The organism is Devosia sp. YIM 151766 (assembly GCF_030285925.1).
Classification (GTDB): domain Bacteria; phylum Pseudomonadota; class Alphaproteobacteria; order Rhizobiales; family Devosiaceae; genus Devosia.
In genome coordinates this window covers 1809486-1867156 of sequence record NZ_CP127251.1, presented here as the reverse complement: position 1 = coordinate 1867156, position 57671 = coordinate 1809486, and the positions used below count along the sequence as shown (strand labels likewise).

Here is a 57671-nt window from a genome sequence, read left to right as displayed (position 1 = left end):
ACGGCGGCGGGGCCGGCATTGAGGGCGCGCAGGGTGTCGACCAGCACCACCTGCCGGTCGAGCCGGGCGAAATGATCGCGGAAGAAAGGGCGGACAATTTGGGCCTTATAGGCCTCGTAGCGGTTTTCCAGCATGGCGTAGAAGCTGAAATGGCGCGTGGCGCCCGGCGGTGGGGGCAGGGGCGCGAAGGTGAGGGCGGGCGAGCCTTCCAAATCCCCGGGCAACAGGAACCGGCCGGGCGGCAGCGTCGAGAGGGCGCCATGTTCGCGACTGCGGCGCAGATAGGCGGTGAAGGCGGCGGCGAGACGTTCGGCATCGGGATCGTTGGCCGGCTTGCCGATATCGGTGCCGTCGAGCTCGCGCAGGAATTCCGCGGCCTCGTCGGCATGGCCGGGCTGGCGCGCTCTTTCCAGGGCCTCGGCGCTCCATTCGGCGAAAGACAGGCCGAGCAGGGGCAGGTCGAGCAGCCATTCGCCGGGATAGTCGACGATATCGAGATTGAGCATTGCCGGTCCGGTCATGCCGGCCCACCATTTGGCCGACTGGAATTTCAGCACCAGCCGCAATTGCGAGATGCGTCTTGTGCTTTCCGGCCAGGCGGGGGGATTGGCGGTGAGAGCCGCCAGATGCTGCTCATAGGCAAAACGGGGAATGGTGGCGTCGGGATATTCGGCCAGCCTGGCGCCGATGAAGCGGCCATCGGCCAACGGCGCGAAGCCGGGCAGGCGGCCTTGCGTGAGCAGATTGTGCACCAGGGCGGTGATGAAAATGGTCTTGCCGGCGCGGCTCAGGCCGGTGACCCCAAGGCGCAGGGTCGGCGTGAAAACGCCGGTGGCGCTATCGGCCAGATTGGCGAGGGCGATGCCCAGTTCGTCGGTGATGGTGGTCGGCGGCTGCGGCAAGGTCTGTCCCCTGTTGTCCGTGCAAGGTAGGGAGCGGGGTGCCGTTTGCAAAGAGTCAGTTTTCCCCCATGTCATTCCCGCTTAAGCGGAATGACATGGGGGAAAGAGGCCATGCCGGGGGCGGCATGGTCCATCCCCGTAGCGTTTGCGCTCAAATGTGAGCCGCTCTATTGCCCGATCTCCTCCAGCCGATAGGGCGTCGTCTGGTAGATTTCGTTGATCCAGTTCTGGAAAAGCAGATGTGCGTGGCTGCGCCAGCGGTTTTCCGGTTCGGCGCTGGTATCGCCATTCGGGAACAGGTTCTCCGGCAGCGGCGTCTCGATGCCGGAGCTGATGTCGCGCTCATATTCGTCGGTCAGCGAGCGATTGTCGTATTCCAGGTGATTGAGGAAATAGACAGCGCGACCCTGGCGGTGCTCCAGCATGCACAGGCCCAGTTCGGCATTGTCGATCAGCACGTCGAGATCGTCGCCCAAAGAGGTGCGGTCGATGTCGTTATACCGCGATACCGGGATCATCGGGTTGTCGGACATGCCGCGCAGCCAGGGCGAGCCGGGCTTGACTATTCTGTGCCGGAAGACGCCGAAAGCCTTCTTGTCCATGCGGTAGCGGCGCGCGCCGTGGAAATGGTGCAGGGCCGCCTGCGCGCCCCAGCAGATGAACATGGTATGGTGCACATTGGTGCGCGTCCATTCCATGATTTCCAGCATTTCGGGCCAGTAGCGGACCTCTTCGAAGGGGATATTGGCGATGGGCGCGCCGGTGACGATGAAGCCGTCGAACTTGCGCTCCTTCACCTCTTCCCAGGTCTGGTAGAAGCTCTTGAGATAATCCTCGGGCGTGTTCTTGGATTGATGCTCGGTGACGCGGACCAGGCTCAGATTGATCTGCAAGGGGGTGGCGCCGATCAGCCGGGCGAACTGGGTCTCGGTGCGCTCCTTGTTCGGCATCAGGTTGAGCAGGCCGAATTCCAGTGGCCGGATGTCCTGCCGCGCGGCGCGGCTGGAATCCATGACATAGACGCCCTCTTGTTCGAGGGTTTTTCTGGCGGGCAGGTGGTCGGGAATTCGAATAGGCATGGCAGCCCCTTAGGTGGATGCAATAGACAAGCGATTCAAGCTGGCGCGTCCCCTTCGGGGCCGCGCTATCGCATTCGCTTCTCGATTGCCGCCGCGACCAGATCGACGAATTCGTCACCGTCACGCGCCGTCGCCAGGTCCGATGCCTCTACGGTATAGCCGAAGCGATCGGCCAGCGCCTGGTAGCGGGGCAGGCGATCATGCAGCAAGGCTTCGAAGCCCCAGGCGCCGAAGCCGGCCGGATCGACCTCGTTGTCGTCCTGGATATTGTGGATACGCTTGTATTCGGCCCACTTTTCGAGAAGGAAAGGCGGGCGGTAATACATCGGCTTGGGCGATTTCCTGAACCGCTTGATCAATTCGTCCGCGTCCTTGTCGGTGCCGCGAATGTAAAGCAGCGCCGTATGCTCGACCAGCGTCTTCACCACCGGGTCTTCAGGGTCAGCGTGGTCGATGACTTCGATCAGCGAGCCGCCGGTATCGGCGATGAAATCGTCATAGCCATAAAGAACCTTCGCCCTGTCGATGAAATAGGGCAGATCGTGCAGCGCGGCGATTTCGGCGATGCGGTGCTGTTCCTGCCGGCGCTGATATTCCGGCAAAGGCAGGCCGCCGCGAGCGGGATCGCCGGGCGTGCCGAGATAGGTCGAAAGCGGGTCGAGATTGTCGAAGGTGATGTTGGACGAGATATAGATCGAGTCCGTACGCAGAAGCTGCGCCAGAAACGGCACCTTCATCGCCTCGCGCTTGAAATTATCGACGATGAATTCGCCCATATAGCGGGTGCCGATGCGATAGTCGGCGGAATAGTGGAACCAGTGATTGGCGCGCAGCATGTTGGACAGCCGCGTCTTGCCGACGCCGGCCATGCCGAACACCGTTATGGCACGGCGCGGGGCTTTCACGAATTCATCGACGCTGGAAAACAGCATTTTGCCTAGAACCGACTGCCGTCGTCCTTCTTCGGGCGTGCCCCATAAGCGGGAAACTCCGCTTTGCAGCACTGCCCCTTTTGGGGGTTGTCAGCCCAATTAAAGCAAGTGCCCCGCTTTCACAAGCAGCCGGCAAATTCTGCCCCTTGCCCGGACTCATTTGCCGCCTTGTCGCCGCATTTCCGCATGGCAGGCCGCAAAAGATCAATGAAAACAATGGTCCGCGGACTTGGCATCGCCTTTGCATTGAAAAGGACGAAATGCGTCGCAGGGCGCGACCGGGTCTACGGAGTGACAGATGGGTATCTATGGGGCGCTTTCCAGCGCGGTGTCCGGCCTGCGGGCACAGGCGCATTCGCTGGAGAATATTTCGGGCAATATCGCCAACTCGCAGACCATTGGCTACAAGCGCATGGAAACGAGTTTCATCGATCTCATTCCCGAGGCGCCTCTCAAGTCGCAGGTTCCGGGGGCGGTGCTCGCCCAGTCCCGCGCCACCAATAATCTGCAAGGCGATATCCAGACCAATTCGAACGAGACCTATATCGCGCTCAATACCGGCGGGTTTTTCATCGTCGAGCCCAAAGTGGGGTCGTCCGACCGGGACTCGGTATTCTCCGGTTCGAACTACTATACCCGCCGCGGCGACTTCGAGATCGACAAGGATGGCCTGCTGGTCAATGGCGCCGGCTATTACCTCAAGGGGCTGCCCATCGATCCGGCCACCGGCAACGTTTCCGGCTCCGTGCCGGAAGTCATCAGGCTGTCCAATGCGTTCCTGCCGGCGAACGCCACCAAGGTGATCGATTACAAGGCGAATATTCCGCAGGTTCCCAAGACGGCCAATTACAACGTCAATATCTATAATAGCGAGCTGCTGGATACCGCCCGCTATGTGAATGGCTCGACAACTGCCGCAGTTGCGGGGAATGCGGTTCTGGCGGGCGGGGCAGCGGCGCTGGCACCCACAGGGCCGCTGAGCGACGGCACCAGCATGACCATCAATGTCAAAGGCCTGCCGGTCACCTTCGATTTTCACGATGGCGGCACCTATAGCGGCTCGAATGTGGGCATCGATCTGAGCGGCGGCAAGACGCTCGATGCGGTGCTGGCGGAGATGCAGGCCGGATTGCGCAATCAGGGCGGCGGGGCGGCGGCATCCGCCACGGTGGCACTTTCGGGCTCCGGGGAGCTGGAGATCACGCTGGGGGACGATTATCACGCCAGGTTCAGTGTGTCCGGCACGGCCGGGACGGCGCTGGGTCTTGACGATCCCGCCACGTCGAGCGAGCCGAGTCTCGCGACGATCGCAAGCATTTCGAAGAACCAGGAGGATGATTTCATCGCCCAGTCGATCGAGGGCGGCGCCATCACGACCTATGCGGAAAGCGGCGCGCCGGTTCATGTCGTGCTGCGCTGGGCGAAGATCGGCAGCGCCGCATCGGGCGGGCAGGATACCTGGGCGCTGTTCTACAATTCCGACAGCGCGGCGGTGGGCGGCTCTCCCGCATGGACCAATACCGGGCAGACCTACACTTTCGGGAGCAATATGCAGCTGCTTCCCCCCGGTGTGCCGAGCGTCGATCTCGATAACCTGACGGTCAACGGCGTCCTGATCGGCGATGTGGAGCTCCGGCACGAAGTCAACGGCGTGTCGCAGTTTTCCGACGTCAATGGCAAGGCCAGCGTGTCCCGGCTGGCGCAGAATGGCTATGGCGCCGGCGAATTCCTCTCGGTGGCCATCAACGATGCCGGTCGGGTAGTCGCCAGCTATTCCAATGGCGAGCGCATCGAGATGGCGCAGGTGGTGACGGCCCAGTTCAACGGCGTCAATTCGCTGAAACGGCTGGATGGCGGCGTTTATGAGGCCACATCGGAATCGGGCGAGCCGATCCTGGACCTTGCGGGGTTCGGCATTCTCGGCGGGGCCCTCGAAGCCTCGAATACCGACATTTCCGACGAGTTCACCAAGCTGATCATTACCCAGCAGGCCTATTCGGCGGCCACCCGCATCGTCTCGACCGCCGACGAGATGATGAAGGAAGCCCTCAACATGGTTCGTTGAGGCATGAAGCAGGTATTCGGTCCGGCGCGGCGCGCCGGGCCGCCAGGTAGTCGGGGACTAGGCCAATGGGTCTGATATCGTCGCTTAACAACGCCGTTTCCGGCCTGCGGGTCAGCCAGGATTCGATTTCGATCCTCAGCCGCAACGTCGCCAATGCCGGCACACCCGGCTATCACCGGCAATCGCTCAACGTTGTCGACTACAACTCGGTCAACGGCACCTATGCGCGTACCGCCGGCGTCGACCGCGCCTTCAGCCAGAGCCTGCAAACCTATTACAACCGCCAGGTCTCGGACACTGCATCGGCCGCGACGATCGCCACGGCGCTCAACAAGTTGCAGGGCTTTCTCGGCAAGCCCGGCACGAGCGGTTCGCTCGACACCATGTTCGGGTCTTTCAAGAATTCGCTTCAGGCGCTGGCCACCAGTCCCGACGATTACCCGACGCGCGCCAATGTCGTCGCCGAGGCGCAGGCCATGGCGCAGCGGCTGAACGCATTGTCGAGGACCGTGCAGGAGCTGCGCCAGGAAAGCGAGACGCGGATCGGCAGCGCCGTCAATGACGTCAATGCGATGCTGGTGTCGCTCCAGGAAGTGAATAACCGCATGCTCGACCTGGGCATGACCGATACGGCCCGCGCCTCGCTGCACGATCAGCGCGACCGGCTGGTCGCGTCGGTGGCGGAAATCATCGACGTGCAGGCCGATTACCGCCCCGATGGCACCGTGGCCCTGATGACCCGGTCGGGGGTGGGGCTGATCGACAATGGGGTCAGCACCTTCAAGTTCGAGACGGCGGGCGCATTGTCCGCCACCTCGCAGGCTTCGATCTATGCCAGCGAGAACGGCGTCGGCTCGCTGACCCTGACCACTCCGTCGGGCCTGACCATCGACCTCGTTCTGCAAGGCGTGCTGCAAGGCGGCGAACTGGCGGGACTGGTCGAGGTCCGTGACAAGATATTGGTGGAGACGCAGAACCAGCTCGACGAGATTGCGGCGGGCCTGGCCAGTGTTTTCTCCACCATCACCACGCCAGGCACCGCAGTGGGCGGCAATGACGCGCCCGCCGGCTTCGTGGTCGATCTTTCAGACATGCGGCCCGGCAACGACGTTCTGCTGACCTATACGAAGAATGGCGTCGAGCAGCGCGTGCGCATCGTGAACAGCGCCTCGGGGGAGGATTATGTCGACGCCTCGGGGCAAAAGGTGCTCGCGGTCGATCTGTCCGATCCGGCGGCAGCCGCCATCGCCTTGCAGGGCAAGCTGCCCGGCTTCACCATTTCCAACCCCCAACCGGGGCAGTTGCAGTTCGTGGACGATGGAACGCCCAACAAGGCGGACGTGGTTTCGGTAACCGCCCGCACCACCGCCACCGGGACACAGTCCGGCGAGCTGGCCATGGCGCTGTTCGTCGATCAGGGCGGGACGCCGTTCACCAATAATCGCGACGGCAATCCGCCGCAAATGCTGGGCTTCGCCTCGCGCATTTCAATCAATCCGGCGGTTCTCGCCGATAATCGCCTGCTGGTGCAGTTCGATATCGACGGGACGCTGGGGGATGCCACCCGGCCGGAATATATCCTCAACCAGCTCAATTCGATGAGCTTTGTTTCCGGCACGTCTCCTTCGGCGAATAACGGGCGGCACCAGCTCAACGGCACGCTGGAGCAATTGGTCGGCCAGGTGCTGAATTACCAGGGCAGCATGATCGGCGCGGCGCTCAATGCCAGCAATGACCGCCAGCTTACCCTGGAAACCATCACCATGCAGATGGAAGCCGAATATGGGGTCGATGTCGACCAGGAATTGGCGCGGCTGATAGAACTGCAAAGCGCCTATTCCGCCAATGCCCGTATCGTCGGAGTGATCAAGGAATTGCTCGACACGCTGTTCATGTCGACTTGAGGAAATAACGCGTCATGATCGTCAACAAGTCGATGTTCCCGCTGCAGACCGGTTTTTCCGTCATCTCCAAGATGCAGAACCAGTTCGCCACCCTGCAAATGCAGCTTGGCACCGGGATGAAGGGACAGACCCTGGCCGATATGGGGCGCGACCTGCCGGTATCTTTGTCGGTCCGCTCGCGCCTCAGCACCATTGCCGGCTACAATGCCAGCATCGAGCAGGTGGCCTTGCGGCTCAGCTTCTACGACAATGCACTCAGCCGCATGGACAAGATCGAGGCCGAGGCGCGCAATTCGGCCCAGCAGGGTCAATACGGCACCAATAATATCAACATGGCCACCATTTCCGCCCAGTCGCGCGCGCGGCTCGATGAAATGGTCACCATGCTCAATGCCGATGTCGCCGGGCGCTATCTGTTCGGCGGCTCGGTGACCGACAAGGCGCCGCTGCCCGATACCGATACGCTGCTTTATGGCGCCGGCGGCCGAGCGGGCTACCAAACGGTGGTCAGCGAGCGCCAGGCGGCCGATGCCGGCACGGACGGGCGGGGCAGGATCGGCGCCAGCATCGATCCGGCGACGCCCAATGTCGTCTCGGTGGCCGAAGACGGCGTGCATCCTTTCGGCTTCAAGCTCTCCACCATGTCCAGCAGCCACGGCGCGGCGGTCATCACTCAGCCGCAGCCGGGCACGGGGTCACAAGGCGATCAGGTCTCCATCACCTTCGCTGCTCCGCCAGCGGCGCAAATTGCGCCCGGCGCGACCATCGTGATGGGCTTCACCCTGCCGGACGGCACGGAAACGCAGATCACACTGACCGCCGTGGATGCCGACAATGCCACCGGCGCCATGGGCGAGTTCATCATCGGCGACGATGCGGACCCTGACGTGGCGGTCGGCCAGACCGCCCAGGCCTTCCAAGAGGCGCTGCACGGCAAGCTCGACCAGATCGCCCAGAGCGAGCTGGCGGCCGCCTCTACTTTCGCAGCGGCGGAAAACTTCTTCAACGCGGCCGGGGAGCCCGTGCTGCGGGTCAGCGGCGATCCGGCTACCGCAACGGCCCTGCGGGTCGCCAGCGCCGCCGATACGGTGATGTGGTATAGCGGCCAGACGCCGGCTGTCTCGGCGGTCGGCATGGGGCGTCTGGAGGCCGCCAGCAGCTACGACCCCCTGACCGCGACCGCGCAGGTGTCGCTGACGGAAAAGGCGCCCGTATCGGCTGCGCACGGTTTCCAGATCGCCAATGCCGCCACAACGTCGTCCAGTGGCGGCACGAGCCCGGCCGCCAGCTTCATATCTGGCGACCCGGCCTCGATGTCGGTGGTTTTCGACGGCACCGAGGCCGCTGACGATACGATTACCCTGACGCTCAAGGAGCCCAATGGGCGCGAGCGCGAAATCACCCTTACGGCCGTTGCGGGCAAGGCCGGGCCCGGGCAGTTCACCATTGGCGCTTCGGTGGAGGAAACCTCGGCGAACTTCGAAAAAGCCATGCTGCGCTCGGTGACCGAGGCAGCGGCCGATGCGGAAGGCAATCCGCGCCAATCGGTCAATGCGCTTGTCGAGGATTCCGGGCGGATCAATTACGGCATGCAGGCCAATGAGAGCGGCTATGTGCGCATGCTGCGCTCGTTTGCGGCGATGACGGTGGAGACCTATCCGGAAGTCACCCATGCGACCGATCCGAATTCGGCCGACCTCAATCCGGCACGGCAGCGGTTCGACGCCATGGCGCGGCGCCAGCAGCTGGAATTGTCGGAAGCGCGCAATGTCGAGCGCGGCTCGATCGAGCTGGTCGCCATGGAGATCGGCATTGCCTGGTCGACGATGGATGCCGCCAAGGAGCGCCATACCAATTACAAGGCGCAGCTCGACAATCTGCTGAGCGATGTCGAGACGGTGAGCAAGGAAGACGTGGCCATGGAGATCCTGGCGCTGCAAACGCGTTTGACGGCGAGTTATCAGGTGACGTCGATGGTCAGCCAGCTGAGCCTGGTGAACTTCCTGTAGCGCGGTGACGTGACTGTCCAAATCTCCGCTCGTTACACCCGTCTAGCGCGAGGGTGACCGTCCGAGAGGGACGGAGCGGAGGAGAAGTCGGTTCCGCCAAAGCAAAGGCCCCGCAATGCGGGGCCCGGTTTTCGTTCAACGCTGTCGGCGCTCACATGCCGCGCAGGCCGGCGGCGATCTGGCGGTTGAGGCGGACCAGCACTTCCAGTTTCTGCGGCATGGGCTGCATCATGATTTCCCGGGTCTGGTTCATCACAAACAGGCCCAGATTAGCGATGTTTTGGCGGAGTTCCGGGGAGAGGGGATTATCTTCCTTGGTCACCGAAACCATGAAGATCGACCACAATTTGCGATTGAAGGCGAGGGCGGCGTCCAGGTCGTCAAAGCTGTTCGGCCAATCGTCCTTCACCTTTTGCAGCGTCGCGGCGGAACGCATCAGCAGGGCAGATTCCCGTTCACGTGGCGATTCAACGACTTTCGTCGTCTGCAGATAGGCGTTCGCGCCGTGTTGATACATGGGAAAGAAGTTCCTGTTCGTATTCTATGAGCCTTTGGGCCGCCTTGAGAGCTTTGTAGAGCTGCCCGGTTAATATCTCGTTGTTAATTTGGTTAACCGCCTCGGTGGCCGAGGGAACCGCCGCGATGAACTCGTTGACGAGCCCGAAATATTCTTCGCGCGTCTTGGCGATATCGTCCTCGATATACATCAGCTGCACCGCCAGATAGATGCGGCGCGCCGGGGTATTGGCGGTTTCAGCGGTGAGAATGTCCTTCTCGCGCAGGATCGGCGCGCGGCCATCGATGAAAAGCCGGGTGCGCTGGTCGGAATTGGTGATGATGCAATTGCCGACGAGCAGTTTCTCGCCTGGCTTCAGTTCGACCTTTAGAGCCATTGTCTCGCCTCTCGGGACGTCGGGGGATGGAACAGCTTATGCCGGGAATTGCGCCCGAACAATAAAGGCGGGCCCGGGACCCGCCTTTATGGATGGATAAGCGCCAGCAGCCGCCTTAACGCAGCAGCTGGAGCACCGATTGGTCGGCCTGGCTGGCCAGCGACAGCGAATTGGACGACAATTGCTGGCGGGTCTGCAGCGCCAGGAGATTGGCGGCCTCTTCGTTCATGTCGGCCAGCGTCAGATTGGCCGCGCCGGTCTCCAGCGTATTGATCATGTTCTTGGTGAAAGCCTGGCGGTTCTCGACCATGGACAGGTTCTGTCCGAAGGTCGAGGCCTGGGTGCGGACATGGGAGAGCGCGTTTTTGACGGTGTCGAGGAACTCGTCGATATCCATATCGAGGTCGAGTTCCTTGGGTTCCAGATTGAACAGATTCAGCTTTGCCGAATTGAGCGCCAGCTGGTCCTTGGTCTGAACGTCGATGGCGGACGTGCCGGTCTCGTTGAACAGGATGGTCAATTGGTCGCCGCGCAGCAGGTTGACGCCGTTGAAGGAGGCGTCGTCGCTGAGCTTGTCGAGCTGGTCGCGCAATTCGTTGAACTGCTTGGTGAGGTCGGCGCGAACGGTATTGCCGATGATCTTCTGGCCGGTGGTGCTGTTGCCGACGATGGTTCCGGCTGAATCGACGCCATTGACCGACAGCTCCTGGGTCGACTGGTTCTCGATGCGCAGCTTGCCATTGTCGTTGGAGGCGCGAACCCGGTCCTTGAGGTGCTCATTGGTGTTGATCATGCGCACCAATTCGTCGGAATCGTAGTTTCTTCCGGTGATGGTGGCCGCGCCGATTTCCACGCCCGAATCCGGGCCCGTATCCTTGGAGGTGATGGTGATGGTGTCGCTGGAGGCAGAGGCAGTCACGCCGTCGATCTTAGCCGCGAGGATGGCGGCAAATTCGCTGGCGCTGTTGATCGTGCCATCGCCATTGCCGACCTTGAGGACGTCTTTGCGGGTGATGATCACGGTCTGATCGACGCCATTGATCTTGGCAGTGAAATTGATCTTGGCGTCGTTATTGACCTCAATCGGCGTACCCGGCCAGGTCAAGGTGTTGGACGCGCCGATTGCGGGACCGCTGGCAAGTCCATCCACCGAGGAAGCCGCGTCGAGCCCAAGATTGGCCAGGTTGGCGTCGGGGGTGCCGTCGGTGCCATTGGTCCGTGTGGCGGCGCCAATGGCAATGGAGGAGGTGGCGCCAGTGGTGCCGGACCGGATGACGATCTCACCATCGACCACGCTTGCGCTGGCACCCGTAAGCTGGTCGTTCAGCACCTCAACGAGGTCGTCATTGTCGTTGATGTCAGCGCCCACACCTGCGTCGTTCAGACTTGCCGCGTCCAACGTGATCGTTTGGGGGGCGCCATTCACGGTAACGGTGAACGTGACGGTGTCATCGCCCAGCCCCAGCGCGCCAGCCATGGTGAAGCTCGCCGTGCCGCTGGTGGGGCCGGCGGGGGTGCCCGGGATCTGAGTGCCGGTCGCCGAATCCATCCCCAGCGCTTCCGGGGTCAATGCCAGGTTCTGCAAGGGAATGCTGCGCGTCATCGGGCCGATAGAGCCATCCGCGAAACTGATATTGCCGGTGGCGCCGGGCGAAATCTCGTAGGAGGCGGTGTGGAAGCTCTTGTCCTGCCGCGCCTGGCGCAGCACGGACTGCATCGATTCCAGGTTCTTGGTGATGGCGGTCAGGCCGTTATCGGCGGCTTGCAGGGTCTGGATGCCGTTGGCCATGCCGTCGAGCAATTGCGCCAGGTCGCCGGCGCGGGAATTCAGCGCCGAGGCGGTGAAGAAATTGGTCGGATTGTCGAGCGCCGAATTGACCTTGTTGCCGGTGGCCAGCCGGTTCTGGGTTTTTTCCATCAGGCTGGCGGTATTTTGCAGCGAAAGCAGGTTTGACCGGACGGCTTTCGACAGTGAGATATCGGACATTGTGCTTCCCTCAAAATCCATGACGTCGATCCGATCCTGCCGTCACGACAGAGGAATCAACATTCGGTTAATGAATTTTAATGGAAGGCTAACCTTAACGGCTGGTTAACGTGGCCGAAATCCGGTGTTCGCCACGCCGGGCAGGGGACAAGAAAAAGGCGGGCTTTTCAGCCCGCCTTCCGGATTTTTCGAGGCAGCGCCCGGGATTAGCGGAGCAGCTGCAAGACGCTCTGGTCGGCCTGCGAAGCCATGGACAGCGCCGAGGAGCTCAGCGACTGGCGGGTCTGCAGGGCCAGCAGGTTGGCGGCTTCCTCGTTCATGTCAGCCAGCGTCAGATTGGCGGCGCCAGTCTGCAGCGTGTTGATCATGTTCTTGGAGAAGTCCTGACGATTCTGCACCACCGACAGCGAGGAGCCGAAGGCCGAGGACTGCGAACGGACGCTGTTGATGGCGGTTTTGATTTCCGACAAGAAGGCGTCAATGCGCCCGTCGCTATCAAAATCGTCTTCGGTGACGTTGGTGCGGATGCCAAGGGTATTGGAATTGATAGACTTGCCACCCTTGGACTGGATGTCGATCTCCGACGTGCCGATCTCGTTGAAGGTCAGCTTGAGATTATCCCCGCGCAGCAGGTTGATACCGTTAAACGAGGCGTCGTCAGAAAGCTTGTCCAGCTGATCACGCAGCTCATTGTACTGCGCCGTCAGCCCGGCACGCACAGAGTTTCCGTTGATCTTCGCGCCGGCCGAGGTGCCGTCGAGCTTGCCAGAGGTGGCGCCTGCAACATTCAGCTCTTGCGTCGAAAGGTTTTCGATCCGGAGCTTGCCATTGTCGTTAGAAGCCCGGATTTTCCCCTTCAACGCTGCATGATTGTTGATCTCGTCAACCAAGGTATCGGCCGTCTTCGACTGCGCCTGCTGCTGGGGCGTGGTCACATCTCCCGACGCTACAAGGCCGCCGGTGGACGTGGCCGTGGAGCCGGTGAAACCCAGATTGGAAATGCTGGCACCACCGAGGGTGAAATTCTTACCATCGGCTTGGCGGAATTCGAGCTCATCATCGCCGTTGGCAGTTACCGTAATGCCGGCGTTGATGGCGACCGAACTATTGTTGATCGCTGTCGCGAGGGCAGCGGCATTTTCTTCTGCGGTACTTGCCGCGACAGGAGGCACGGCCGTTGCGTCTGCGTCGTGACCAATATTACCGATGTTGACGGTTTGGCCGTTGATCGTAAAATTAAACGCCGAAATTTGACCAGTCGCGGTGATGGCCGCGCCGTCAAGCTCTGCCGTTTCTGCGGAAACATTGCCGTTAGCCAGGCCAAGAAACACCGCCGAATCCGAGTTCGCGCCGGTGCTACCGATGGTTATGCTTTCATTCTTGCTGCTGACAAGGCTGAGCTGACCACCTTCCACCCTTGCCGAGACGCCATGATCGCCGCCTTCGCGACGCAAAGCGAGATTAATTTTATCGGCAACATCAGTGACGGTGTCGTTAGCGCCGAAGTCCACCGCGACTGAGTTGAGGCTGCTGGTCTCGATTGTGATCGTGCCAGCACGGCCGGCCGTTCCACCGTCTCCCTTAAAGCCGTTGTTGCCAGCCAATACGCCTTCGACGAGGCCGAAAGAGTTTGCCTCGGAGCCCACTGCGCCGCCCGAGAAGGAAATCGAGCCCGAACCAATCGACTTGTTGATGTCAAACGAGCCGGTTTCGAAGCTCTTATCCTGGCGCGCCTGACGCAGAGTCGACTGCATGGATTCCAGGGTCTTGGTGATGGCCTTGAGGCCGTTGTCGGCAGCTTCGATGGTCTGAATGCCGTTAGCCATGCTATCGAGCAACTGGCTGATGTCACCGGCGCGGCTGTTCAGGGAAGAGGCGGTAAAGAAGTTAGTCGGATTATCCAGCGCCGAGTTGACTTTATTGCCAGTCGCCAGGCGGTTCTGGGTCTTGGCCATCATGTCGGCGGTGTTCTGGAGGGAAAGCAGGTTCGAGCGAACGGCCTTCGAGAGCGAGATATCACTCATGGGATTGTCCTTTTCTAGGATTACGCATTCTACGGCACCTCTCCTGAGGCTGGGGCGATCCTGCCTTTGGCTCCTCTAAAGAAGCGTTAAAGCCGCGATGAAGAATTGGACGAATTCGGCGGCATCCCAGCGCAAAAGACAGCAAGAAGGCCCCGGAAACCGGGGCCTTGGGGGAAAGCGCGCAGCTCTGGCTATACCGAGCGTTAACTAGGCCATTATGTCTTTCAGCCGCGCCTCGGATTCCGAGGGGATTTCGCTGGCGCCGATGCGGCGGATCAGTTCTTCCATGGATTTCGGCGTCGGGGGCAGCGCGCCGGCGATGACGGCGGCGGCGAACTTGGATGAGCCACTGCGGGTCGGCGGTGGCGGTGTGGCGGCGTCCTGATGCCGATCGCGCTGGCGCTGCTCGTTGCGCGGCTGCGCTCCGGCCTTCGCCCGGGCCGTGCTGTCAGGCAGGATGGTCCGTTCGCCCGTGGCGGAGCGGTTGCGATATTCCTGAAGATTTGCGGCGCCCGCGGAGACGGGCGCCAAGGCGTGGCTGGCTAGCATAGACCTTCACCCGAATGCACCATTTCAAGGGAAGGTTAGGGAGCAAGATGCTAGCCAGGGGTAAGTATCGGCTGGCGGATTTGAAATAAATTTTGTCTATTTCCGGCCGCCGATACTCCCGGTCATTGTCTCAGCCAGGGACTTATATGATCAGGCGCATGGGCTCTACAGCGTACGGTTGACGGCGATGCCGCGCGCCGACGCTGCCGGGTCCTTCGCGACCTGTCCCGCATTGCCATAGGTCTTGGCGCGGTCGCGCTGGCCCACCATGCGGGCGACATCGGTGAGGACGTCTTCGGTGACCGTCCTGGCCGTGGCCAGCACACGCAGGTTTTCGGCCATCTGGGTGGCCAGGCTTTCGTGCCCGGCGCGCAGCCGGTCGAGCGCGGCCGGTGCTTCCGTGTTCAGGCGGCCGGTCTGGCGCTGTATGGCGCGGGCCAGGGTGACATAATCCTGCGCCAGCCGGGTCTTGTCCGGCGTCAGCTTGCCGGCCTCGCGCATATGGCCGGCGCGCAGCAGGACGGTTTCCTGGTTCATCACATCGACCAGAGCGGCCAGGGCCGTCTCGGCGTGGCTGCACAGGTCCTCTGCCGGCATGGTGTCGAAGGCGGCAAGGCGGGCGGCTGCGGTCATTTTCCATATACTCCGATACCGGGAATCTTGGTGGGGCGGGCGGCATTGGCGGCTTCCTGCGCGGCGATCATCTCGCCCAGCAATTGATCGGCAATGCCGACGCCGCCGCTTTTGGCAATGGTGTTGGCGAGTTCTTCGGCCTGCATGGAGCGCCAGGTTTCCTCGCCGAAGCCGCCGCCGAAATTCTCGTCCGGCTTGCGCATCGCGAACATCTGCTTGGTCAGCATGGTCAGGAACACGCCTTCGAGTTCCTCGGCCTGCTCGCGAATGCGCAGCAGCTGTTGCGGGCTGACGGCATTGGAGGGATCGATCATGGTCATCACAGCACCTCGATTTCGGCTTGCAGCGCCCCGGTGGCCTTGATGGCCTGCAGGATGGCGATCAGGTCGCGCGGCGAGATGCCCAGCGCGTTGAGGCCATCCACCAATTGCTGGAGCGTCACCGATTCCGGCACGACCTGCAGCGCGGTATCGGACTGGTGGACATTGAGACTGGTATTCGGCTCGATGGCGGTCTGGCCAAAGCTCAGCGGCTCGGGCTGAACGACTTCAGGGTTTTCGGCGATGGTGACGGTCAGGTTCGATTGCGCCACCGCCACGGCGGAGACCCGCACATCCTTGCCCATGACGATGATGCCGGAATTCTCGTCGATGACGATCTTGGCCGTCTGGTCGGTCTGGACGATCAATTGCTCGATATCGGTCAGCAGATCGACGATATTGCCGTTGAAGCCGCGGGGCAGGGTGAGGCGCACCGTGGCCGGGTCTTCCGGCACCGCGGTGGGCGCGCCGATAAAGTCGTTGACGGCCAGCGCGATGCGCCTTGCAGTCGTCAGGTCGGGATTGCGCAGGGCCAGGCGCAGCGAATGTTGCGAGCCCAGGTGAAAATCGATCTCGCGCTCGATCAGCGCGCCGGAGGAAATGCGTCCCGTGGTCGGCACGCCCGAGATTACACTTGCCGCGTCGCCCTGCGCCTTGAAGCCGTTGATCGAGACCGGGCCCTGGGCGATGGCATAGACCTCGCCATCGGCGCCGAGCAAGGGCGTCACCAAGAGGGTGCCGCCTTGCAGGCTGCCGGCATCGCCGAGCGCGGAGACCGCCACGTCCATGCGCGAGCCCTGCGTGGCGAATGGCGGCAGATTGGCCGTCACCATCACGGCGGCAACATTTGCCGTGCGGACATTTTCGCCCTGGGTGTTGACGCCGAGCCGTTCCAGCATGGATTGCAGGGATTGCTTGGTGAAGGGCGAATTGTTGAGGCTGTCGCCGGTGCCGGCCAGGCCGACCACCAGGCCATATCCGACGAGCTGGTTCTCGCGGATGCCTTCCATGTCGACGATGTCCTTGATGCGCGCCGGCGCGGCCTGGGCGCCGGAGAACGGCGTCAGGACCAAAGCAGCGCTGAGCGCGGCGGCGACAATGGTGCGGAACAGGCGGTTTGGCATCTTCTTCCCCGGCTGATGCCGCATCACCCTCGTGCCGCGGCCTTCGCCCTAAGCAATGCCAAAATCGTGCCAAGTGCGGTTTCTTGGCCGTAAGATGGTGTTTTTCAAGACATTTTATATTAAGCCATGGGTGCTGAATGCTCCCGGTGAGCAATTCTTGCCGGGCGCGTTAACGCCTTGTTAAGGCGCGTGGGCAAATTTTGCCGATATAGGTTCCGGCGAGTGAGTCCCGCTTTGCGCATCGATGCCACCAATAGACCCAATAAAGCTGCCGGCCGGCCCGCAGCCGGCCGCTCGGGCGGCGGACCGGCTTTCGTGCCGGCGGGGGAGCATGGCGCCTCGCGCATCGCCAATACTACTCCCGTGGCTCCTACTGCTGCGCTGGACGCCATTCTGGCGTTGCAGGCGGTCGGCGGTTTCAGCGAAAGCCGGCGGCGGGCCATCAAGCGCGGAACGACATTGCTCGATCTGCTGGAGGACATGAAGGCCGATCTGCTGGTCGGCCGGCTGGCGCCGCAACAGCTCGACGCGCTGAGCGGCCAGCTCGCTGGATTGCGCGAACGGGCCGAGCCGCAACTCGATGCGATAATTGACGACATCGAATTGCGGGTGCTGGTGGAACTGGCCAAGCTGGGTCGCTATCCGCAGTTTTAGGTCATCAGCTTGTCGTCATTGCTGCGCTATCCGATCGGGGGCGCCGGCCTCCGCCGTGTTAACAAGTCGTAAATTGTGCGCTTGCCCGGCGAAGACGACCCGCCTATATAGGCCGCCAAAGGGCATATCGGAGTTGAGTCTGCACATGTCTTCGGTTGACGTTACGGACTATCGGCCCAGTGAGGACGAGCCATTCATGAACCCGCGCCAGCGGGAATACTTCCGGAACAAGCTATTGGGCTGGAAGGACGACATCTTGCGGGAAAGCCGCCTGACCCTGGAAAATCTTCAGGAAGAGAGCCAAAACCATCCGGATATGGCGGACAGGGCCAGTTCGGAAAGTGACCGCTCCCTGGAATTGAGGACGAGGGACCGGCAGCGCAAGCTGATTTCCAAGATCGATTCGGCGCTCAAGCGTCTCGAAGACGGCACTTATGGCTATTGCGAGGAAACCGGCGACCCGATCGGCATCGCCCGGCTCGATGCGCGTCCCACCGCGACGCTGAGCCTGGAAGCCCAGGAATTGCACGAGCGCCGCGAAAAGGTCTATCGCGACGAATAGGGCATCCGCCGATCCAAAGTTGAAAAGCCCGCAGCGATGCGGGCTTTTTTATTGCTCAGGCGCGGCCATAGCGCTTCCTGAGATGCGCCTTGAAGTGATCGGCATTGAGCGGCTCGCCGGTGGCGCGGGTGATGAGATCGGGCGTCGAATAGCGCGAGGCTTGCGTCCAGATGCGGTCGGCGCGCCATTGATTGATGGCGCCGAACTCGCCCCGGCGCATCTGGTCGCCCATGTCGGGAATATCTTTTTCCATGGCCGCGCCAAGCTGGGCCGCGATCATGGCCCCCAAGGTGTAGCTCGGAAAATAGCCGAAAGCGCCGGCGGGCCAGTGCACGTCCTGCATCGGGCCGTCCTTGGGGTCGTTGATGGTCGAGATGCCCAGATATTCGGTCATCCTGGCGTCCCAGGCCTCGGGTATCTGGCTGGCTTCCAGCTTGCCGGTCACCAGGTCCTGCTCCAGTTCGTAGCGCAGGATGACGTGGAGGGGATAGGTCACTTCGTCGGCATCGACGCGGATATAGCCGCGCTCGATGAAATTCACTTCATTGAGGATGTCGGCGATGCCCCAGCCGGGAATGGCATCGTCGCCCAGATATTGGTGGACCAATGGCAGCATGTAGTCCCAGAATTCGGCGCTGCGGGCGATCTGCATTTCCACGAACAGGCTCTGGCTTTCATGGATGCCCATGCCGCGCGCCTTGCCCAGGGGCCAGTGCGACCAGTTCTTGGGCAGTCCCTGCTCATAGAGGGCGTGACCGGTCTCGTGCAGCACGCCCATCAATGAGGTGAGGAACTCGTCGGTGCGGTAGCGCGTCGTCATGCGCACATCGGTCGGCACACCGCCGCAGAAGGGGTGATGCGACACTGCCAGCGAGCCATGGGTAAAATCGAAGCCGACGGCGCGCATGGCGGCCAGGCCCAGTTCGCGCTGTTTCTCGATGGGGTAGGGGGCATTGAGCGCCTGGCGCGGACGCCGGGCCAGCCGCTCCTCCTGCACCGACAGCGCCGTGGGCAGAAAATCCTTGAGGAAGCTCTTGAGATCGGCAAATACCGCGTCGATATCGGCGACCCGGTTGCCGGGATCATATTGGTCCATCAAGGCGTCATAGGGCCCGAGGCCCGTTGCCGCCGAGCGCAGCGCCGCCTCTTCGCGTACCAGGGACACCACGCCCTCCAGCGCCGGCAGGAAGCTGTCCCAATCGCCCTTGGCGCGCAATTCCCGCCAAAGCTGTTCGGAGCGCATGGTGGCCGTGGTGCGGCGCTGCACGAATTCGGTGGGCAGACAGGTGGCATTGCGGTATTCGCGCTCGAATTCGCCGAGCGCCAGTTTCTGGTCCTCGGTCAGGTCCTCGGACCTGGCGGCCTCGATCCAGTCGCCGATTTCCGGGGCGGTCGCCTGGGCGTGGTGCATGCCGGCCAGGTGCGCCATGGCCTCGGCCCGTTTCTCGCCGCCGCCAATGGCCATATGCGTCGCCTCGTCGGCACCGAGAATGGACAGAGCGTGCCCGAGAGCTTCCAGCCGGCGGCCAAGATCGTCGAGTTTGGTGAAGGACATATACGCGCTCCTGAAATCGAAGCCCGATCTGTTTCATAGCCCTTAAGCGGGATCAAGCGCCGGGGCCGCCGGGCGGCGCCTTATCCTGCGTAGCTGTGGTTTCCGAACGGGGCGAGGCGCAGCCGGGGAGCTGCGCCTCGTGGGAGCCAGGGTCCGCCAATGGGGGATGGGAGCCCTGGGAAGGCCCGGCAGTTTCTGCTGCGCGGGCCTGGCCAATCCGCTCTGTATCGGCCGGGGAATGCGGCGACGCCCATGGGGATCGGGCGTTGCCGATTTGGGGATCAGAAGGGCAGGATCGCGTCCATGACCTGCTGGCCGTAGCGGGATTGCTGCACATCGGTGATCTGGCCACGGCCGCCATAGGAGATGCGGGCTTCGGCGATCTTGCTGGACTGGATCGTGTTATTGGCCTGGATGTCCGAGGGGCGGACGATGCCGGCCACGATCAGGTCGCGGACCTCGAAATTGACGCGCACTTCCTGGCGGCCCTCGATGACGAGATTGCCATTGGGCAGCACCTGCGTCACCACGGCGGCGACGGTGGTTTCGAGGGATTCCTTGCGGTTGACCGAACCGGTGCCGCTGTCGCGCATGCCTGAGTTGAAATCGATGGCCGCGGAAGGGTCGACGCTGTCGCCGATGACATTGGTGAAGCCGACGCCGAAGATGCCGCCCATGCCTGCCGAATTGCTGGAGGCGCGGTTGCGCTGCGTCTGGTTGTTGATCTGGGCGCTGTCATCGATGGTCACCATGACGGTGACAATGTCGCCGATGCGGTGGGCGCGCTCGTCCTTGAAGAAGCCCTTGGCGGAGGTGCGATAGAGCGAATTGGCCTGATAGGTATCGGCGATGGGCTCCGGCATGGGCATCCGCACCGGCTGGTAGCCGGCCATGGCGGTCGGATCGTTGATGGCCGTCAGGGCCGGCGCCTGCCCGACATTGGCGAGGCGGTCCATGGTGCTGCAGGCGCCGAGCGTGGCGGTCAGGGTCAGGATGGTGGCGATCTTGGCGATGTTCATTTCAGCGATCCCGAATTAGAGGCCGGCCAGGGTCACGGGAGCGGCGGAAACCTCCACGGCGCCCGGGGCGATTGCGGTGGCGCTGACGACGCGCCGGGAAATCAGGTTCAGCACCTGTAGCGAGCCGCCCTGGGCGGCCCCCGTTACCGCCTGGCCCCTGACGGTAAGGGTCATCGGGCCCTGGCGGTAATAGATGGTGACCAGGTCGTTCTTGGCGATGGCCAGTGGCACGCTGACGTCGCTGGCGCGCACCAGCATGCCCTCGCGGCTCTGGCGGTTGAGCGACATCCCGACCAATTGGTCGAGCGGGGCGAAGCCCTGGGCATCGGCCTGCTGGACCGGCACCTGCCGCATGACGAAATGGTCGGGGCGCAGCACGGTGCCGGTCGGCAGGCTGGAGGCCAGATGCGGCGCGGCGACGCTCAATTCGATGGTTCCGGCAATGTCGAGCGGGTGGCTCAGGCCATCCACGAGAAAGCGGGCGGCGAACGATCCATTGCCGGGCCGATAGCGCAGGCTGTCGAGCCGGGCCGGCGCATCGGTCGCCTCGGCGCGGATGGGGTCGAAGGCGCGCGCCAGCAGGATATCGGCCTGCATGTCGCCGGTGAGAATGCCGCGCGCCCGCAGGTCCTCGGTGATGAGGTCGGCCAGCAGGCTCTGATCGACCATGGCGGCATCGCGGGATACGCGAACCTGGACCAGCCCATTGGTCTCGAAATCGGCGAGGCCGATACGGGCACTGGCGGAGCGGATCGCGGCGAGATCAACATTGCCGGTGGTGCCGGGCAGGGGGGCGCGGAAAATGGCTTTCTCGGCCAGGGCTCCAGCATCGTCGAACATGTCGCCGACGGTGACGACGGGGCCGGCAACGATGATGTCCGACTTGAGTATGGGCGCGCCGAGCGCGGCGCTGCCGGACAGCGCCAGAGCCAGGGTGGCAAGGCAGAGGCGAGAGGCTTTCATGTCGTCCTCCTAATCAGCGTAGCTGGCTGGTGGCCTGCATCATCTGGTCGGCACCGGAGATGACGCGGGCATTCATTTCGTAGGCGCGCTGGGCCGCGATCAGGTCGGCGATTTCCGTCACCGAGTTGACATTGGCCAATTCCAGATAGTTTTGCAGCAGGTCGCCGGTGCCATCGGCATTGGGGACGCTGATCTGGGCCTGGCCGCTGGCGGCCGTCTCCAGAAACAGGTTGTCGCCGATGGATTCGAGACCCGATTTGTTGACGAAGCGGGCGAGCTGGAGTTGCCCGAGCTGGGTCGGCACGGCGTCGGTGCCGAGATAGGCTTCTACCGTGCCGTCCGGTGAGATCGACACACCCCGGGAATCCCCGGGAATGACGATGCCGGGATCAAGGGTATAGCCGGAGGAATTGACCAGGGTGCCTTGGGAATCGCGTTCGAAGGAGCCGTCGCGGGTATAGCCGGTGCGGCCATCGGGCAGCTGGACCATGAAGAAGCCTTCGCCACGGATCGCGACGTCCAATTCGCGCTCGGTCATGTTGACCGAGCCCTGGCTCATGACGCGGGGCGTGGAGACCGTGCGTACGCCCGAGCCGATTTCGAGGCCGGCCGGAACCATCGTGCCCTGGTCCGAGGTCTGCGACCCGGCGCGGGTGATCTGCTGATAGAGCAGATCCTGGAATTCGGCGCGCTGGCGCTTGTAGCCGGTGGTGCGCATATTGGCGATATTGTTGGAGATGACTTCGACATTGCGTTCCTGGGCGCTCATGCCGGTCGATGCGATATAGAGAGCTTTCATGGCTTGGCTCCTCGGGATCAGGAATTGGCGTCGCCGAGACGCTGAATGGCCGAGCGGCGGAGCTCGTCCTGCTTCTGCGTCAGCGAGGCGATGGATTCATAGGCGCGGGTGACGCGGATCAGTTCGGCCATTTCAGCGACGCCGGAGACGTTCGAGCGCTCCACATGGCCCTGCATGACGCGCGTATTGGCGTTGGGCGCGGGTATGCCACCGAAGAACAGGTTGTCCCCCTCGCGGGCCAGCGCCTGCGGATTGGCGAATTCGACGATGCGCAATTGACCCTTGGGGCCGGCGCTGGAGGAAATCGTGCCATCGGCGGCGATGGCAATGCCGGTTTCATCGGGGCCGAACTGGATCGGACCGCCAAGGCCCAATACCGGATTGCCGGAGAGATCGACCAGGGTGCCGTCATTATTGATCTGGAAGGAACCGGCCCGGGTCCAGCGCTCGCCCGCCGCGGTCTGAATGGCGAAGAAGCCGTCGCCGTTGAGCGACACGTCCAAATCGTTGCCGGTCTGGAGCACGGTGCCGCCGGACAGGTCGTGGATCGTCGCCCAGTCCTGCACATAGGAGAGCGGCTGGTCCATGTTCGGGAAGGTTCGGTCCCGCGCTACCGGCATGACATATTCTTCAAACAGGATTTGCTCGGCCTTGAAGCCGGTGGTGTTGATGTTGGCGACGTTGTGCGCCACCACGTCCATTTGCCGCTGCAAGGCGATCTGCCGTGACAGGCCGATGAGTTGCGCGTTCTCGATCATGACGATCCCCGTTCTGGTCCCCGAGGCGCCCCGCTTCCCCAAGCCGGCTGCCTCGCCCATTAACTTTGCAGAAACCATGCCACGGTGGTAAATTGAGTAAAATCATGAACTTAACGTATTAGGTGGTGTAGAGGTCGGCAGTTATCGTTGGTGCTGCCGGCAAAAGCTGCCCGGCAAAAACTGCCGGCTTAGCGGCAATCGTAACTATTCGTTAACCAAGTGGCCCTTAGCTGGACATCGAGCCGGAATCGTCCGGAAAGCGCTGGTTTGGTGGGGCCTCTCAATGGCTGCGGATGCAGAAGTCGGAACTGAGGCGCCAGGCAAAAAAGGGCTGTCCAAGCTTTTCGTCATCGGCGGCGGCGCCGCTATCGTCGTGCTGCTGGCAGGGGCGGGATTGTTCTTCGCCCTGTCGTCGTCGGCGACTGATGCGAGCGCCGACGGGCAGGGCGCCGCCACCACCATTCCCAGTGATACGTTCATCTTCAATCTCCCGCCGATGATGGTGAACCTCAACAGCGAGGGCGGCACGCAATCCAATATGAAGCTGACCATCGCTCTGGAAGTGGCCAATGAAGCCATGATGAACGAGATTCAGCCGCGCCTGCCCAAGGTCATCGATGCCTTTCAGGTCTATATGCGCGAGCTGCGCAAGAGCGACCTCGAAGGTTCGGCGGGGATTTATCGCCTCAAGGAAGAGCTGCTGCGCCGGGTCAATATGGCCATCTATCCGGCCCATGTGCAGAGCGTGCTCTTCAAGGAAATCCTGGTGCAGTAATGGCGGGACCCAGCGATCAGGACAAGCTGAGCGACGATTGGGGCCTCGATAACATCGATGTGTCCGGCGATTCCGGCGCGGCCGATGAAGCCGAGATGTCCGAAGAGGAACGCAACGCCGCTGCCGCTGCCGAATGGGCCGCCATGCTCGAAGGCGGCGATGGCGGCGAGGATGGCGGTCCCGACCGGGTTCTCAACCAGGACGAGATCGACAGCCTGCTGGGCTTCGATGCCAGTGCGGCCGGAAATGTGGAGCTTACCGGCGTCCAGGCGCTGATCAATTCGGCGCTGGTCTCTTATGAGCGCCTGCCGATGCTGGAAATCGTCTTCGACCGGCTGGTGCGGCTGGCGACGACGTCGCTGCGCAATTTTACCTCCGACAATGTCGAAGTGACTATGGATTCCATTTCCTCGGTCCGTTTCGGCGATTATCTCAATTCCATTCCGCTGCCGGCCATTCTCTCGGTCATCAAGGCCGAGGAATGGGAGAATTACGGCCTGCTCACCGTCGATTCCAATCTCATCTATTCGATGATCGACGTGCTTCTGGGCGGCCGTCGGGTCGGCGGCAATATCCGCGTCGAGGGCCGGCCCTATACCACTATCGAAATGGCCCTGGCGCGGCGCATGATCGAGGTCATTCTCGATGACACGCATCGCGCCTTCGAGCCGGTGACGCAGATCAATTTCAAGCTGGAGCGCATGGAGACCAATCCGCGCTTCGCCGCCATTTCTCGTCCGGGCAATGCCGCCATTCTCATCGAATTGCGCATCGAGATGGACGATCGGGGCGGCAAGATCGAGATCCTGCTGCCCTATGCGACCATCGAGCCGATCCGCGAACAGCTCCTGCAGATGTTCATGGGCGAGAAATTCGGCCGTGACCCGATCTGGGAAGGGCATCTGGCGACGGAAATCCACCAGGCCGATGTCGAGATCGAGGCGGTGCTGCATGAGCAGGATCTGTCATTGTCCAAAGTGCTCAACCTGCAGCCGGGACAAACGCTGATGTTCGAGCGGGGGCCGAGCGATCCGATCCGGCTGCGTTGCGGCGATGTCGAACTCACCGAGGCCATTATGGGCCATATCGGCAAGAATGTTTCCGTGCGGGTCACGCGCCCGCTCAACCCGCCCAAGGTCACCATGGCGGCCTTCGAGGCAATCGACGAGACGATGGAAGGACGATGATGTTGGGGCTGCCGCTGGGAATTTTTGTTGAAGGCGCCGTGGCCGTGCTGCTGGCCCTGACGATCGGCTATTGCATGCTGCTGAACCGGCGGCTTCAGCGATTGCATCAGGACAAGGACGCGATGCGGCAGATGGTGGCCGATCTGGTCGGCGCCACCAATCTCGCCAACCAGGCCATCAAGGAGTTGAAATCCAGCGCCGTCGAGGCCGATCTCGCCTTGACCTCGCGGCTGGACGAAGCCGAGCGGTTCGGGATCGAACTCGCCAATCACGTCAATGCCGGCACGGTGCTGATGGAGCGGATCGCCCGGATTACCAGCGTTGCGCGTCACAGCCAGGCGGTCGAGCCGGTGGAGGAACCCAACAAGGTGCAGTCTGCATTGCAGCAATTGTCGACGCGGGTGCGTAATCGTGGGGCGGCCGCGTGAGCAATATCCGCCTGCTGCCCATTGTCATTCTGGCGGTTGCGGCGCTGCTCGTCCTCAAGACGGTGGGCCTGGTCACCAATGGCGGCTATGTGCTGACCGGGGTGGCCATGGCGGAGGCGGCGGGCGCCGCGCCCCATGGCGGCTCGGTGGCGCAGGGTGAGACCATCACCATGCCATCGGAGCCCACGATTGCCGATGAAACGCCCACATTGGCTGATGATTCACCGACTTTGGGTGGCCCGCCGGAAGGCTCTATTGAAGAGAGCGATGACGCTGCCGGCGCGGTCAATATGGTCGCTGAAGATAATGCCTGCGCGCCGCGACCGGTGCTGGAGGAGGGGGAGACCAGGCCCGCCAATGGGCAATTGATGGTGGTCGGCGCCGATTGTCCGCCCCTCGCCGATGCCGCGCCGATGCTGCTTACCGTTAACGGAACGGTACCGTTGAGCGCTGGTGAGGCCTCCTTGACCGAACAGGCGCTGCTGGAGCGTCTCGCCGAGAGGCGCACCGAACTCGAAAGCTATGAGCAGCAATTGGCGATGCGGGCCTCGCTGGTGGAAGCGGCGGAAAAGCGCATCGAGGAACGGCAGACCACCCTGCAATCCATCGAGGACCAGATCGCCTCGCTGGTCGAGCAGCGCAAGCAGATGGAGGAAGGCCAGTTCGCCGGCATCGTGGCCATGTATGAAACCATGAAGCCCAAGGACGCCGCCAAGATCTTCGACAATCTGGAGATGGCGGTGCTGCTGCGCGTGTCCAAGATGATGAGCCCGCGCAAGATGGCGCCGATCCTGGCCGAGATGAGCACGACCCGGGCCCAGGAACTGACCGTGCGCCTGGCCTCCGCCGACAACGATCCGCTCGACAGCATGTCGCCGGACGATCTGGCGGCGCTGCCGCAGATAATCGGCCAGTAAAAGCCCCTTGATCGCCTTAGGCTGACGTTAAGCGCCGGCCTGCTAGGGTTCGGTTACATCATGGTGTAACCCTCGCGTTTTGAGGCTTTCGGGTTAGAAAACCCGTCCGCAAAGCGCGTCACATTTAGCGTCGGGCGGGCAGAAGGCCGGTGAAGACCGCGATAATTGCAGGTTGGCGACAGGCAGGAATTGCGCTGGTCGCGGCGGCATTGGCCAGCATCCTGGCAATGGCCGCACCTGTATATGCCAAGGATCAAGGGCAGCTCTTTGCCGCCGAACAAGACGGCTATGGCCGGCTGATTCTCAGCTTTCCGGCGCTGGACGAGCTGCCCGCGCACGAGTTCCGCATCGAGAATGGCGTATTGGCCATCGAGTTCGAAAATCCGGTGGACATTATCCTGCCCGATGTCGGGCTGACCATGCCGAATTATCTCGCGGTGGCCCGTCTCGACCCGGATGGGCGGGGCCTGCGCATCGGCCTGCGGTCGAGTTTCAATTTCAACCGCATCGAAGCCGGCGAGCAACTCTATATCGACCTGCTGCCGCTCAGTTGGCAGGGCATGCCGCCGCCGCTGCCGCAGGAAGTCATCGATGAACTGGCAGAGCGGGCGCGCCTGGCGGCCATCAAGGCGGAACGCGACCGCAAGGCGCGCATGGCCGCCGAGCTGGAGCCGGAAGTCGCTATCCGGGTCGGGCAGAATGCGACTTTCCTGCGGGTGCAGTTCGACTGGACGGTGCCGACCGAGGCGCAATTCGTCAAGAAGGGCAATGTCGGCGCGGCGAATTTCGAATGGCCGGTGGACATGGATATCGGCGCCCTGCTGAGCGGAATGCCGGAAGAACTGGTTTCGGCGCAGGCGGGGTCCTCGCCCGATGGTGCCGTGGCGACCTTCATTTTCGCCGAAGGGGTCGAGCCGCGCTTCTATGAGGTTTCGCCCCGCCAATATGTTCTCGACATCGACATTGCCGGGTCGGGCCTACCGGCGCTGACCCGGGCCGACCTGGCTGCGGCGGATGTTGAGGCAGAGCCGGAGGCGGCGGCGCCGGCAGCCGCACAGCCGCGCATCGCCGCGTTGCAGCCGGCGGCGGCGGAAGTCGTCACGCCCTTCGTCAATGTCCTGGGCTCGACGGTGCGGCTGGTCTTCCCCTTCGAGCAGGACACGCCCGCCGCCGTGTTCCGGCGCGGCGACACGATATGGATGATTTTCGACACGGTCAGCGGCATCCGCCCGCCGCCATCGTCGTCGGAGCTGGAAGCGGTGGCCAAGGAATTTGCGGTGATCGCCTCCGGCGATACGCAGGTCGTGCGCGTCGATCTGGCGCAAGATCGGCTGGCGACGCTGGGCTCGGAGGGCATGGCCTGGGTGCTGTCGCTCGGGGACATGATGCTGAGCCCGACCGAGCCGATGAATCTCACGCGCCGCCGGGATATCGAAGGTTCGTTCGAAATCGTGGCCGATATAGCACGCCCCGGCCGCATTCACGATTTCCGCGATCCGCTGGTTGGCGACGTGCTCAAGGTGGTGACCGCCTATCCGCCGGCGCGCGGCCTGACGCGGACGCTCGATTATGTGGATTTCACCGCGCTCAGAAGCGTGCATGGCCTGGCCCTCATGCCTAAATCCGCCGGGCTGGAAGTGGCGCTGGAGGACCCGCTGGCGGTGATCTCCAATAATGGCGGGCTCACCTTGTCGGCCACCGATACGCTGCGCAATGCCGGCACCGTGGCACCAGAGGCGACAAGGGCCGGGTTCATCGATCTGGCGGCGTTCGAGGAGCGCGATCCGGTTCAGTTCATCAAGATTCGCGACCGCATGGAATTGGCGGCGGCGGCCAGCGAAGGCCGCGACCGCGATCTTGCCCGGCTCGACCTGGCGCAGTTCTTTGTCGCCAACCGCCTCGCTTTCGAGGCCCTGGGCGTTTTGCGGGTGCTGGAACACGAACTCAAGGCCGAGGACCTGACCAAGCAGGTCCGCATGACCCAGGCGGTGGCCAATGTCATGGCGGGCCGGCCGCGCGAGGCCCTGCAAGTGCTCAATGCCGCTTCGCTCGACCAGGAGGTCGATGCCCTGTTCTGGCGCAGCCTCGCCCGGGCGTCCGAAAGCGATTACCGGGGCGCGCGCGCCGATGCCCTCGAGGCGCGTTCGATCGTCGACAGCTATCCCGAATGGCTGCGCAATGAATTCCGTCTCGCCGCCGCGCGTTCGGCGGTCGAGGCGGGGGATACCGAATTTGCCGAGCGCTTGCTGGAGCAGATCAAATTCGCCAGCCTCAGCACCGAGGAAGCGTCCCGTCATCACCTGCTGTCGGCGCGGATCGACGATATCAGCGGACGCAGCCAGGAAGCGCTCGACACTTACGGGCAGGTGATCGCGACCGAGGTGCGGCCGACCAGGGCCGAGGCGGTCTATCGCACCTTGCTGCTGCTGGACAAGGAAGGCCGGCTCGATCTCGCCAAGGCGACCGCGGCGCTGGCGGCGGAGACGCTGTTATGGCGCGGCGATGCTCTGGAAGCCGAGATGCAGACCCTGCTGGCCAGTCTCTATTTCCGCAATGGCGATTATCGGCTCGGCTTCGAGACCGTCCGCGTCGCGGTGGCGAGCTATCCCGAAAGCCCCGCCGTCAACGCGTTGCGCGACCAGGCGCAATCGATGTTCGCCGATCTGTTTCTCAACGGCCTGGCCGATTCCGTGGGCGCGGTGGAAGCGCTCGGCATCTATTACGATTTCCGCCACCTGACGCCGCCGGGTACGCGCGGCGACGAGATGATCCGCAATCTGGCCCGCCGGCTGGTTCGCATGGACCTGCTGCCGCAGGCCGCCGAATTGCTGCAATATCAGGTGGATAACCGTCTGCGTGGCGTTGCCCGGACCCAGATTGCGGCCGATCTGGCGGTCATCTATCTGGCTGACCGCAAGCCGCAGGATGCCATGCATGTCCTCAACGATACGCGGCTGCCGGACATTCCCGATTCGCTGGCCCGCCAGCGCCGCATTCTGGAAGCGCGGGCAATGATCGAAGGCGGGCGCGATCAATTGGCGCTCGACCTCATCAGCCAGATGGAGGGCAAGGACGTTTCATTGCTGCGGATCGATGCCAATTGGAAGGCCAGGCGCTATAGCCAGGCCGGCGAAATGATCGAGGCGCTCTATGCCCGGGAGCCGTCCGGCCAGGCCTTCAGCCGCGCGACGCGCATGAACCTGATCAAGGCGGCCGTCGGATATGTGCTGGCCGCCGACGATTTCGGCCTGTCGCGGCTGCGGGCCAAGTTCGGGGAGCAAATGGTCAATTCGCCCGAATGGCCGATGTTCGACTTCGTGACCGGCCCGATCCAGACCACCAGCCTGGAATTCAAGAAGGTGGCGGCGGAAGTGGCGGCTCAGGACAGTCTCAGCGCTTTCCTCGCCTCCTATCGCGAGGCCTATGCGGGTCAGGGCGCCCTGGCGCCGCTCACTGCTGCCCAGCCGGGCACGGAGCTGGCATCGGTGCAATAAGGCGCCGGCATTTCCCCGGAGGGGGAATTACGCCCTTCCCATGTTAAAAGACGCTTCACCCTCCCCTGCGGGCGGCGCATTTGCTAGACCTTTTCCACGGTCCCGATTCGGGACGCACCCGCCTGCTGGAGCAATTGACCATGGCATTGACGCCGCTCGGCGAGGACAGCTATCCCGAACCGGTTCTGGACGGAGCCCGGGCGGGCGTCGGCATCTGGCGCGTGGTCCTGCTCGGCGTGTTCCTGGTGCTGGTGGCGGTGGGCTTCTCGCTGTTCGGCGAGCAGATCCCGTCGGAACTGGTCATGGCCTTTGTGGGCATGCTGGCGGTGGCCGGCGTGTTCTTCCTGTTCGGGCTGGTCGCGGGCCTTTTCCGCTTCGCCTCGACCGAGGAACGGCGGACCGTCAGCCATGCCGTGGTGGACAGCCTGCCATTCGGCGCGGTGATCGCCGATCGGGACGGCAAGATTTTCTATGTGAACCAGCATTACGGCAATTTCGCCGGGGCGGTGAACAATGGCGTTCCGGTCGGTGTGCCGCGCCTGTTCGCCGGCTATGCCGATGCCAGCGAGGCCATTTACCGCCTGTCGCGGGCCGCCAAGGACGGGCGCAACGCCATCGAGGATATCCGGGTGCCTGGCGGGCTGGGCGGATCGCAGGCCGAGGCGGGGCGGGTATTCTGGTATCGCGTCTCCGTGCGGCCGCTGCCGCAGACGGACGATGCGCGCAAGGCGCTGGCCGCCTGGTCGATCGAGGATATCACCCGGGACCGCGAGAACAATGAAACGGCGTTCCGCGATTTGCAGCGGGCCATCGATTATCTCGACCATTCACCGTCCGGCTTCTTCTCCGCCGATGCGCATGGTCGTATTCAATATCTCAATTCGACCCTGGCCGACTGGCTCGGCTACGACCTGGCCGAGTTCAATTCCGGCCAGCTCGAATTGCGGGATATCGTCCGCGGGGATGGCGCCTCGCTGTTGATGCGGGGGCGCGGGGACGGGGAAATCCGCACCGAGATCATCGATATCGATCTGGTGCGCCGCAATGGCACGGCGCTGCCGGTGCGGCTGCTGCATCGCGCCGCCCGCCTGGCCGATGGCGAATTGGGCGAAACGCGGACGCTGGTGCTCGACATGTCGAGCGCCCCGGACAGCGAAGAAGAATTGCGCGCCGCCGAAGTGCGCTTCTCGCGCTTTTTCAACGATACGCCTTTCGCCATTGCCACGCTGGACGGGGAGGGGCGCATCGTGCGCACCAATGCGCCGTTCGGGCGCATTTTCAGATGGTCGGGCGAGGTCAAGAGCCTCGAATTGCAGCCGCTGCACGATCTGGTCGGCGAAGCCAGCCGCGACAAGCTCGACCGGGCATTGGCGGCCGCCATCGCCCAGCATTCCGAGGTCGAGCCCGTCGATGCGCTGCTCAGCGTCGAGGGCGACCATGCCGTGCGGCTCTATATTTCCGCCTCCGAGATCAGCGCCGGCTCGCCCGAGCAGGTCAATGTCTATGCGCTGGACATGACCGACCAGCGCAAGCTGGAGGCGCAGTTCGCCCAGAGCCAGAAGATGCAGGCAGTGGGGCAATTGGCCGGCGGCGTCGCCCACGATTTCAACAATCTGCTGACCGCGATCATCGGTTTTTCGGACCTGCTCCTGCTCAAGCACAAGCCGGGCGACCCCTCGTTCAACGAGCTCATGCAGATCAAGCAGAACGCCAATCGCGCCGCCGGGCTGACCCGCCAGCTATTGGCCTTTTCCCGCCGCCAGACCCTGCGTCCGCAAGTGCTGGAACTGCCGCTGATCGTCGACGACCTGACGGTGCTGCTCAAGCGCATGATCGGCGAGAAGAATACGCTGTCGGTCGATCATGGCCGCAATATCTGGCCGGTCCGCGCCGATGTGGTGCAGCTCGAACAGGTGATCATCAATCTGGTGGTCAATGCCCGCGACGCCATGCCCAATGGCGGGGCGATCACCATCCGCACCGGCAATGTCAGCGAGGCGGAGATCGCCGGCATGAAGTTCGACGGCATCGCGCCGGCCGATTACGTGCTGATCGATGTCGAGGATAGCGGCACCGGCATGAGCCAGGAGGTGCTGGACAAGATTTTCGAGCCCTTCTTCACCACCAAGGAACTGGGCAAGGGCACCGGATTGGGGCTGTCGACGGTCTATGGCATCGTCAAGCAGACCGAGGGCTATATCTATCCGGTCTCGACGGTCGGGGTCGGCACGACCTTCAAGATCTTCCTGCCGCGCTATGTGCCCACGGCCGAGGAGAGCGCCGCCAAGGCCGCCATCGCCGCGGCGCCGGCCAAGGACCTCACCGGGCACGAGCGCATCCTGCTGGTCGAAGACGAGGAAAGCGTCCGCGCCTTCTCGGCGCGCGCCCTCAAGGCCACCGGCTACGAGGTCTTCGAGGCCGAAGGCGGCGAAGAGGCGCTGGAAGTGCTTGAGGAGCTCGATTACCAGGTCGACCTGATCATTTCCGACGTGGTGATGCCGGAAATGGACGGTCCGACCATGCTCAAGGTGATCCGCGAAAAAATGAAGGACCTCAAGATCATCTTCGTTTCCGGCTATGCCGAGGAAAGCGTGCGCCGCGATATCGAGGACGACCAGAGCGTCGATTTCCTGCCCAAGCCCTATTCGCTCGACCAGATCAATTCCAAGGTCAAGGAAGTGCTGCAGCGGCTGGACAAGGAGCGATAGAGGGCGCGGACTGTGCCGCCACCCGCAGGAGACGTGCCGTGAATGTCCATCCGCGCTTCGAGGGGCCTGTCGAGTTCAACGTGCTGGGCGAGCCGTTGCAGCCCTGCTCGAACAATCCGCTGACCGGTTTCTTCCGCACGGGCTATTGCGCGGCGGGAGCGGACAATGCGGCGGTGCATCTGGTCTGTATCGAGGCGAGCGACGAATTCCTGGCCTATTCGGCCAGCGTGGGGAACGATCTTTCGACGCCGCGCCCGGAATTCGCCTTTCCCGGCCTGGTTGCCGGCAATCGCTGGTGCCTGGTCGCCGGACGCTGGGCCCAGGCCCATGCGGCGGGCAAGGCGCCGCGCCTCTATCTGCGCGCCACCAATCAGCAGGTGCTGGAACTCATTCCGCTTGAAATCCTCAAGGCTTACGCCCTGGACCTCAATTAACAATCGCCCTCAGACCATGCCGCCCGGAACCGGCGTGCCCGGCGCCAGCAGGCCCTGGTCGGCGAGCGCCGTCCATAGCGCGTCGGGGATATCGGCGTCCCACCAATCGAGAATGCCGTCCAGTTCCTGCGGCGAGCGCGGGCCGGGCAGGACATTGCAGACGGCCGGATGGTTGAGGGGGAATTGCAGGGCGGCGGCCGGCAGCGGCACGCCGAAATCCCGACACACCGCCTCGATGGCCCGGACCCTGGCGAAAACGCCCTCGGGCGCCTTGGCATAATCGAACTTGTCGCCGCCCACCAGGACGCCGGAATTGAACGGGCCGCCGATCACCACTGAGACTTGGCGCGCGATACAGGCGGTGAGGAAGGGATCGAGCGAGGTCTGCTCCAGCAGCGTATAGCGCCCGGCCAGCTGAAACACGTCCCAATCGCCCAGGGCCAAGGCGTCCATCAATACCGGCCATTCATTGACGCCGAACCCGATGGCCTTGACCGTGCCGCTGTCGCGCAATTCGCGCAAGGCCCGGTAACCGCCGCTTTCGAGCTGCGCCCATAACAACTTGTTGGCCGCTTCGCCATGGGTGTAGACGCCGATATCGTGAACGTAAAGGATGTCGATCCGGTCGAGCCCCAGCCGTTGCAGGCTGTCCTCGAAGGAACGCATCACCCCGTCATAGGAATAATCATAATGCTGGTTGAAGGGCAGGGGATGGGCCCAATTGCCTTTGCCCACCTGTCCGGGCGGCACCGGCCGCAGCAGCCGGCCGACCTTGGTGGAGATGATCGGCCGCCTATCGCGCTCGCGCAGCGCCTCGCCGACCAGATGCTCGGAGAGGCCAAGCCCGTATTGGGGGGCGGTATCGACATAATCCACGCCGAGATCGAGGGCATGGGCGATGGTCGCCCGCGCCTGCTCGGCGGGAACGGCGCTGAAAATCCCGGCCAGGGAGGCACAGCCCAGACCCAATGTGGTCACTTCCAGATCGGTCTGGCCGACCCGGCGTTTCTCGAAACGGCGCGGAGCCATATCATCCTCCCCAATATTGGCGGATAACTGACATGTCAGGTGTTTCGAGTAAAGATGGGTCGGGACCGGGCCGTCAGTACAAAGCCCCGATATTCACCGGCTTTTCCGCTTCCAGCCGCAGCGGATTGCGCAGCGGCAGGCCGAACTGGCTTTCCTCGATCTCGAACACATCGTCGGGCCGGGTGGAAATCCCATCGGCAAAGCTCAGCGTGGCGGTGCCGAACATATGCACATGCACGTCGCCGGGCTGGCAGAACAGGTCATATTTGAAGTGGTGATATTCGAGATTGGCGATGGTGTGGCTCATATTGTCCTCGCCGGAGAGGAACGGCTTTTGCCATAATATTTCGCCGTCGCGGATGATGCGCGAAGTGCCCTCGATATGGCGCGGCAGATCGCCGACCAGCAATTCCGGGCCGAAGGAGCAGGACCGCAGCTTGGAATGTGCCAGGAAGAGATAATTGATCCGCTCGGTCACGTGATCGGAAAACTCGTTGCCCAGGGCGAAGCCGAGCCGGTAGGGCCGGCCATCGGGACCGATGACATAGATGCCGGCAATTTCCGGTTCTTCACCGGCGTCGAGCGCGAAAGCGGGGGAGGGGATGGGCTGGCCGGGATTGGCGACGATATGGCCATTGCCCTTGTAGAACCATTCCGGCTGCACGCCCCGCTCGCCGGGCGCCGGCTTGCCGTTTTCGAGGCCCATGCGGAACATCTTCATGCTGTCGGTCAGCTCGGCATCCGGCTTTTCGTCATTGGCCTTGTGCATGGCGTCGCGGGTGGCGGCCGAGCCGAGATGGGTCAGGCCGGTGCCGGTGACATGCAGATGCGCCGGATCGGGATGGTCGATCGGCGCCAGCAGCCGGCCTTCCCGGGCCAGCGCCAGCTTGTCCAATGCCGGGCCCAGCCCGCGTGCCTCGACCGCCGATGGCAGCCCGCCAATGCCGGTCAGCGCCGCCTGCACCAGTTCATAGACGCTGGCGACCCCGTTCACCCGGCGGGTTTCGCCATTCAGCGTCACGCCGACGGCGCGGTTGTGCTGGTCGTCCAGATATTGAAGCAAGTGCATGGGGCGGTCCTCGGCTGAAACCCGTCAGGGGATGGCGGCATAAAACGCATAGCGGGCAAAAGTGTCCAGCTAAAAATCATACTTTTGCATGGGCGGTTCGCCGCCGCATAGAATCGGCGTACGGCGTTGGCAATGGATTTCCGGCTCCAAGTGCAAATGTTCTCTTTTTGTCTCTTGACGGGGGTGAAACAAAATGAGAACAAATAAAGCACGGAAATTGCACAAGCGACTAAATGGTCCTCTCGTTGCGTGACCTTCGAGAGCGTGAAATAAGGAGACAGCATTATGGCAGCTTCGCCGCTTCGCGTCGTTGAAGGTGGATCGATGGATAAGGACAAGGCTCTCGTCGCGGCGCTGAGCCAGATCGAACGGAATTTCGGCAAGGGCTCGATCATGCGCCTGGGCGAGGCGTCCTCGATCGAGGTGGAATCGATTTCCACCGGTTCCCTGGGCCTCGATATCGCCCTGGGCATTGGCGGGCTGCCCAAGGGCCGCATCGTCGAGATTTTCGGGCCGGAAAGCTCGGGCAAGACCACGCTGGCGCTGCATGTCATCGCCGAGGCCCAGAAGGCCGGCGGCATCTGCGCCTTCGTCGATGCCGAGCATGCCCTGGACCCGATCTATGCCCGCAAGCTGGGCGTCAATGTCGATGACCTGCTGATCTCCCAGCCCGATGCCGGCGAGCAGGCGCTCGAAATCACCGATACGCTGGTGCGTTCCGGGGCCATCGACGTGCTGGTGGTCGATTCGGTGGCGGCGCTGACGCCGCGCGCCGAACTGGAAGGCGAAATGGGCGATTCCCTGCCGGGCCTGCAGGCGCGGCTGATGAGCCAGGCCATGCGCAAGCTGACCTCGTCCATTTCCAAGTCCAAGTGCCTCGTCATCTTCATCAACCAGATCCGCATGAAGATCGGCGTCATGTATGGCTCGCCCGAAACCACGACGGGCGGCAATGCGCTGAAATTCTATGCCTCGGTCCGCCTCGACATCCGCCGCATCGGCGCGCTCAAGGATCGCGAGGAAATCGTCGGTAACCAGACCCGCGTCAAGGTGGTCAAGAACAAGCTGGCGCCGCCGTTCCGCCAGGTCGAATTCGATATCATGTATGGCGAAGGCATTTCCAAGACCGGCGAATTGCTCGATCTGGGCGTCAAATCCGGCATTGTCGACAAATCCGGCGCCTGGTTCTCCTGGGAGAGCCAGCGCCTGGGGCAAGGCCGGGAAAATGCCCGCCAATTCCTCCGGGAGAATCCCGAGATCGCCAATACGATCGAACAGGGCGTCCGCGAAAGCTCTGGCCTGCTCGGCGAGGTCCTGCTCGTCGCCGGCGGCGGCAGCGAGGATAGCGGCGACGAATGACCTGCCAGGGTCCCATGCATCTGCCCCCGCTCCGGCGGGGGTTTTTGCATATGGAGTGTGGGCATGAGGCCGTCCCAAACCCCATCCGTCACCCTCGCGCTTGACGCGAGGGGCCCGTATTTGTTGGGTCTGCCGCAAAAGCCCTCGCGTCAAGCGCGAGGGTGACGATCCGGGAAGGGGCGGCATTGATGGTAGTCCTGCCGGGCTGCGGCGGGGTGTTGCATATATGGACTATGGGCCGTGAGGCCGTCCCAAAACCCCCCGCTCCTCCGGAAAGGGCGCGCCCTCCGCGTCCGACCCGTTTCTGGGGGCGATTATCGGCCGCCGAGGCGCCGGAATGACGCTAACGTCGCGGGGCGGGAGGCGCTGCGGTGTTTTAAGCGCAGGCGGCGGCTGGACACACCTGACGCCCTCACGATAAAAAGCCACGTTTTTCTTCAAGGGCGTCGTCTCGCCCGCTCGCCATGAAAGCCTCTGCATGACCAGCGTAAACGATCTTCGTTCGAGCTTTACCGGCTACTTCGCCCGCAATGGCCACGAGGAAGTGGCGTCGAGCCCGCTCGTGCCGCGCAACGACCCGACGCTGATGTTCACCAATGCGGGCATGGTGCAGTTCAAGAATGTCTTTACCGGCGTCGAAAAGCGTCCCTATTCCACCGCGACCACGGCGCAGAAATGCGTGCGCGCCGGCGGCAAGCACAATGATCTCGACAATGTCGGCTTCACCGCGCGTCACCACACTTTTTTCGAGATGCTGGGCAATTTTTCCTTCGGCGATTATTTCAAGGCCCAGGCCATCGAACTGGCCTGGTCGCTGCTGACCAAGGATTGGAGCCTGCCGAAGGACAAGCTGATGGTCACCGTCTATGAGGACGATGACGAAGCGCTTGAATTGTGGAAGAAGATCGCCGGCCTGTCCGAGGACCGGATCGTGCGCCTCGGCGCCGCGTCGAACTTCTGGCAGATGGGCGATACCGGCCCCTGCGGGCCGTGCTCGGAAATCTTCTACGATCACGGCGACAAGATCTGGGGCGGCCCGCCGGGATCGCCGGAGGAGGATGGCGACCGCTGGATCGAGATCTGGAACCTGGTCTTCATGCAGTTCGAGCAGCATGCCGATGGCTCGCGCAGCGGGCTGCCGCGCCCCTCGATCGATACCGGTATGGGCCTGGAACGCATTGCCGCCGTCATGCAGGGCGTGCATGACAATTACGATATCGACCTGTTCAAGGCGCTGATAGGCGCCGCCGCCAATGCCACCAATGCCGATGTGAACGGGCCGGGCAATCGCAGCCTGCGCGTCATTGCCGACCATCTGCGCTCGATGAGCTTCCTCATCGCCGAGGGGGTACTGCCCTCCAATGAAGGCCGGGGCTATGTGCTGCGCCGCATCATGCGCCGCGCCATGCGCCATGCGACCCTGCTCGGCGCCAATGAGCCGGTCATCCACAAGCTGGTGCCGACGCTGGTGCGGGAAATGGGCCAGGCCTATCCCGAACTCAGCCGGGGCGAGGCGATGATCACCGAAACGGTGCGGCTCGAAGAGGGGCGTTTTCTCAAGACGCTGGGCCGTGGCCTGCAGATTCTCGAAGCCGAAACCGCCGAACTGGGCGAGGGCGCCATTCTCGATGGCGCGACCGCCTTCAAGCTCTACGACACTTATGGCTTCCCGCTCGACCTGACCCAGGACGCCCTGCGCTCGCGCAATATCGGCGTCGACCAGGCCGGATTCGATGCCGCCATGGCCCAGCAAAAGGCCGAGGCCCGCAAGAACTGGGCCGGTTCGGGCGAAGCGGCCACCGATGCGGTGTGGTATGGCCTGGCGGACAAGCTCGGCCCGACCGAATTTCTCGGCTATGAAACCGAGATTGCCGAAGCCGAGATCACGGCCTTGCTGGTCGACGGTGTCGAGGTGGAAACCATCGCTGCCGGCCAGGAGGGCATGGTGGTGGTCAACCAGACCCCGTTCTACGCCGAAAGCGGCGGCCAGGTCGGCGACCAGGGCAGCATCAGGGGCGAGGGCGTGGCGGCCGCGGTTTCGGATACCAGCAAGTTCCACGGCGTCTTCGCCCACAAGGTCACGGTCAGTGAGGGCAGCCTCAGAATCGGCCAGGCCGTCGAACTGGTGGTCGATCACGCCCGCCGCTCGGCGATCCGCTCCAACCATTCGGCGACGCATCTGCTGCACGAGGCCCTGCGCCTGGTGCTCGGCGAGCATGTCGCGCAGAAAGGCTCGATGGTCTCCGCCGACCGCCTGCGTTTCGACTTCGTCCACACCAAGCCGATGACGCCGCAGGAACTGGCCGCGGTCGAGGACATCGCCAATAATGTCGTATTGCAGAACAGTCCGGTCGAAACCCGGCTGATGGGCGTCGAGGAGGCCAAGGAATCCGGCGCCCGGGCGCTGTTCGGCGAAAAGTACGGCGATGAGGTCCGCGTCGTTTCCATGGGCGAGCCCGATGGCAATGGGCTGGGCTGGTCGGTCGAGCTGTGCGGCGGCACCCATGTGCGCCGCACCGGCGATATCGGCCTCGTTTCAGTTGTCGCCGAAGGCGCGGTGGCCGCCGGGGTTCGCCGTATCGAGGCGCTGACCGGCAATGCCGCCCGGCATCGCGGCAATGCCAGCACCAATATCGTGGCGTCGGCCGCGAGCCTGTTGCGCTCGGGCACCCACGAGGTGCTCGACCGGATCGAGGCTTTGCAGGACCAGCTCAAGCGTTCGGAACGCGCCCTGGCCGATGCCCGGCAGAAACTGGCGCTGGGCGGCGGCGGGGAAGGCGGCAAGGCCAGCGAGATCGTCAATGGCGTCACCTTTGTCGGCCGCGTCGTCGAGGGCGTCGCCGCCAAGGACATCAAAACCGTGGTCGATGCGGAAAAGCAGCGCATCGGCTCGGGCGTGGTGACCATCGTGCTCAAGGGCGAGGACGGCAAGGGCACCGTGGCCATCGGCGTCACCAAGGACCTGACCGAGCGCTATGGCGCCGGTACGCTGATCAAATCGGCGACGGCGGCCTTGGGCGGACAGGGCGGGGGCGGGCGGCCCGACATGGCCCAGGGCGGCGGACCCGACGGCTCCAGGGCCGAGGAGGCGCTGGCCGCCGTGCGGGCGCTGCTCTAGGCGGTTTACGGCGCGGCGGGAAGGTCCGGCGGCGGCCTGCCCGTCAGCGCCGGACCGATCAATTCGATCCTGTTGGTCCAGACATAGCCGTCGAAACCGGGCGGGACCAAAGCCAGGGTCTCAAGGTCGTCTATCCCCGCCGTGCCCGTATCTCCCGCTCCGAACGGACCGAGCAGGATGATTTCGCTCCCGGCCTCATGCAGTCTCGCCTGCAACAGGTTGGGCCAGCCCCAGAGCCAGGGCGCCACGTTGATGGGAAGCATCACCTGGGTGTTCCGGCAGGCTTCGGGGATATAGCCGGTCCAGCCCAGGCCCAGATATTGACCGAGGCAATCGACGAGGCCGCGCCGCGACCAGACATGCAGCCCCTCGATCAGCGCGTCGGCCCGATAGGTGGGTTCGTCGCCTCCATAGGCGCCCCAGATGGCGCCGCGCCATTCGGGATGCCGGGTCAGCAATTGGGCAAGCATGTCGCCCTCCCGGGCTTCCCGGCTTTTGAAATTGACGAGGAAACGGCGCTCCGGCATGGCCGAAAGCACCTCCTTGAGCTCGGGCATTTGCCCGATGCCCAGGCCACGGAACGGAAAGGTCTGGCCATTGTCGGCGCTATAGCCATAGCCGATATCCAGCTTCTTCAGGTCGGCCATGGCATGGGCGCGCGTTTCGCCGGTGCCTTCGGTGCGGCAATCGACGGTCCAGTCATGCATCACCGCAAATTGCCCGTCGGTGGTGGGGTGCACGTCCAGCTCGACGATGTCGGCGCCAGCGGCAAATGCCGCGGCCATGGAGGGCAGGGTGTTTTCCAGCATATTATGGCGCGGCTGCTCGATCCGCTCGGCGGTGCAGGTATCGTTGTCGAGATCGGCCCGGTCAAAGGTCTGGTGCACGCCGCGATGCGCTATCAACCGCAATTCGGCCTCGTCCGGGGGCCCGACGCGCCAACTGGCATTGTAGAGATAGATCGCGGCCACCAGTGCCACGACGACGAGCAGAATCAGACGTTTCAAAATAGCGCCCCCAGAAAGCAGGAGCGAGATATCGGGTTCAGTTTGTTAAAAATGCGGCGGGACGTCACGCGGACGGCCGAACAGCGCAGCGGAAAACTGTTCCTGAAACGGAAAGGGCCGGAGCAATGCTCCGGCCCTTGGCACTATAAGTCGGCTGCGGCTTACGCCATGGCCTTTTGCAGGTTCAGGTCGATGGCGTCGAGGAAGCCCAGGGTCGACAGCCAGGGCTGATCGGGGCCGACCAGGAGCGAGAGGTCCTTGGTCATCTTGCCTTCTTCGATGGTGTCGACGGTGACCTTTTCGAGGGTGGCGGCGAACTGAGCCAGCGCCTCGTTGTCGTCGAGCTTGGCGCGATGGGCCAGGCCACGGGTCCAGGCGAAGATCGAGGCGGTGGAATTGGTCGAGGTTTCCTTGCCCTGCTGGTGCTGGCGATAGTGACGGGTCACGGTGCCATGGGCGGCTTCGGCCTCGACGACCTTGCCATCGGGGGTCATCAGCACCGAAGTCATCAGGCCGAGCGAGCCGAAGCCCTGCGCCACGGTGTCGGACTGCACGTCGCCGTCATAGTTCTTACAGGCCCAGACATAGCCGCCGGACCATTTGAGCGCGGCTGCCACCATGTCGTCGATCAGGCGGTGCTCGTACCAGATCTTCTTGGCCTCGAACTGCTCCTTGAACTCGGCCTCGTAGATTTCCTGGAAGATGTCCTTGAAGCGCCCGTCATAGACTTTGAGGATGGTGTTCTTGGTGGAGAGATAGCAGGGCACGCCACGATTGAGGGCGTAGTTCATCGAGGCGCGGGCAAAGTCGGTGATGGAATCATCAAGGTTGTACATGCCCATGGCGATGCCGGCGGAGGGCGCGTCGAACACGTCATGCTCGATCACGGTGCCGTCTTCGCCCACGAATTTCATGGTCAGCTTGCCCTTGCCGGGGAAGCGGAAATCGGTGGCGCGATATTGGTCGCCAAAGGCATGGCGGCCGACGATGATCGGCTGGGTCCAGCCCGGCACGAGGCGCGGCACGTTCTTGCAGATGATGGGCTCGCGGAAAATCACGCCGCCCAGAATGTTGCGGATGGTGCCGTTGGGCGACTTCCACATCTGCTTGAGGCTGAATTCCTCGACGCGCTGCTCGTCGGGGGTAATGGTGGCGCATTTGATGCCGACGCCATGCTTCTGGATGGCGTGGGCCGCGTCGACCGTGATCTGGTCGTTGGTGGCGTCGCGGCTTTCCACCGACAGGTCGTAATATTCGATGGGCAGATCGAGATAGGGATGGATGAGCTTGTCCTTGATCGCCTGCCAGATGATCCGGGTCATTTCATCGCCATCGAGATCCACGACGGGGTTGGCGACCTTGATCTTGCTCATATAAAAACTCCCATGAAGTGCGGATTTCGGCGTGTTTCGGCTTGGGGCCATTTCGCCCGCCCGTATAGCATCGCTGGAAAAAAGCGCAAAGCCGCGCTCGGCATGGGGCCTTGCCCTTTGCCTATTACCGCTGCTCGGGGCGGTAAGTCTGGTAGCGCGGCAGCTGCGCCTCGATCAGGTCCCAGGCCGGGTGGCTGCGGGCGAAGATGAGCTGGTTGGGCGCGAACCAGTCGTTCCGCCCGGCGAACAAGCCGATGGGCACGAGGCGAAAGGCCGGCGCCCGCGATGATTCCGCATAGATCGTCGTGCCGCATTCCGGGCAGAAGTTCCGCGTGAAGACCGCCCCGGAATCCGTTGGCCGAGCAAAGGATTTCGTGGCGCCAGTGGGGCGGACATTGTCGGATTCCATCAGGAATACCGAGGAATGCCCGCTTCCCGACACTTTCTGACAATTCTGGCAGCCGCACTGGAACATCGAGACCACCGGGCCCTGAACCGCCAGGGTCACGGCGCCGCAATCGCAGGTGGCGGTCAGCTCGATTTCGGGCATTTCCTTCATGGCTGCAGGCTGACACGCGTCAATGCCCGGGCGCAAGCGGCAGGCTTGCGTTTCTCATGACGAGCGTCAAAAGTGCCGCGCCATGGCTCTGCGTCCCGAATATCCATTGCTGACCGAACGCCTGCGGCTGCGGCCGTTCACGCGGGGTGATGTCGATGCCGTTTTCGCCTATCGCGGGCGCCAGGATGTGGCGCGCTATCTGTTCGATCCTCCCTTGAGCCGGGACGAATGCGCTCTGGCCATTCAGCAGCGCACCAATCAATTGGCGCTGGCCGAGGAGGATGACAGGATCATCCTGGCGGTCGAGACATTGGATGATGCCGTGCTGGTGGGGGAAGTGTCGCTGATCTGGCGCTCCGTCGAGGCGCGGCAGGGCGAGCTGGGCTGGATTTTCCATCCGGACCATCAGAAGCAGGGCTATGCCAGCGAAGCGTCGTCGCGGCTTCTCGACCTCGCCTTTCACCATGCCGACCTGCATCGGGTCTATGCCCGCTGCGATGCCGGCAATGTCGCCTCCTGGCGGTTGATGGAGCGTCTGGGCATGCGGCGGGAGGCACATTTCCGTGAGCACGCCCTGTTCAAGGGCGCATGGGACGAGGAATTCTACTATGCGATCCTGCGCCGTGAATGGCTGGCGCGGCGTCAATCCATGCCGATCTGAGGGCCCGGTTCGGGGGCCGTCGCGGGTATTATTTTCCTTGAGGATTCAGGAACTGCGCCACCGGGCGGACGTTCTGGAATCAGGGCTGCCACCCGTCCGTCGAGGAGGTCGAATCATGCCGTCGCTGCGTCTGCCTATTGAAACCGAACATCTGCGTCTGCGACCCTTCAAGCAAAGCGATTGCGAGGCGGTGGCGCGCTATCATACCCTGCCTTCGGTGCAGCGCTATGTCGAGCGGCCGACCCGCTATCCGGAAGATGTGGCGGCGGCGGTCAGCCTGATGCGCAAGCAGGTTGAATTGCATCGTCCGGGCGATACGCTGTCCCTGGCCATGGTCAGCAAGAGCGATCGGGACGTGATCGGGCAGGTCAGCCTCAAATGGGCGGATGCGACGTCCGGGCAGGGCGAAATCCGCTTTCTGATGGACCCGGCCTTTGCCGGCCGGGGCTATCTCACCGAAGCGATCACGGCCATGTTCGACCTGGCCTTCGATCATTTTCGCGTTCACCGGATTTTGGTGCGCTGCGGGGGGCGCAGCCGCCATTCGATCAGGTTGATGAAGAATCTGGGCATGCGGCTCGAGGCCCATTATCGCGAACATGCCCTGTTCCAGGGTGAATGGGACGAGGAACTGCATTTCGCGCTGCTCGATCGCGAATGGCGGCCCAGCGCCAAGGTGCTCGATCTGCCGGTTCGCGCGCAATGGCCCGATTTGCGCGTCGCCGGCAATTGAGATATGCCGCCGCCCAGTTTTCCGAAATGGGCGGCACATGGCAGGCACCGACAGCTCAATTCCCGTCACTCTTGCGCCCTCGCCGGCGATCATCCTGTGTGAGCCGCAATTGGGCGAGAATATCGGCGCGGCGGCGCGCGCCATGGCCAATTTTGGGCTTTGGGACCTGCGTCTGGTGCGCCCGCGCGATGGCTGGCCCAATGAAAAGGCCATTGCCGCCGCCTCGCGCGCCGACCATGTGCTGGAGCGCATCCGCGTCTTCGCGACGCTCGAAGAGGCCATAAGCGACCTGAAGCTGGTTTACGCCACCACGGCGCGGTCCCGCGACATGCAAAAGGAAGTGATCGGCCCGGAAGAGGCTTCGGCCAATATGGCTGCGCAGATAATGGGCGGGAATGGGGCCGGCCTGTTGTTCGGGCGGGAGCGCTGGGGGCTGCTCAACCACGAGGTCGCCCTGGCCGACGCCATCGTCACCCTGCCGGTCGAGCCCGCCTTTGCCTCGCTCAACATCGCCCAGGCGGTGCTGCTGATGTCCTATGAATGGCGCCGGACCAGCGCCGAGGGCAGGGCGCTGCCCTTTGGCAGTGGCCTAGACGAAACGGCGCCGCGGAGCGAACTGGCCGGGCTGTTCGAGCATCTGGAAGGCGTTCTCGATCAAAGCGGGTTTTTCACCACGCCCGACAAGCGGCCGAGCGTGATCAACAATCTGCGCACGGCGCTGACCCGCGGCCGCTTCACGTCGCAGGAAATCCGCACCCTGCGCGGGGTCATTTCCTCCATAGACCGCCGGCACGAGCGCCCCAATCCGAACCGGGTCAAGCCGGCCGTGCGTGAGCCCGGCGAGAAATAGGCGGAATACTTGACTTGGCCCGTCCGGCCCTCTAAGACGCGCGCACCTATTCCGGCCTTCCGGCCCATAGGCGCACCCGGGATTCTCTGTTGGGAGTCTGTCGGCCTCGCGAAAGCGGGGCAGAGGAGGGCGTGATCCATTCAACCAGTCCGCAAGGACGCATGGCCCTGTCTGCAAGTCTGAAACTTTTCAGGGCCAAGCTTAAGAGAAGGATACGCGATGTCGAAGCGTCATTCCGCGAAATACAAGATTGACCGCCGCCTTGGCGAAAACATCTGGGGCCGCCCGAAATCCCCGCTGAACGCCCGCGCCTATGGCCCCGGCCAGCATGGCCAGCGCCGCAAGGGCAAGCTGTCGGACTACGGTTTGCAGCTGCGCGCCAAGCAGAAGCTCAAGGGCTATTACGGCTCGATCACCGAGAAGGGCTTCCGCCGCCTCTATGACGAAGCCAACCGCCGCAAGGGCGATACCGGCGAGAACCTGATCGGCCTGCTCGAATCGCGCCTGGACGCCATCGTCTATCGTGCCAAGTTCGTGCCCACCGTCTTCGCCGCCCGCCAGTTCGTGTCCCATGGCCATATCCTGGTCAATGGCAAGCGCGTCAACATCCCGTCCTACCAGGTCAAGATCGGCGACAAGGTCGAGATCCGCGAGCGCTCCAAGCAGCTGACCCTGGTTCTGGAAGCCAACCAGTTGGCCGAGCGCGATGTGCCCGACTATATCGACGTCGACCACAACAAGCAGACCGCCACCTACGCCCGCGTTCCGGCCCTGTCGGATGTGCCCTATCCGGTGCAGATGGAACCGAACCTGGTGGTCGAATTCTACTCGCGCTAAGCGAAACCGAATTCTCCAATATGAAAGGGCCGCTCCTTGGAGCGGCCCTTTTGTTTTGGCTGGTTGGATGACGCGCCCCGAGCGGTTCTGGCTTTGCCGGAAGCGGCGTCTTACCCCGCCGCCCACTCGTCATCCTCGCGCTTGACGCGAGGGTTGTTTGTTTGTGGGTCTATCGCAAGAGCCCTCGCGTCAAGCGCGAGGGTGACGATCCGAGAAAAATACGCCATCCACGTCATCGCCTTGGGAGGGAGGACAGGAACGTCACCGCTGCCACAAAGAGCTGAAAGCGCCACGGGTTCAGAAGGCTCGGGCGTTGCCTCATCCTGCCGCCGGAATATCGCCGACGCTGACCTTGATCGGTTCCTGGTCCTTGGGAATGTAGCTTTCGAATTTTCGCAGGCGCATGATCACGGACTGCAGTTCGACGATCACGGTCCAGGCGCGGGCGAAGAACTGGAATGAACTGAATACCTGGCCGAAAGCGATCTGAATCTGCTGGTAGAGGCCCATGGTCAGGGTGCCGGCGAGGATGGAGGGGGCCATGACGAGAAGCGGCACATAGCCGACCATGTTGGTGTAGCCATAGCGCGCCAGGTTGAAATAGGTGTAGTGGAAATAAAGGCGGAAATAATTCTTCTGCACGCCAGCGAACAATTCGCGGACCGAGGGAGGAGCGGCCCGATCCTCGAAATCCTCGCCAAGCACCAATTCCTTGCGATAGGCGGCCTCCACCTTCTGGTTGGCGAAGTTCAGGCCGGGCAGCTTGATGCCGACAACCGCCAGTAGAGCCGTGCCGGCGGCGGCGCCGGCCAGCGCCACCCAGACCAAACCGCCCGGGGTGGCGCCGAAGATCGGCAATTCGCTGATATTGGCCGATAGCTGCCAGAGCAGGGGCAGGAAGACCACCAAGGTGATCAGCGAGTCGAAAAAGGCCGTGCCCAGGTCCTCCATGATCGATGCGAACCGCATCGTGTCTTCTTGCACACGCTGCGCCGCGCCCTCGGTGTGCCGGATCTGCGGCCAGTATGCCATGTAGTAGAAGTTCATCGCCTTGCGCCAGCGGAACACATAATGCGACGTGTAGAAGGCGAGCCCGACCGCGGCCACCACAACGGGAACGGTGACGAGAACGATGGTCCAGGTCAGCCCATAGAGCTGGTCGGGCGTTACCGAACCCGGCTGGGTCAGTGCCAATTGGATCGTGTTGAAGAAGGCCCCGGACCATTCATTGACGAAGGCCTGCACCTGCACCTGGAAATAGATGATGAGCAGGATGACGGTCGATGAGACCACCGACCACCAATACCATTCGTTGCGCTTGTAGAAGTACCAGAAGGCGCAGAAGATGAAGGCGGTCATCAGCACATATTGATAGAGCCATATCCGCTCGGCCGTCAGAAAGTTCAAACTCGATCCGGCCGCCGCCGCCGCCGTAGGATTCGGCGCTTCGCTCTCGGTGTCCGCCGGAGCGTTGGGATTGGTCTGTGCCGCGCCGGCGGCGGGATCGGGAATTGCGGCTTCGTCCTGCGTGGTCGGCTGGTCGGCGATGGGCGCCGATATCGCGGGATGGGTGAAGCGGTCGATACTGATGACGGCACGGATGGGCTCGCCCAGGGCAAACCACAGCAAGACCGACGCCAGCAGCCACAGGGCCGCGGACCCGAAAAAGATTTTTGGGGCGGGGAAGAAGGAGCGGAACACCAAGAGACTCCAAGTGGGGGGAATGTGTCATCTAACTGCGGCAAAGAGCCTAAAACAAGGACGCGAAATTAAGCTTTGGCAAGGTTGTGCACCGTCGCTTGGCTTTCCAACCCGGCCAAGGGGGGGTATCAGCTAGCCGACCGATCCAATGAGAGTTTCGCCATGAGCGCGGTGATGGAAGCCACGAGCCCACCGGACGACCCCGATGAGGGTGTCCACCCGATCTATGCCCAGGCGCCGCGTTCCGTCGAGTTCAACAAGCTGCGCAAGCGCCTGATCCGCCATATGCGCGAGGCGCTGGAAAAATTCGCCATGGTGCGGCCGGGCGAGAAATGGCTGGTGGCCCTGTCCGGCGGCAAGGACAGTTATGGCCTATTGGCGCTGCTGCTCGATCTGCAATGGCGCGGGCTGTTGCCGGTGAAGCTGCTCGCCTGCAATCTCGATCAGGGCCAGCCGAATTTTCCCAAGCATATCCTGCCCGAATTCCTCGCCGGCCTCGGCATCGAGCATCGCATCGAATACAAGGATACCTATTCCATCGTCACCGACAAGCTGCCGGCGGGGTCCACTTATTGCTCGCTCTGCTCGCGGCTGCGCCGGGGCAATCTTTATCGCATCGCCCGGGAGGAGGGGTGTACGGCCCTGGTGCTCGGCCATCACCGTGACGACAGCCTTGAAACCTTCTTCATGAACCTGTTCCATGGGGGCAAGCTCGCTGCCATGCCGCCGCGCCTGGTCAATGACGAGGGCGATCTGGAAGTGCTGCGGCCGCTGATCTATTGCGCCGAAGCGGATTTGCAGCGCTTCTCGGACGGGATGGGGTTTCCGATCATTCCCTGCGATCTGTGCGGTTCGCAGGACGGGCTGCAGCGCAATGTCATGAAAGACATGCTCAATGACATGGAAAAGCGCATGCCCGGCCGCAAGGATGTGATGATCCGCGCCCTGGGCAATATCAATGCGAGCCATATGCTCGATCCGCGCCTGTTCGATTTCGCAGGCCTCTCCACCAAATCGAAGGAATGAACGCATGAATATCGACCGGCTGGCCGCTATCCTGAAACAGGCCGCCAAGCAGGAAATCATGCCCCGTTTTCGGCGGCTCGACGAGGGCATGATCCAGACCAAGACCGGCGCTTTCGACCTGGTCACCGAGGCCGACACCAATGCGGAGCGGGTCATCACCGCCGCCATTCTGGATCATACGCCGAATACGCTGGTCATCGGCGAGGAGGCGGTGTCGGCCAATCCGGCGCTGCTGGATAGCGCGTTGGAGGACCGGATCGCCATTTACGTCGATCCGGTCGACGGCACCGCCAATTTCGCCGGCGGGCTGCCGCTCTTCGCCGTCATGGCGGCGGTGGTGCAGAATGGCGAGCCGGTGGCCGGGGTGATCTACGACCCGCTGGGCGACGATTTCGTCATGGCGGAGCGTGGCTGCGGCGCTTGGCAAGTCTTTCCCGATGGCCGCACCATCCGCCAGAAATTCGCCGATCCGGTGCCGCTGGCGGAAATGGGCGGGCTCGCCTCCACCGCTTTCTTCGCGCCCGAGCAGCGCCGGGATGTCCTGAGCAATCTCGCCAAGGTCAAGATGTTCGCCAGTTACCGTTGCGCCGGCCACGAATACCGCCTAGCCGCCGGCGGCAATGTGCATTTCCTGATGTATGGCAGGCTGATGCCCTGGGATCACGTCGGAGGCGCACTGATCATTAAAGAGGCCGGGGCGCATGTGGCCAAGCTCGACGGCACGCCCTACCGGCCAGGCGATCGGGATGGCGGCCTGCTGGTCGCGCCGAGCCAAGAAAGCTGGGAGGAATTGCGGCGGGAAGTGTTTGCGGTGTGATGGGGCTTCCTCTCTTGAGAAGAGGGGCCGCGGCCTTCAGATAAGCGGCAATCTGGCCCTCGCTCCGCCACCGTCATCTCGGCCAGCCATGAGTATGACAAGAGCCCTCGCGTCTAGCGCGAGGGTGACGATCCGAGATGGAGGCGGTTATGGAAGGCTTTAGTGGGCGTCCATCACCGGCTCGTCGTCTTCATGGGCATATTGCTCGCCGACGCCGAAGAGACGGCCTTTTTCGGCGATGAGGATGCAGATGATCGCCAGCGAGCCGGTCAGGAAATAGCCCATGGCCGTGGGCAGGGTGGTTCCGTCGAACAATTGGCCGGTGAGCGAGCCGATCAGCGCTCCGCCCACGGTCTGGATGAAGCCGAAGACGGAGGCGGCGGTGCCCGCGACCTTGCCGAGCGGTTCCATGGACAGGGAATTCATGTTCGAGGACGACCAGCCGAAGCAGAACATGATGATGGCCAGGAGGCTGAAGAACAGCCAGAGCGGCAGGAAACCGCTGAGTGCCAGCAGCACCCAGATGGCCGAGCCGATGGTGAAGACCAGCATGGCGCCATGTGACAGGCGGCGCATGCCGAACCGCCGCACGACCCGTGAATTGGTGAAGGAGGAGATGGCCATCAGCCCGGCCATGGCCGCGAATGCCACGGGGAAATAGACGCCCAGTTCGTAAATGTCGACATAGATCTGCTGGGCCGAGGTGATGAATCCGAACAGCGCTCCGAACAGGAACATGCCGGCGAGGCCGTAGGAAATCGCCACCCTATTGGTGAAGACAATACGGAAATTGTCCACCACGCCGGAAAGGCTGAGCGGGCGGCGCTGGTCCAGCGGCAGGGTTTCCGGCAGGCGCATATAGGTCCATAGCCAGAGCGCGGCGGCCAGCAGACCCATGAAAATGAAGATATATTGCCACGGCCCCGTCAGCAGCAGCACCTGGCCGATGCCCGGCGCGATGATGGGAATGGCCATGAACACCATGAAAGTCAGTGACATGACCTCGGCCATTTCGCGGCCGGAATAGCGGTCGCGCACCACGGCGGTGGCGATGACGCGCACGCTGGCCGCGCCCATGCCCTGGACGAAGCGCAGGGCCAGCAACAGACCGAAATTGGGGGCAAAGGCGGCGGCGATCACGGCCACGACATAGATGCCGACACCCACCAGCAGCGGGGCGCGGCGACCGAAGCGGTCGGTGAGCGGGCCGAAAGCGAGCACGGCCAGGCCCATGCCCAGCATATAGGAGGTGACGACGAATTGCCGCTCGTTCTCGTTCGCGATGCCCAGCGCCTCGCCCATATAGGGCAGGGCGGGCAGCATCACGTCGATGGCCAAGGCGTTGAGCGCCATGAGCGCGGCGACAAGGGCGATGAATTCAGGGCGCGAGAGAACCCGGCTGAAATGATCTGACATGTTTGAAACTCATCATAGCCGAAGAAACCGGCCAAAGGATTGGCCGGACCATGAACCTCTCCCGGGCGTTTGGCAACCCGTTAATCGGCAGGAGGCGATAAACGCTCAGGCCGGTTTCAGGGCGAAATTGGCGTCGGTGCGTTCGTTGATCGGGATATGAACCGCCGCCGAGGCCAGGCCCAGAATGATGCCGAGATACCAGACCAGATCGTAGGCGCCGGTCAGGTCATAGACATAGCCGCCGAGCCAGACGCCGACAAAGGAACCGATCTGGTGACTGAGGAAGGCGATGCCGTAGAGCATGCCCATATAGCGCGGTCCGAAGAACAGGCTCACCAGTCCGGCCGTCAGCGGCACGGTGGACAGCCAGAGCAGACCCATGGCCGCCGCGAAGGCATAGGCGGTGATTTCGCTGACCGGAACCAGCAGGAAAGCGGCGATGGCGATGGCGCGCAGGAAATAGATCGAGGCCAGCAGCAATTGCTTGGGCAGCCGGCTGCCGAGCCAGCCCGAGAGCAGCGAGCCGGCAATGTTGAAAAGCCCGATCACGGCAATGGTCCAGGAGCCGGTTTCCGGCGACAGCCCGCATTGCACGAGATAGGCCGGCATGTGGACGTTGATGAAGGCCAGATGGAAGCCGCAGACGAAGAAGCCGATGACCAGCAGCCGATAGGACCCGAAGCCCCAGGCCCGCGACAGGGCCTGCATGAAGGGCAGATCGGCCTGGCCGGGCGTGGATTCCGCCCGACCGCGCAGGGCGGCGGATAGCGGGACGATCAGCAGCAGGATCACGGCGATATAGACCAGCGCCATCTGCCATCCGAAGGCGTTGATGAAGCCCTGTCCCACCGGCGCGAAAATGAACTGCCCGGCCGACGAGGCGGCGGTGGCGATGCCGAAGATGAAGCTGCGCTTTTCCGCTGGCACGACACGGCCAAAGGCGGCCATGACCACGCCGAACGAGGCAATGGCGATGCCGATGCCGGTGACCACGCCGGCGGTGAGGGTCATGGTCAAGGTGTCGGGCGAAAATGCCATGCCCAGCACGCCCGCCGCATAGACCAGACCGCCGATGGCCAGAACCCGCCCGGCACCATAGCGGTCGGCCATGCCGCCGGCGAAAGGCTGGGCCAGGCCCCAGACAAGGTTCTGGATGGCCATGGCCATGCCCCATTGCTCGCGGGTCAGCCCCAGGTCTTCGGTGACCGGCAAGGTGAAGAGGCCGAACGAGCCCCGCGTTCCGAAGCCGATGGCGGCGATGATGCAGCCGGCAATGATGACGAGCGGGAGCGGGACGGCGGGACGCGTGGTATCAATGGCCATGGAAGGGAGTCTCGGCAGGATAGGATAGTCTATGCGCGGCCCGGCATCGGGCAAAGCGATATCGACCGAAAACCGCAAAGGCCCCGCCGGGTCAGGGCAGGGCCTTCAAATCTTGCCTCGGGCGATCAGGCGCTCTGCTTGATGGCGATGCCGGCCTGTTCGAACTGGGTTTTCAGCTCGCCGGACTGGAACATTTCCCGGGTGATGTCGGCGCCGCCCACGAATTCGCCCTTGACGTAAAGCTGGGGAATGGTCGGCCAATTGGCATAGGCCTTGATGCCGTCGCGCAATTCATCGCTTTCCAGCACATTGGCGCTGTCGAACTCGACGCCGAGATAGTTGAGAATCTGAACGACCTGGCCGGAAAAGCCGCATTGCGGGAAATCCGGGGTGCCTTTCATGAACAGGAACACGTCGTTGTTCTTCACCTTGTCATCGATGAAGGCGTTGATATCGGTCATGGGAGGAGCCTTTCAAAAGTCCGGCTTCAAGGGCCGGCTGAAAACTGCCCTTAAATAAGACACGGCGTTGCCGGTGTCGAGGTGGCTAGAGTCTTTGTCGCACCCAGGGATGGTCAAAAAACTGCTCGTTGGTGTCAAACAACACGGCCTCCCAACCATGCGCTCTGGCGCCCTCCACCACTTTGGGCGTGTCGTCGAAGAAGAGCGGCGGTTCGTTCTGCGGGCCGATATGCCGATGGATGAAATCGAAATAGGCCGGATCGGGCTTCCTGACGCCGGCGCGCGCGGAATGGAACATGTCATCGAAGATTTGGCTGAGCCCGCACTGAGACCATAGCCAGCTGGCGCGGATATGTTCCTGGTTGGTCGCAACATAAAGACGAATATCGGACCTGGCCTTGAGCTGCCTGATCGCGTCGATCAATTCCTGATTCAGGACGCTGTCCTTTTTGAGCCAGTAATCCAGAAAGACCATTGGCGAACCCCGGTATCCCAAGGCGGGCAGGTGACGTTCAAGCGCCTCGATCACCGACATTTGCCCATTCACGACTTTCTTGACGAAAACGTCGAAAATGAACTCTTCGGTGAAGCGCGCCGGGTCTATCCCAAAATCGTCCTGGAGACTGGTGTCCCAGCGCCGCGTCCGGGTGGGGCTATGGTGAATGCCATGTACCAATACGCCATCGACATCGAAGAAAACGGCGCGGCTCATTTTTGCCTGGCCGGCATCGCGCCCAGCCCGTTCAGCACTTCGGCCGGAATATCGAGATCGCGGATAACGTCATGGTGGCGGCGGAAGCCGAGCAGTTCCCGTTGCACGAAATAGGCCCAAACGGCCTGCCGGGCCTCGCCAAGCCAATGCTCACGATCCGCGCCGGCCGACAGGCCCTCGAGGGCCTTTCTTACCCGGGCCTCGGCGGCGCCGAGCGAATTGGCGCGTTCGGCCATGATCTCATGTTCGAGGGCACTCGTTCCGGCCTCGGGCCGGACCATGCGGATGAGATCGAGCGAATCGCGCAGGCCGGGCATCAGTCCGGCACGTTGGTCTGCAGGGCCAATGCATGCAAAGCGCCGCCCATATCGCCTTGCAGGGCGGCATAGACCATCTGGTGCTGCTGCACCCGGGATTTCCCGCGGAACTGTTCGGAAATCACCGTGGCCGCGTAATGGTCGCCGTCGCCGGCGAGATCGCGGATTTCAATCAGGGCATCGGGCAGGGCAGCCTTGATGCGGCGCTCGATTTCTGTGGCGTCCATGGCCATGTGCTGTCTCCCCGTAATTCGCGCCGGCGATGGCCGGCTCACGTCCCTGATATGGCATGCAGGTGGGAAGGCTTCAACAGGGCGCGGCGAAAGGCCCGGAATGTGCCGGTTACGGCAGGTCGGACTGTTCGTCTTCCGGGGTCACATTCAAGCCAATGCAGCAATCCGCGTCGGCGCGGGTGGCAAAATTGGCGATGATGAAATCGACGAGGGGCCGCGCCTGTTCCGCCTGATCGGCGGCGAAAATGCAATCCAGCACATAGCCCCGACCTGAGGAAACGGCTTCGGTATGCACCAGCGTCAGCGGGATGTTCATCGCCGAGCCGGTGCTGGTTCCCTCATAGGCGAGGGCGGTGGCATCCTGATATTCGGTCGTGCCTTTGCTCACGATGGAAAATCCCGGCAATGGCCCGGCCCAGGCGGTGGCGATTTCGCTCTCGTCAAGCTCGTCAAGCGCCGCTTCCGCCGTCCAGTCGGTATCCTCGACCGGCACCACGCTCAGTTCGCATTGCAGCGGGGCGCTGGTGTGATTGATGGTGACCGGCGCGTCGACGCCGCCACTGGCGGTCATTTCGGCGGGATAGATCAGCGTATAGGGAAGATTGGTGAGCACGGAGCGGGTGATGCTGACGTTCTGGGCCGACGCCATTGCGGGCGTCAGCGCCAGGCCGAGACCCGCCAAGATCGCCCATCCCAGATTGTGCTGCATCGTTCACTCCCAGACGCAATATTCCTGCCGAGCAAAGCGCTCCAAAGAGCGGCGAACATAAGGCAGCGTGCTTCAAAACCGGATCAGCCGTTCATATAGCGGGGGAACCAGTCCTCATGAGCCTGGGCGAGCGCGGCGACGGCCACCGGCTTGGCACCGCCAAGAATGAGAGTATTGCCGCCGGTGGTGCCGATCCAGGGCGCATAGATGCCCAGGCTCTCCGCCTCTTTCCACAATGCCGCGATTTCGTCGCCCTGCGGATCGAGATTCAACGTGACCAGGTAACGGCCCTGGTCCTCGCCGAAAAAGGTCAGGACCGGGTCGTTGCCATCCACATCGGTCACGATCGCGCCGATGCCGCCGGCAATGGCCATTTCCGCCAGGGCGATGCCCAGACCGCCATCGGACAGGTCGTGGCAGGCGGTGACGACGCCGGAGCGGATGAGCTTGCGGACGAAGTCGCCGGTCTTTTTCTCGGCTGCGAGATCGACATGGGGGGCGTCGCCGTCGCGGCGGTCGAACAGGTCGCGCAGATAGATCGACTGGCCCAGATGGGTGCCGCGCTCGGCGGGACCGCCGACAAGCAGGATCGGCTGGTTTTCGGCGACGAAGCCGATGCCGACGCTCTGGTTCCATTCGGGCAGCAGGCCGACGCCGCCAATGGTGGGCGTGGGCAGGATGCCCTGGCCATTGGTTTCGTTGTAGAGCGAGACATTTCCGGAGACGATGGGGAAATCCAGCGCCCGGCAGGCCTCGCCGATGCCTTCGATGGCCTTGATCAGTTGGCCCATGATTTCGGGGCGTTCGGGATTGCCGAAATTGAGGTTGTCGGTGGCGGCCAGCGGCTCGGCGCCGGTCGCTGTCAGGTTGCGCCAGCACTCGGCAACGGCCTGCTTGCCGCCCTCGAAAGGATTGGCTTCGCAATAGCGCGGGGTGACGTCGGAGGCGAAGGCGAGGCCCTTGTTCTCGGCGCGGTCGACGCGGATCACGCCGGCATCGCCGCCCGGGCGCTGCATGGTGTTGCCCTGGATGAGGGTGTCATATTGCTCATAGACCCAGCGGCGCGACGCGCATTGGTGGCCGCCGATCAGCGCCAGCAGCGCCTCGGCAATGTCCATCTGCGGCACGTCGGCCTTGGCCAGCGGCGCGGGCGCCTGGGGCTCGATCCAGGGACGATCATATTCCGGGGCCTCGTCGCCCAGTTCCTTGATTGGCAGATTGGCGACTTCCTCGCCCTGCCAGAAGACGCGGAAGCGCAGGTCGTCGGTGGTCTTGCCGACAGTGGCGAAGTCCAGTTCCCACTTTTCGAACACTTTGCGGGCCACGGCTTCCTTGTCCGGATGCAGCACCATCAGCATGCGTTCCTGGCTCTCGGAAAGCATCATCTCATAGGCGGTCATGCGCTCCTCGCGCACCGGCACCTGGTCCAGATCGAGCTCGATGCCGAGATCGCCCTTGGCGCCCATTTCGACCGCCGAACAGGTCAGGCCCGCCGCGCCCATGTCCTGAATGGCGATCACCGCGCCGGTGGCCATGAGTTCCAGGCAGGCTTCGAGCAGGCGCTTTTCGGTGAAGGGGTCGCCGACCTGAACGGTGGGACGCTTTTCCTCGATATCGTCGCCGAATTCTGCCGAGGCCATGGTGGCGCCGCCGACGCCGTCGCGCCCGGTCTTGGCGCCGAGATAGACCACCGGCAAGCCGACGCCCTTGGCTTCGGAATAGAAAATCTTGTCGGTATCGGCCAGACCCGCCGCGAAGGCATTGACCAGGATATTGCCGTTATAGCGGGCGTCGAACTCGACCTCGCCGCCAACGGTCGGCACGCCGAAAGCGTTGCCATAACCGCCGATGCCGGCCACCACGCCGGACACCAGGTGACGGGTCTTTTCATGGTCAGGCGCGCCGAAACGCAGCGCGTTCATCGCCGCGACCGGCCGCGCGCCCATGGTGAAGACGTCGCGCAGGATGCCGCCCATGCCGGTCGCCGCGCCCTGATAGGGCTCGATGAAGCTGGGATGGTTGTGCGATTCCATCTTGAACACCACGGCCTGGCCATCGCCGATATCGACGACGCCGGCATTCTCGCCGGGGCCCTGGATGACGCGCGGTCCCTTGGTCGGCAGGGTGCGCAGCCATTTCTTCGAGCTTTTATAGGAGCAATGCTCGTTCCACATGGCCGAGAAGATGCCGAGCTCGGTATAGGTCGGCTCACGTCCGATCAGATCGAGGATCTTCTGGTACTCGTCCGGCTTCAATCCATGGCTGGCGATGAGGTCGGGGGTAATAGCGATGTCGTTGCGGAAGGTCATCTGAACCGGAAATGTTGGATGGGGAGACGGCGCGGATCAGGCGACCTGTTGCAGCGCGGCGGCAAACAGCGCCCGGCCATCGTCGCCGCCATGGGCGGCTTCGATCAGGTTTTCCGGATGCGGCATCAGGCCGAGCACGTTCTTTTGCTGGTTGAGCACGCCGGCAATGTCGTTGAGCGAGCCATTGGGATTGGTGCCCCCGGCATAGCGGAACGCCACCTGGCCTTCGCCTTCGATCCGCTTCAGCGTCTCGGCGTCGGTGAAGTAATTGCCATCGTGATGGGCCACGGGGCAGCGGATGATCTGGCCCGTGGCATAGCCGCGCGTAAAATCGGTTTCGGCGTTGACCACTTCCAACTTGATCTCGCGGCAGACGAATTTCAGCGACATATTGCGCATCAGCGCGCCCGGCAGCAGGCCGGCTTCGATCAGGATCTGGAAGCCATTGCAGACGCCCAGCACCTTGACGCCCCTGGCGGCGCGTTCGCGCAGCTTGTCCATGATGGGCGAGCGCGCGGCGATGGCGCCGCAGCGGAGGTAATCGCCATAGGAGAAGCCGCCCGGAATGACGATGAGGTCGACATCTGGAATATCGGCATCCTGATGCCAGACGATGGCGGGCGTGGCGCCGCCGATCTTGGTCAGCGCCGCGATCATGTCGCGGTCGCGATTGAGTCCCGGAAACACGATGACGGCGGCCTTCATCGCTCAATCCTTTATCTGTCAGGGGTGTGCGGGGCTCTTGTGGTGAGTCTTGACCGAAAAGGCAAGTCTCCGCCGCCGCCCGGCAGGAAAAACTACCGTGAGGCAACCTTCGGCGCCGTGGCGGCGTTTGGCTTGGGAGGAGGAGTCATCCATGTCCCAGCTTATGCAGAAGCCCAGTGAGCCCAGCAGGCCGCCGGTTCAGCAGCCGAGCGGCATCCCGCCGCGCCGCATCCGGCCCATTATCCCCGCAGTGTTCAGGCCGTCGAACAATTGACCCTGCCGATCCCGAAGGGGGCGCGAGCAGCCTTTGCGGCCTCGTCCTGCGACAAGTTCAGGATGAGGCATTTTGGCGGGTTCGGCTTATACCGGCACCGAGGCATAGGCCGCGAAGAGCAGGCCGAGCGAGGCGAAGAACATGACGGAGAGGGCGATCTGGGTTTTACGCATGGCTATATGGTCCTGCGCCCGACCGAGGGCGCGAATTGGTAGTTTGCCGTGAAGGCGTTAATTTGAAATTTCGATCGCGAAGTTTTCGATCACGGTATTGGCGAGGAGCTTTTCGCACATCGCTGTGATCTGAAAACGCGCGGTCTCCACGTCGGTTCCTTCGATCTCCAGATCGAACACTTTTCCCTGCCTGACGCCGGCGACGCCGCCGAAACCCAGGCTGGCG

General features: G+C 62.9%; 52 protein-coding genes (2 of these 52 cut by a window edge). 20 read left to right on the top strand and 32 right to left on the bottom strand.

The genetic code is table 11. The annotated features are described in order from the left end of the window. From O9Z70_RS09160 to O9Z70_RS09150, 3 genes are all read right to left on the bottom strand, one after another. Positions 1–902: the 5' portion of a YcjX family GTP-binding protein gene (locus O9Z70_RS09160; protein WP_286018517.1), read on the bottom strand. Its footprint begins 550 nt before the window's first position; the window shows 902 of its 1452 coding nt (coding positions 1–902); it begins with the start codon at positions 900–902; the stop codon falls past the left edge of the window. Positions 903–1069: 167 nt separating this feature from the next. Then, positions 1070–1981 (bottom strand): homoserine O-succinyltransferase, encoded by a 912-nt coding sequence (locus tag O9Z70_RS09155; protein ID WP_286018516.1) that lies wholly within the window; start codon positions 1979–1981, stop codon positions 1070–1072. Between the two features lie 65 nt (positions 1982–2046). Continuing rightward, positions 2047–2913: an ATPase gene (locus O9Z70_RS09150; protein ID WP_286018515.1), complete on the bottom strand. Its 867-nt coding sequence runs from the start codon at positions 2911–2913 to the stop codon at positions 2047–2049. A 298-nt stretch (positions 2914–3211) separates the two neighbouring features. On the opposite strand from O9Z70_RS09150, the gene O9Z70_RS09145 reads away from it, so the two are divergent. The 3 genes from O9Z70_RS09145 (at position 3212) to O9Z70_RS09135 (ending at position 8891) form a co-directional block, all read left to right on the top strand. After that, positions 3212–4978: a flagellar hook protein FlgE gene (locus O9Z70_RS09145; protein WP_286018514.1), complete on the top strand. Its 1767-nt coding sequence runs from the start codon at positions 3212–3214 to the stop codon at positions 4976–4978. A 65-nt stretch (positions 4979–5043) separates the two neighbouring features. Next, complete coding sequence (flgK, locus tag O9Z70_RS09140; RefSeq protein ID WP_286018513.1) at positions 5044–6882, top strand: flagellar hook-associated protein FlgK; 1839 nt, start codon at positions 5044–5046, stop codon at positions 6880–6882. Positions 6883–6896: 14 nt separating this feature from the next. Beyond that, positions 6897–8891 (top strand): flagellin family protein, encoded by a 1995-nt coding sequence (locus tag O9Z70_RS09135; protein WP_286018512.1) that lies wholly within the window; start codon positions 6897–6899, stop codon positions 8889–8891. 151 nt (positions 8892–9042) lie between these two features. Here the strand turns inward: O9Z70_RS09135 and flaF are convergent, their stop codons facing one another. From flaF to O9Z70_RS09095, 8 genes are all read right to left on the bottom strand, one after another. Beyond that, on the bottom strand, positions 9043–9408 hold the full coding sequence (flaF, locus tag O9Z70_RS09130) for a flagellar biosynthesis regulator FlaF (RefSeq protein WP_286018511.1): 366 nt from the start codon (positions 9406–9408) through the stop codon (positions 9043–9045). Beyond that, positions 9359–9784 (bottom strand): flagellar biosynthesis repressor FlbT, encoded by a 426-nt coding sequence (flbT, locus tag O9Z70_RS09125; RefSeq protein WP_286018510.1) that lies wholly within the window; start codon positions 9782–9784, stop codon positions 9359–9361. The genes flaF and flbT overlap by 50 nt, the downstream gene beginning before the upstream one ends. A gap of 115 nt (positions 9785–9899) precedes the next feature. Next, entirely contained in the window at positions 9900–11771 is a 1872-nt protein-coding gene (locus O9Z70_RS09120; protein WP_286018509.1) for a flagellin N-terminal helical domain-containing protein, read from the bottom strand. 206 nt (positions 11772–11977) lie between these two features. Continuing rightward, entirely contained in the window at positions 11978–13795 is a 1818-nt protein-coding gene (locus O9Z70_RS09115) for a flagellin N-terminal helical domain-containing protein (RefSeq protein ID WP_286018508.1), read from the bottom strand. 207 nt (positions 13796–14002) lie between these two features. Further along, complete coding sequence (locus tag O9Z70_RS09110) at positions 14003–14344, bottom strand: hypothetical protein (RefSeq protein ID WP_286018507.1); 342 nt, start codon at positions 14342–14344, stop codon at positions 14003–14005. 165 nt (positions 14345–14509) lie between these two features. Beyond that, positions 14510–14977, bottom strand: coding sequence for a flagellar protein FlgN (locus tag O9Z70_RS09105; protein WP_286018506.1), 468 nt, complete (start codon positions 14975–14977; stop codon positions 14510–14512). Next, positions 14974–15297 (bottom strand): rod-binding protein, encoded by a 324-nt coding sequence (locus tag O9Z70_RS09100; RefSeq protein WP_286018505.1) that lies wholly within the window; start codon positions 15295–15297, stop codon positions 14974–14976. The genes O9Z70_RS09105 and O9Z70_RS09100 overlap by 4 nt, the downstream gene beginning before the upstream one ends. Next, positions 15297–16421, bottom strand: a complete 1125-nt coding sequence (locus O9Z70_RS09095; RefSeq protein ID WP_286018504.1) for a flagellar basal body P-ring protein FlgI — start codon at positions 16419–16421, stop codon at positions 15297–15299. Before O9Z70_RS09095 ends, O9Z70_RS09100 begins: the two co-directional genes overlap by 1 nt. Positions 16422–16643: 222 nt before the next feature. On the opposite strand from O9Z70_RS09095, the gene O9Z70_RS09090 reads away from it, so the two are divergent. Together O9Z70_RS09090 and dksA are read left to right on the top strand one after the other, a co-directional pair. Beyond that, complete coding sequence (locus O9Z70_RS09090; RefSeq protein ID WP_286018503.1) at positions 16644–17075, top strand: flagellar assembly protein FliX; 432 nt, start codon at positions 16644–16646, stop codon at positions 17073–17075. A 145-nt stretch (positions 17076–17220) separates the two neighbouring features. After that, a complete protein-coding gene (gene dksA / locus O9Z70_RS09085) occupies positions 17221–17637 on the top strand; it encodes an RNA polymerase-binding protein DksA (protein WP_286018502.1) in 417 nt (138 codons plus the stop codon). A gap of 55 nt (positions 17638–17692) precedes the next feature. Here dksA and O9Z70_RS09080 read toward each other — a convergent pair whose 3' ends face one another. The 5 genes from O9Z70_RS09080 to flgF all read right to left on the bottom strand — a co-directional run bounded on the left by O9Z70_RS09080 (position 17693) and on the right by flgF (position 22728). Continuing rightward, positions 17693–19192 (bottom strand): carboxypeptidase M32, encoded by a 1500-nt coding sequence (locus tag O9Z70_RS09080; protein ID WP_286018501.1) that lies wholly within the window; start codon positions 19190–19192, stop codon positions 17693–17695. 281 nt (positions 19193–19473) lie between these two features. After that, complete coding sequence (flgH, locus tag O9Z70_RS09075; RefSeq protein ID WP_286018500.1) at positions 19474–20211, bottom strand: flagellar basal body L-ring protein FlgH; 738 nt, start codon at positions 20209–20211, stop codon at positions 19474–19476. Positions 20212–20226: 15 nt separating this feature from the next. Beyond that, positions 20227–21174 carry a flagellar basal body P-ring formation chaperone FlgA gene (gene flgA, locus O9Z70_RS09070; protein ID WP_286018499.1) on the bottom strand — a complete coding sequence of 316 codons (948 nt, stop codon included), beginning with the start codon at positions 21172–21174 and terminating at the stop codon, positions 20227–20229. 13 nt (positions 21175–21187) lie between these two features. Beyond that, complete coding sequence (gene flgG, locus O9Z70_RS09065; protein ID WP_286018498.1) at positions 21188–21973, bottom strand: flagellar basal-body rod protein FlgG; 786 nt, start codon at positions 21971–21973, stop codon at positions 21188–21190. A gap of 17 nt (positions 21974–21990) precedes the next feature. Next, a complete protein-coding gene (gene flgF / locus O9Z70_RS09060; protein WP_286021983.1) occupies positions 21991–22728 on the bottom strand; it encodes a flagellar basal-body rod protein FlgF in 738 nt (245 codons plus the stop codon). Between the two features lie 286 nt (positions 22729–23014). On the opposite strand from flgF, the gene O9Z70_RS09055 reads away from it, so the two are divergent. The 7 genes from O9Z70_RS09055 to O9Z70_RS09025 all read left to right on the top strand — a co-directional run bounded on the left by O9Z70_RS09055 (position 23015) and on the right by O9Z70_RS09025 (position 32674). Then, positions 23015–23506 carry a flagellar basal body-associated FliL family protein gene (locus tag O9Z70_RS09055; RefSeq protein ID WP_286018497.1) on the top strand — a complete coding sequence of 164 codons (492 nt, stop codon included), beginning with the start codon at positions 23015–23017 and terminating at the stop codon, positions 23504–23506. Further along, a complete protein-coding gene (fliM, locus tag O9Z70_RS09050; protein ID WP_286018496.1) occupies positions 23506–24693 on the top strand; it encodes a flagellar motor switch protein FliM in 1188 nt (395 codons plus the stop codon). Before O9Z70_RS09055 ends, fliM begins: the two co-directional genes overlap by 1 nt. After that, on the top strand, positions 24690–25121 hold the full coding sequence (locus O9Z70_RS09045; RefSeq protein ID WP_286018495.1) for a DUF6468 domain-containing protein: 432 nt from the start codon (positions 24690–24692) through the stop codon (positions 25119–25121). The genes fliM and O9Z70_RS09045 overlap by 4 nt, the downstream gene beginning before the upstream one ends. Beyond that, a complete protein-coding gene (locus O9Z70_RS09040; protein WP_286018494.1) occupies positions 25118–26038 on the top strand; it encodes a MotE family protein in 921 nt (306 codons plus the stop codon). The genes O9Z70_RS09045 and O9Z70_RS09040 overlap by 4 nt, the downstream gene beginning before the upstream one ends. A 149-nt stretch (positions 26039–26187) precedes the next feature. After that, a complete protein-coding gene (locus O9Z70_RS09035) occupies positions 26188–29532 on the top strand; it encodes a hypothetical protein (RefSeq protein ID WP_286018493.1) in 3345 nt (1114 codons plus the stop codon). A gap of 80 nt (positions 29533–29612) precedes the next feature. Beyond that, complete coding sequence (gene cckA, locus O9Z70_RS09030; protein ID WP_286018492.1) at positions 29613–32240, top strand: cell cycle histidine kinase CckA; 2628 nt, start codon at positions 29613–29615, stop codon at positions 32238–32240. 38 nt (positions 32241–32278) lie between these two features. Next, positions 32279–32674 (top strand): DUF2237 family protein, encoded by a 396-nt coding sequence (locus O9Z70_RS09025; protein ID WP_286018491.1) that lies wholly within the window; start codon positions 32279–32281, stop codon positions 32672–32674. Positions 32675–32683: 9 nt separating this feature from the next. Here the strand turns inward: O9Z70_RS09025 and O9Z70_RS09020 are convergent, their stop codons facing one another. Both O9Z70_RS09020 and araD1 read right to left on the bottom strand, forming a co-directional pair. Then, the gene (locus tag O9Z70_RS09020) at positions 32684–33703 is read right to left on the bottom strand and encodes an aldo/keto reductase (protein WP_286018490.1); all 1020 of its coding nucleotides are present in this window, start codon (positions 33701–33703) and stop codon (positions 32684–32686) included. Positions 33704–33776: 73 nt separating this feature from the next. Further along, a complete protein-coding gene (araD1, locus tag O9Z70_RS09015; RefSeq protein WP_286018489.1) occupies positions 33777–34772 on the bottom strand; it encodes an AraD1 family protein in 996 nt (331 codons plus the stop codon). 285 nt (positions 34773–35057) lie between these two features. On the opposite strand from araD1, the gene recA reads away from it, so the two are divergent. Continuing rightward, positions 35058–36131 (top strand): recombinase RecA, encoded by a 1074-nt coding sequence (gene recA / locus O9Z70_RS09010; RefSeq protein ID WP_286018488.1) that lies wholly within the window; start codon positions 35058–35060, stop codon positions 36129–36131. A gap of 478 nt (positions 36132–36609) precedes the next feature. Continuing rightward, positions 36610–39249 carry an alanine--tRNA ligase gene (gene alaS, locus O9Z70_RS09005; RefSeq protein ID WP_286018487.1) on the top strand — a complete coding sequence of 880 codons (2640 nt, stop codon included), beginning with the start codon at positions 36610–36612 and terminating at the stop codon, positions 39247–39249. Positions 39250–39254: 5 nt separating this feature from the next. Here the strand turns inward: alaS and O9Z70_RS09000 are convergent, their stop codons facing one another. From O9Z70_RS09000 to O9Z70_RS08990, 3 genes are all read right to left on the bottom strand, one after another. Beyond that, entirely contained in the window at positions 39255–40256 is a 1002-nt protein-coding gene (locus tag O9Z70_RS09000; protein WP_286018486.1) for a glycerophosphodiester phosphodiesterase family protein, read from the bottom strand. Positions 40257–40417: 161 nt separating this feature from the next. Continuing rightward, positions 40418–41629 (bottom strand): NADP-dependent isocitrate dehydrogenase, encoded by a 1212-nt coding sequence (locus O9Z70_RS08995; protein ID WP_286018485.1) that lies wholly within the window; start codon positions 41627–41629, stop codon positions 40418–40420. 124 nt (positions 41630–41753) lie between these two features. Continuing rightward, positions 41754–42179 carry a GFA family protein gene (locus O9Z70_RS08990; protein ID WP_286018484.1) on the bottom strand — a complete coding sequence of 142 codons (426 nt, stop codon included), beginning with the start codon at positions 42177–42179 and terminating at the stop codon, positions 41754–41756. Positions 42180–42270: 91 nt separating this feature from the next. Between O9Z70_RS08990 and O9Z70_RS08985 the strand changes: the two genes are divergently transcribed. The 4 genes from O9Z70_RS08985 to rpsD all read left to right on the top strand — a co-directional run bounded on the left by O9Z70_RS08985 (position 42271) and on the right by rpsD (position 45269). After that, positions 42271–42849, top strand: coding sequence for a GNAT family N-acetyltransferase (locus O9Z70_RS08985; protein ID WP_286018483.1), 579 nt, complete (start codon positions 42271–42273; stop codon positions 42847–42849). 115 nt (positions 42850–42964) lie between these two features. After that, positions 42965–43582 (top strand): GNAT family N-acetyltransferase, encoded by a 618-nt coding sequence (locus O9Z70_RS08980; protein ID WP_286018482.1) that lies wholly within the window; start codon positions 42965–42967, stop codon positions 43580–43582. A gap of 37 nt (positions 43583–43619) precedes the next feature. Then, positions 43620–44432: an RNA methyltransferase gene (locus O9Z70_RS08975; RefSeq protein ID WP_286018481.1), complete on the top strand. Its 813-nt coding sequence runs from the start codon at positions 43620–43622 to the stop codon at positions 44430–44432. A 219-nt stretch (positions 44433–44651) separates the two neighbouring features. Then, on the top strand, positions 44652–45269 hold the full coding sequence (rpsD, locus tag O9Z70_RS08970; protein ID WP_286018480.1) for a 30S ribosomal protein S4: 618 nt from the start codon (positions 44652–44654) through the stop codon (positions 45267–45269). Positions 45270–45587: 318 nt separating this feature from the next. On the opposite strand, the gene O9Z70_RS08965 is transcribed toward rpsD, so the two are convergent. Further along, the gene (locus O9Z70_RS08965; protein ID WP_286018479.1) at positions 45588–46898 is read right to left on the bottom strand and encodes an SbmA/BacA-like family transporter; all 1311 of its coding nucleotides are present in this window, start codon (positions 46896–46898) and stop codon (positions 45588–45590) included. 246 nt (positions 46899–47144) lie between these two features. Here O9Z70_RS08965 and ttcA point away from each other — a divergent pair, with 246 nt between their 5' ends. Together ttcA and O9Z70_RS08955 are read left to right on the top strand one after the other, a co-directional pair. Further along, the gene (gene ttcA, locus O9Z70_RS08960; RefSeq protein ID WP_502870191.1) at positions 47145–47996 is read left to right on the top strand and encodes a tRNA 2-thiocytidine(32) synthetase TtcA; all 852 of its coding nucleotides are present in this window, start codon (positions 47145–47147) and stop codon (positions 47994–47996) included. Positions 47997–48000: 4 nt separating this feature from the next. Then, the gene (locus O9Z70_RS08955; protein ID WP_286018477.1) at positions 48001–48813 is read left to right on the top strand and encodes an inositol monophosphatase family protein; all 813 of its coding nucleotides are present in this window, start codon (positions 48001–48003) and stop codon (positions 48811–48813) included. A 159-nt stretch (positions 48814–48972) separates the two neighbouring features. On the opposite strand, the gene O9Z70_RS08950 is transcribed toward O9Z70_RS08955, so the two are convergent. The 10 genes from O9Z70_RS08950 to purS all read right to left on the bottom strand — a co-directional run. Next, on the bottom strand, positions 48973–50229 hold the full coding sequence (locus tag O9Z70_RS08950; RefSeq protein ID WP_286018476.1) for a multidrug effflux MFS transporter: 1257 nt from the start codon (positions 50227–50229) through the stop codon (positions 48973–48975). Positions 50230–50334: 105 nt separating this feature from the next. Beyond that, positions 50335–51552: an MFS transporter gene (locus O9Z70_RS08945; protein ID WP_286018475.1), complete on the bottom strand. Its 1218-nt coding sequence runs from the start codon at positions 51550–51552 to the stop codon at positions 50335–50337. 125 nt (positions 51553–51677) lie between these two features. Then, the gene (grxD, locus tag O9Z70_RS08940; protein ID WP_286018474.1) at positions 51678–52013 is read right to left on the bottom strand and encodes a Grx4 family monothiol glutaredoxin; all 336 of its coding nucleotides are present in this window, start codon (positions 52011–52013) and stop codon (positions 51678–51680) included. Between the two features lie 85 nt (positions 52014–52098). Beyond that, entirely contained in the window at positions 52099–52689 is a 591-nt protein-coding gene (locus O9Z70_RS08935; RefSeq protein WP_502870119.1) for an HAD-IA family hydrolase, read from the bottom strand. A 32-nt stretch (positions 52690–52721) separates the two neighbouring features. Beyond that, on the bottom strand, positions 52722–53042 hold the full coding sequence (locus O9Z70_RS08930; protein ID WP_286018472.1) for a DUF6665 family protein: 321 nt from the start codon (positions 53040–53042) through the stop codon (positions 52722–52724). Then, positions 53042–53275 (bottom strand): BolA family protein, encoded by a 234-nt coding sequence (locus O9Z70_RS08925; protein ID WP_286018471.1) that lies wholly within the window; start codon positions 53273–53275, stop codon positions 53042–53044. Before O9Z70_RS08925 ends, O9Z70_RS08930 begins: the two co-directional genes overlap by 1 nt. 109 nt (positions 53276–53384) lie before the next feature. Beyond that, a complete protein-coding gene (locus tag O9Z70_RS08920; RefSeq protein ID WP_286018470.1) occupies positions 53385–53984 on the bottom strand; it encodes a hypothetical protein in 600 nt (199 codons plus the stop codon). A gap of 83 nt (positions 53985–54067) precedes the next feature. Next, entirely contained in the window at positions 54068–56293 is a 2226-nt protein-coding gene (purL, locus tag O9Z70_RS08915) for a phosphoribosylformylglycinamidine synthase subunit PurL (RefSeq protein ID WP_286018469.1), read from the bottom strand. 36 nt (positions 56294–56329) lie between these two features. Beyond that, entirely contained in the window at positions 56330–56998 is a 669-nt protein-coding gene (purQ, locus tag O9Z70_RS08910; RefSeq protein ID WP_286018468.1) for a phosphoribosylformylglycinamidine synthase subunit PurQ, read from the bottom strand. Positions 56999–57502: 504 nt separating this feature from the next. Continuing rightward, positions 57503–57671, bottom strand: partial view of a phosphoribosylformylglycinamidine synthase subunit PurS gene (gene purS, locus O9Z70_RS08905; RefSeq protein WP_286018467.1) — the 3' portion only. It continues 74 nt past the right edge of the window; only the last 169 of its 243 coding nucleotides appear in the window; its start codon lies off the right edge, out of view — the gene reads right to left on this strand; it ends in the stop codon at positions 57503–57505.

What these genes read in the sequence shown, in the direction of transcription:
- dksA (WP_286018502.1), top strand. Translation starts at nt 17,221, where the DNA reads ATGTCTTCGGTTGACGTTACGGACTATCGGCCCAGTGAGGACGAGCCA.
- O9Z70_RS09105 (WP_286018506.1), bottom strand. Translation starts at nt 14,977, where the DNA reads ATGACCGCAGCCGCCCGCCTTGCCGCCTTCGACACCATGCCGGCAGAG.
- recA (WP_286018488.1), top strand. Translation starts at nt 35,058, where the DNA reads ATGGCAGCTTCGCCGCTTCGCGTCGTTGAAGGTGGATCGATGGATAAG.
- O9Z70_RS08950 (WP_286018476.1), bottom strand. Translation starts at nt 50,229, where the DNA reads ATGTCAGATCATTTCAGCCGGGTTCTCTCGCGCCCTGAATTCATCGCC.
- O9Z70_RS09145 (WP_286018514.1), top strand. Translation starts at nt 3,212, where the DNA reads ATGGGTATCTATGGGGCGCTTTCCAGCGCGGTGTCCGGCCTGCGGGCA.
- flgK (WP_286018513.1), top strand. Translation starts at nt 5,044, where the DNA reads ATGGGTCTGATATCGTCGCTTAACAACGCCGTTTCCGGCCTGCGGGTC.
- O9Z70_RS09045 (WP_286018495.1), top strand. Translation starts at nt 24,690, where the DNA reads ATGATGTTGGGGCTGCCGCTGGGAATTTTTGTTGAAGGCGCCGTGGCC.
- alaS (WP_286018487.1), top strand. Translation starts at nt 36,610, where the DNA reads ATGACCAGCGTAAACGATCTTCGTTCGAGCTTTACCGGCTACTTCGCC.
- O9Z70_RS08975 (WP_286018481.1), top strand. Translation starts at nt 43,620, where the DNA reads ATGGCAGGCACCGACAGCTCAATTCCCGTCACTCTTGCGCCCTCGCCG.
- O9Z70_RS08990 (WP_286018484.1), bottom strand. Translation starts at nt 42,179, where the DNA reads ATGCCCGAAATCGAGCTGACCGCCACCTGCGATTGCGGCGCCGTGACC.
- rpsD (WP_286018480.1), top strand. Translation starts at nt 44,652, where the DNA reads ATGTCGAAGCGTCATTCCGCGAAATACAAGATTGACCGCCGCCTTGGC.
- O9Z70_RS08930 (WP_286018472.1), bottom strand. Translation starts at nt 53,042, where the DNA reads ATGCCCGGCCTGCGCGATTCGCTCGATCTCATCCGCATGGTCCGGCCC.
- flgG (WP_286018498.1), bottom strand. Translation starts at nt 21,973, where the DNA reads ATGAAAGCTCTCTATATCGCATCGACCGGCATGAGCGCCCAGGAACGC.
- O9Z70_RS08955 (WP_286018477.1), top strand. Translation starts at nt 48,001, where the DNA reads ATGAATATCGACCGGCTGGCCGCTATCCTGAAACAGGCCGCCAAGCAG.
- O9Z70_RS09080 (WP_286018501.1), bottom strand. Translation starts at nt 19,192, where the DNA reads ATGTCCTTCACCAAACTCGACGATCTTGGCCGCCGGCTGGAAGCTCTC.
- purL (WP_286018469.1), bottom strand. Translation starts at nt 56,293, where the DNA reads ATGACCTTCCGCAACGACATCGCTATTACCCCCGACCTCATCGCCAGC.
- O9Z70_RS08920 (WP_286018470.1), bottom strand. Translation starts at nt 53,984, where the DNA reads ATGCAGCACAATCTGGGATGGGCGATCTTGGCGGGTCTCGGCCTGGCG.
- O9Z70_RS09135 (WP_286018512.1), top strand. Translation starts at nt 6,897, where the DNA reads ATGATCGTCAACAAGTCGATGTTCCCGCTGCAGACCGGTTTTTCCGTC.
- fliM (WP_286018496.1), top strand. Translation starts at nt 23,506, where the DNA reads ATGGCGGGACCCAGCGATCAGGACAAGCTGAGCGACGATTGGGGCCTC.
- O9Z70_RS08925 (WP_286018471.1), bottom strand. Translation starts at nt 53,275, where the DNA reads ATGGCCATGGACGCCACAGAAATCGAGCGCCGCATCAAGGCTGCCCTG.
- flaF (WP_286018511.1), bottom strand. Translation starts at nt 9,408, where the DNA reads ATGTATCAACACGGCGCGAACGCCTATCTGCAGACGACGAAAGTCGTT.
- O9Z70_RS09055 (WP_286018497.1), top strand. Translation starts at nt 23,015, where the DNA reads ATGGCTGCGGATGCAGAAGTCGGAACTGAGGCGCCAGGCAAAAAAGGG.
- O9Z70_RS08980 (WP_286018482.1), top strand. Translation starts at nt 42,965, where the DNA reads ATGCCGTCGCTGCGTCTGCCTATTGAAACCGAACATCTGCGTCTGCGA.
- ttcA (WP_502870191.1), top strand. Translation starts at nt 47,145, where the DNA reads ATGGAAGCCACGAGCCCACCGGACGACCCCGATGAGGGTGTCCACCCG.
- O9Z70_RS09110 (WP_286018507.1), bottom strand. Translation starts at nt 14,344, where the DNA reads ATGCTAGCCAGCCACGCCTTGGCGCCCGTCTCCGCGGGCGCCGCAAAT.
- grxD (WP_286018474.1), bottom strand. Translation starts at nt 52,013, where the DNA reads ATGACCGATATCAACGCCTTCATCGATGACAAGGTGAAGAACAACGAC.
- O9Z70_RS09150 (WP_286018515.1), bottom strand. Translation starts at nt 2,913, where the DNA reads ATGCTGTTTTCCAGCGTCGATGAATTCGTGAAAGCCCCGCGCCGTGCC.
- O9Z70_RS08995 (WP_286018485.1), bottom strand. Translation starts at nt 41,629, where the DNA reads ATGAGCAAGATCAAGGTCGCCAACCCCGTCGTGGATCTCGATGGCGAT.
- O9Z70_RS09020 (WP_286018490.1), bottom strand. Translation starts at nt 33,703, where the DNA reads ATGGCTCCGCGCCGTTTCGAGAAACGCCGGGTCGGCCAGACCGATCTG.
- O9Z70_RS09100 (WP_286018505.1), bottom strand. Translation starts at nt 15,297, where the DNA reads ATGACCATGATCGATCCCTCCAATGCCGTCAGCCCGCAACAGCTGCTG.
- flgH (WP_286018500.1), bottom strand. Translation starts at nt 20,211, where the DNA reads ATGAACATCGCCAAGATCGCCACCATCCTGACCCTGACCGCCACGCTC.
- O9Z70_RS09115 (WP_286018508.1), bottom strand. Translation starts at nt 13,795, where the DNA reads ATGAGTGATATCTCGCTCTCGAAGGCCGTTCGCTCGAACCTGCTTTCC.
- araD1 (WP_286018489.1), bottom strand. Translation starts at nt 34,772, where the DNA reads ATGCACTTGCTTCAATATCTGGACGACCAGCACAACCGCGCCGTCGGC.
- O9Z70_RS08945 (WP_286018475.1), bottom strand. Translation starts at nt 51,552, where the DNA reads ATGGCCATTGATACCACGCGTCCCGCCGTCCCGCTCCCGCTCGTCATC.
- O9Z70_RS09120 (WP_286018509.1), bottom strand. Translation starts at nt 11,771, where the DNA reads ATGTCCGATATCTCACTGTCGAAAGCCGTCCGGTCAAACCTGCTTTCG.
- O9Z70_RS09095 (WP_286018504.1), bottom strand. Translation starts at nt 16,421, where the DNA reads ATGCCAAACCGCCTGTTCCGCACCATTGTCGCCGCCGCGCTCAGCGCT.
- O9Z70_RS08985 (WP_286018483.1), top strand. Translation starts at nt 42,271, where the DNA reads ATGGCTCTGCGTCCCGAATATCCATTGCTGACCGAACGCCTGCGGCTG.
- flbT (WP_286018510.1), bottom strand. Translation starts at nt 9,784, where the DNA reads ATGGCTCTAAAGGTCGAACTGAAGCCAGGCGAGAAACTGCTCGTCGGC.
- O9Z70_RS09155 (WP_286018516.1), bottom strand. Translation starts at nt 1,981, where the DNA reads ATGCCTATTCGAATTCCCGACCACCTGCCCGCCAGAAAAACCCTCGAA.
- purQ (WP_286018468.1), bottom strand. Translation starts at nt 56,998, where the DNA reads ATGAAGGCCGCCGTCATCGTGTTTCCGGGACTCAATCGCGACCGCGAC.
- flgA (WP_286018499.1), bottom strand. Translation starts at nt 21,174, where the DNA reads ATGAAAGCCTCTCGCCTCTGCCTTGCCACCCTGGCTCTGGCGCTGTCC.